The organism is Actinokineospora spheciospongiae, from assembly GCF_000564855.1.
GTDB classification, from domain to species: Bacteria; Actinomycetota; Actinomycetes; order Mycobacteriales; family Pseudonocardiaceae; genus Actinokineospora; species Actinokineospora spheciospongiae.
Window position 1 is genome coordinate 1 of record NZ_AYXG01000102.1, and the last position, 46,892, is coordinate 46,892.

General features: G+C 72.0%; 49 protein-coding genes. 27 read left to right on the forward strand and 22 right to left on the reverse strand.

The genetic code is table 11. The features are described from left to right. Nucleotides 1-183: 183 nt before the first annotated feature. Entirely contained in the window at nt 184-1,455 is a 1,272-nt protein-coding gene (locus tag UO65_RS14255) for an MFS transporter (RefSeq protein ID WP_052021170.1), read from the reverse strand. Nucleotides 1,456-1,541: 86 nt separating this feature from the next. Further along, nucleotides 1,542-2,084 carry a hypothetical protein gene (locus UO65_RS14260; protein WP_146241274.1) on the reverse strand — a complete coding sequence of 181 codons (543 nt, stop codon included), beginning with the start codon at nt 2,082-2,084 and terminating at the stop codon, nt 1,542-1,544. Nucleotides 2,085-2,371: 287 nt separating this feature from the next. Here UO65_RS14260 and UO65_RS14265 point away from each other — a divergent pair, with 287 nt between their 5' ends. Beyond that, entirely contained in the window at nt 2,372-3,025 is a 654-nt protein-coding gene (locus tag UO65_RS14265; RefSeq protein WP_035282860.1) for a DUF4232 domain-containing protein, read from the forward strand. A 140-nt stretch (nt 3,026-3,165) separates the two neighbouring features. Continuing rightward, nucleotides 3,166-3,504 (forward strand): nucleotide pyrophosphohydrolase, encoded by a 339-nt coding sequence (locus UO65_RS14270; protein ID WP_035282794.1) that lies wholly within the window; start codon nt 3,166-3,168, stop codon nt 3,502-3,504. Between the two features lies 1 nt (nt 3,505). Here UO65_RS14270 and shbA read toward each other — a convergent pair whose 3' ends face one another. The 3 genes from shbA to UO65_RS14285 form a co-directional block, all read right to left on the reverse strand. Next, entirely contained in the window at nt 3,506-4,174 is a 669-nt protein-coding gene (gene shbA, locus UO65_RS14275) for an RNA polymerase sigma factor ShbA (protein ID WP_084175569.1), read from the reverse strand. 141 nt (nt 4,175-4,315) lie between these two features. Continuing rightward, nucleotides 4,316-4,930, reverse strand: a complete 615-nt coding sequence (locus UO65_RS14280) for a glucosaminidase domain-containing protein (protein ID WP_052021172.1) — start codon at nt 4,928-4,930, stop codon at nt 4,316-4,318. Nucleotides 4,931-5,037: 107 nt separating this feature from the next. Further along, nucleotides 5,038-6,000 (reverse strand): SDR family NAD(P)-dependent oxidoreductase, encoded by a 963-nt coding sequence (locus UO65_RS14285; RefSeq protein WP_035282795.1) that lies wholly within the window; start codon nt 5,998-6,000, stop codon nt 5,038-5,040. 85 nt (nt 6,001-6,085) lie between these two features. Here UO65_RS14285 and UO65_RS14290 point away from each other — a divergent pair, with 85 nt between their 5' ends. Then, nucleotides 6,086-7,264 carry an RtcB family protein gene (locus tag UO65_RS14290; protein WP_035282797.1) on the forward strand — a complete coding sequence of 393 codons (1,179 nt, stop codon included), beginning with the start codon at nt 6,086-6,088 and terminating at the stop codon, nt 7,262-7,264. Between the two features lie 42 nt (nt 7,265-7,306). On the opposite strand, the gene UO65_RS14295 is transcribed toward UO65_RS14290, so the two are convergent. Together UO65_RS14295 and UO65_RS14300 are read right to left on the reverse strand one after the other, a co-directional pair. Beyond that, nucleotides 7,307-7,657 (reverse strand): metallopeptidase family protein, encoded by a 351-nt coding sequence (locus UO65_RS14295; protein ID WP_035282799.1) that lies wholly within the window; start codon nt 7,655-7,657, stop codon nt 7,307-7,309. A 1-nt stretch (nt 7,658) separates the two neighbouring features. Beyond that, entirely contained in the window at nt 7,659-8,567 is a 909-nt protein-coding gene (locus tag UO65_RS14300; protein WP_233427571.1) for a septum formation family protein, read from the reverse strand. Nucleotides 8,568-8,759: 192 nt separating this feature from the next. Here UO65_RS14300 and UO65_RS14305 point away from each other — a divergent pair, with 192 nt between their 5' ends. The 6 genes from UO65_RS14305 (at nt 8,760) to UO65_RS14330 (ending at nt 13,259) form a co-directional block, all read left to right on the forward strand. After that, nucleotides 8,760-9,410 carry a hypothetical protein gene (locus tag UO65_RS14305; protein WP_324608968.1) on the forward strand — a complete coding sequence of 217 codons (651 nt, stop codon included), beginning with the start codon at nt 8,760-8,762 and terminating at the stop codon, nt 9,408-9,410. 1 nt (nt 9,411) lies between these two features. Beyond that, the gene (locus tag UO65_RS14310; protein ID WP_035282802.1) at nt 9,412-10,578 is read left to right on the forward strand and encodes a glutathionylspermidine synthase family protein; all 1,167 of its coding nucleotides are present in this window, start codon (nt 9,412-9,414) and stop codon (nt 10,576-10,578) included. Nucleotides 10,579-10,603: 25 nt separating this feature from the next. Further along, entirely contained in the window at nt 10,604-11,104 is a 501-nt protein-coding gene (locus UO65_RS14315; protein ID WP_181400043.1) for a DUF350 domain-containing protein, read from the forward strand. A gap of 93 nt (nt 11,105-11,197) precedes the next feature. Next, the gene (gene serS / locus UO65_RS14320) at nt 11,198-12,457 is read left to right on the forward strand and encodes a serine--tRNA ligase (RefSeq protein WP_035282804.1); all 1,260 of its coding nucleotides are present in this window, start codon (nt 11,198-11,200) and stop codon (nt 12,455-12,457) included. Continuing rightward, nucleotides 12,454-12,702 carry a hypothetical protein gene (locus tag UO65_RS14325; protein ID WP_035282806.1) on the forward strand — a complete coding sequence of 83 codons (249 nt, stop codon included), beginning with the start codon at nt 12,454-12,456 and terminating at the stop codon, nt 12,700-12,702. Before serS ends, UO65_RS14325 begins: the two co-directional genes overlap by 4 nt. A 56-nt stretch (nt 12,703-12,758) precedes the next feature. Next, complete coding sequence (locus UO65_RS14330) at nt 12,759-13,259, forward strand: hypothetical protein (protein ID WP_035282808.1); 501 nt, start codon at nt 12,759-12,761, stop codon at nt 13,257-13,259. On the opposite strand, the gene lhgO is transcribed toward UO65_RS14330, so the two are convergent. Continuing rightward, complete coding sequence (gene lhgO / locus UO65_RS14335) at nt 13,249-14,433, reverse strand: L-2-hydroxyglutarate oxidase (protein WP_035282810.1); 1,185 nt, start codon at nt 14,431-14,433, stop codon at nt 13,249-13,251. The genes UO65_RS14330 and lhgO overlap by 11 nt on opposite strands. A 42-nt stretch (nt 14,434-14,475) precedes the next feature. On the opposite strand from lhgO, the gene UO65_RS14340 reads away from it, so the two are divergent. The 9 genes from UO65_RS14340 to UO65_RS14380 all read left to right on the forward strand — a co-directional run bounded on the left by UO65_RS14340 (nt 14,476) and on the right by UO65_RS14380 (nt 24,849). After that, on the forward strand, nt 14,476-15,783 hold the full coding sequence (locus UO65_RS14340) for a hypothetical protein (protein ID WP_035282812.1): 1,308 nt from the start codon (nt 14,476-14,478) through the stop codon (nt 15,781-15,783). A gap of 79 nt (nt 15,784-15,862) precedes the next feature. Beyond that, nucleotides 15,863-16,642 carry a glycosyltransferase family 2 protein gene (locus UO65_RS14345; RefSeq protein ID WP_063935940.1) on the forward strand — a complete coding sequence of 260 codons (780 nt, stop codon included), beginning with the start codon at nt 15,863-15,865 and terminating at the stop codon, nt 16,640-16,642. Further along, nucleotides 16,642-17,001 carry a DUF2304 domain-containing protein gene (locus tag UO65_RS14350; RefSeq protein WP_035282816.1) on the forward strand — a complete coding sequence of 120 codons (360 nt, stop codon included), beginning with the start codon at nt 16,642-16,644 and terminating at the stop codon, nt 16,999-17,001. The genes UO65_RS14345 and UO65_RS14350 overlap by 1 nt, the downstream gene beginning before the upstream one ends. Then, entirely contained in the window at nt 16,998-17,921 is a 924-nt protein-coding gene (locus tag UO65_RS14355) for a glycosyltransferase family 2 protein (RefSeq protein WP_233427572.1), read from the forward strand. Before UO65_RS14350 ends, UO65_RS14355 begins: the two co-directional genes overlap by 4 nt. 53 nt (nt 17,922-17,974) lie before the next feature. Then, nucleotides 17,975-18,580 (forward strand): class I SAM-dependent methyltransferase, encoded by a 606-nt coding sequence (locus tag UO65_RS14360; protein WP_233427573.1) that lies wholly within the window; start codon nt 17,975-17,977, stop codon nt 18,578-18,580. 129 nt (nt 18,581-18,709) lie between these two features. Next, on the forward strand, nt 18,710-20,017 hold the full coding sequence (locus UO65_RS33335; RefSeq protein WP_152552100.1) for a hypothetical protein: 1,308 nt from the start codon (nt 18,710-18,712) through the stop codon (nt 20,015-20,017). 236 nt (nt 20,018-20,253) lie between these two features. Continuing rightward, nucleotides 20,254-22,206, forward strand: a complete 1,953-nt coding sequence (locus tag UO65_RS14370; RefSeq protein ID WP_035282820.1) for a DUF6541 family protein — start codon at nt 20,254-20,256, stop codon at nt 22,204-22,206. Nucleotides 22,207-22,303: 97 nt separating this feature from the next. Continuing rightward, on the forward strand, nt 22,304-23,947 hold the full coding sequence (locus UO65_RS14375) for a glycosyltransferase (protein WP_233427574.1): 1,644 nt from the start codon (nt 22,304-22,306) through the stop codon (nt 23,945-23,947). Beyond that, nucleotides 23,944-24,849, forward strand: a complete 906-nt coding sequence (locus UO65_RS14380) for a glycosyltransferase (protein ID WP_233427575.1) — start codon at nt 23,944-23,946, stop codon at nt 24,847-24,849. The genes UO65_RS14375 and UO65_RS14380 overlap by 4 nt, the downstream gene beginning before the upstream one ends. Before the next feature lie 155 nt (nt 24,850-25,004). Here the strand turns inward: UO65_RS14380 and UO65_RS14385 are convergent, their stop codons facing one another. Beyond that, nucleotides 25,005-25,208 carry a cold-shock protein gene (locus UO65_RS14385; protein WP_035282823.1) on the reverse strand — a complete coding sequence of 68 codons (204 nt, stop codon included), beginning with the start codon at nt 25,206-25,208 and terminating at the stop codon, nt 25,005-25,007. A 257-nt stretch (nt 25,209-25,465) separates the two neighbouring features. Between UO65_RS14385 and UO65_RS14390 the strand changes: the two genes are divergently transcribed. Further along, a complete protein-coding gene (locus UO65_RS14390) occupies nt 25,466-25,822 on the forward strand; it encodes a hypothetical protein (protein ID WP_035282825.1) in 357 nt (118 codons plus the stop codon). After that, nucleotides 25,822-26,550, forward strand: a complete 729-nt coding sequence (locus UO65_RS14395) for a lysophospholipid acyltransferase family protein (protein WP_035282827.1) — start codon at nt 25,822-25,824, stop codon at nt 26,548-26,550. Before UO65_RS14390 ends, UO65_RS14395 begins: the two co-directional genes overlap by 1 nt. 1,053 nt (nt 26,551-27,603) lie before the next feature. Here the strand turns inward: UO65_RS14395 and UO65_RS14400 are convergent. Further along, the gene (locus tag UO65_RS14400) at nt 27,604-28,413 is read right to left on the reverse strand and encodes an HAD family hydrolase (protein WP_035282829.1); all 810 of its coding nucleotides are present in this window, start codon (nt 28,411-28,413) and stop codon (nt 27,604-27,606) included. Nucleotides 28,414-28,503: 90 nt separating this feature from the next. Here UO65_RS14400 and UO65_RS14405 point away from each other — a divergent pair, with 90 nt between their 5' ends. From UO65_RS14405 to UO65_RS14420, 4 genes are all read left to right on the forward strand, one after another. Then, a complete protein-coding gene (locus UO65_RS14405) occupies nt 28,504-29,469 on the forward strand; it encodes an LLM class flavin-dependent oxidoreductase (RefSeq protein ID WP_035282831.1) in 966 nt (321 codons plus the stop codon). Nucleotides 29,470-29,549: 80 nt separating this feature from the next. Beyond that, a complete protein-coding gene (gene glf / locus UO65_RS14410) occupies nt 29,550-30,764 on the forward strand; it encodes a UDP-galactopyranose mutase (protein WP_035282833.1) in 1,215 nt (404 codons plus the stop codon). Between the two features lie 56 nt (nt 30,765-30,820). Further along, complete coding sequence (locus UO65_RS14415; protein ID WP_035282835.1) at nt 30,821-31,333, forward strand: phosphatase PAP2 family protein; 513 nt, start codon at nt 30,821-30,823, stop codon at nt 31,331-31,333. After that, nucleotides 31,330-32,259, forward strand: a complete 930-nt coding sequence (locus UO65_RS14420) for a decaprenyl-phosphate phosphoribosyltransferase (protein WP_035282837.1) — start codon at nt 31,330-31,332, stop codon at nt 32,257-32,259. Before UO65_RS14415 ends, UO65_RS14420 begins: the two co-directional genes overlap by 4 nt. Nucleotides 32,260-32,263: 4 nt before the next feature. Here UO65_RS14420 and UO65_RS14425 read toward each other — a convergent pair whose 3' ends face one another. The 4 genes from UO65_RS14425 to UO65_RS14440 form a co-directional block, all read right to left on the reverse strand. Next, nucleotides 32,264-32,737, reverse strand: coding sequence for an NlpC/P60 family protein (locus tag UO65_RS14425; protein WP_035282840.1), 474 nt, complete (start codon nt 32,735-32,737; stop codon nt 32,264-32,266). 64 nt (nt 32,738-32,801) lie between these two features. After that, a complete protein-coding gene (locus UO65_RS14430) occupies nt 32,802-35,819 on the reverse strand; it encodes an AfsR/SARP family transcriptional regulator (protein WP_084175571.1) in 3,018 nt (1,005 codons plus the stop codon). Nucleotides 35,820-35,914: 95 nt separating this feature from the next. After that, nucleotides 35,915-36,670 (reverse strand): decaprenylphospho-beta-D-erythro-pentofuranosid-2-ulose 2-reductase, encoded by a 756-nt coding sequence (locus tag UO65_RS14435; RefSeq protein ID WP_035282842.1) that lies wholly within the window; start codon nt 36,668-36,670, stop codon nt 35,915-35,917. Beyond that, entirely contained in the window at nt 36,667-38,034 is a 1,368-nt protein-coding gene (locus tag UO65_RS14440; RefSeq protein WP_035282844.1) for an FAD-binding oxidoreductase, read from the reverse strand. The genes UO65_RS14435 and UO65_RS14440 overlap by 4 nt, the downstream gene beginning before the upstream one ends. 66 nt (nt 38,035-38,100) lie before the next feature. Between UO65_RS14440 and UO65_RS14445 the strand changes: the two genes are divergently transcribed. Next, a complete protein-coding gene (locus UO65_RS14445) occupies nt 38,101-38,517 on the forward strand; it encodes a GtrA family protein (RefSeq protein ID WP_035282846.1) in 417 nt (138 codons plus the stop codon). A 31-nt stretch (nt 38,518-38,548) separates the two neighbouring features. On the opposite strand, the gene UO65_RS14450 is transcribed toward UO65_RS14445, so the two are convergent. The 7 genes from UO65_RS14450 to UO65_RS14480 form a co-directional block, all read right to left on the reverse strand. Beyond that, nucleotides 38,549-38,815, reverse strand: coding sequence for a hypothetical protein (locus tag UO65_RS14450; protein ID WP_035282847.1), 267 nt, complete (start codon nt 38,813-38,815; stop codon nt 38,549-38,551). 82 nt (nt 38,816-38,897) lie between these two features. Continuing rightward, nucleotides 38,898-39,485, reverse strand: a complete 588-nt coding sequence (locus UO65_RS14455) for a DUF3558 family protein (RefSeq protein ID WP_035282848.1) — start codon at nt 39,483-39,485, stop codon at nt 38,898-38,900. 5 nt (nt 39,486-39,490) lie between these two features. Beyond that, on the reverse strand, nt 39,491-39,874 hold the full coding sequence (locus tag UO65_RS14460; RefSeq protein ID WP_035282849.1) for a hypothetical protein: 384 nt from the start codon (nt 39,872-39,874) through the stop codon (nt 39,491-39,493). 179 nt (nt 39,875-40,053) lie between these two features. Continuing rightward, nucleotides 40,054-40,962: a galactofuranosyltransferase GlfT1 gene (gene glfT1, locus UO65_RS14465; RefSeq protein ID WP_035282851.1), complete on the reverse strand. Its 909-nt coding sequence runs from the start codon at nt 40,960-40,962 to the stop codon at nt 40,054-40,056. Then, on the reverse strand, nt 40,959-41,750 hold the full coding sequence (gene wzt, locus UO65_RS14470; RefSeq protein WP_035282852.1) for a galactan export ABC transporter ATP-binding subunit Wzt/RfbE: 792 nt from the start codon (nt 41,748-41,750) through the stop codon (nt 40,959-40,961). The genes glfT1 and wzt overlap by 4 nt, the downstream gene beginning before the upstream one ends. A gap of 15 nt (nt 41,751-41,765) precedes the next feature. Next, nucleotides 41,766-42,683 (reverse strand): galactan export ABC transporter permease subunit Wzm/RfbD, encoded by a 918-nt coding sequence (gene wzm, locus UO65_RS14475; RefSeq protein ID WP_084175575.1) that lies wholly within the window; start codon nt 42,681-42,683, stop codon nt 41,766-41,768. Between the two features lie 406 nt (nt 42,684-43,089). Continuing rightward, nucleotides 43,090-43,650: a bacterial proteasome activator family protein gene (locus UO65_RS14480; RefSeq protein WP_035282872.1), complete on the reverse strand. Its 561-nt coding sequence runs from the start codon at nt 43,648-43,650 to the stop codon at nt 43,090-43,092. Between the two features lie 68 nt (nt 43,651-43,718). Here UO65_RS14480 and UO65_RS14485 point away from each other — a divergent pair, with 68 nt between their 5' ends. Further along, nucleotides 43,719-44,921, forward strand: coding sequence for a cysteine desulfurase-like protein (locus tag UO65_RS14485; RefSeq protein WP_035282854.1), 1,203 nt, complete (start codon nt 43,719-43,721; stop codon nt 44,919-44,921). A 29-nt stretch (nt 44,922-44,950) separates the two neighbouring features. Here UO65_RS14485 and UO65_RS14490 read toward each other — a convergent pair whose 3' ends face one another. Further along, nucleotides 44,951-45,913: an NAD(P)H-quinone oxidoreductase gene (locus tag UO65_RS14490; protein ID WP_035282855.1), complete on the reverse strand. Its 963-nt coding sequence runs from the start codon at nt 45,911-45,913 to the stop codon at nt 44,951-44,953. Between the two features lie 142 nt (nt 45,914-46,055). Here UO65_RS14490 and UO65_RS14495 point away from each other — a divergent pair. Beyond that, on the forward strand, nt 46,056-46,892 hold an 837-nt coding region (locus tag UO65_RS14495; RefSeq protein ID WP_035282857.1), incomplete at its 3' end, for a PA domain-containing protein.

The following is a 46,892-nucleotide window of genomic DNA, read 5'->3' on the forward strand; positions in this document are numbered from 1 at the left end:
CCACCCGGTCGCACTGGAGCACATGATCGCCATAGGGGCCCCGGCCAAACACATTCACCCAGCCGGGCACACCCACAAAACGACCGGGCTTTGCAGGAGACGGCCGAGCCGAGCACATTCACCCAGCCGGGCACCACCCGCAAAAGACCGGGCTTTGACAGGCGACAGCCACACGACCCCGCCCTAGGACTCCACCTCGGAGGACTCCGCGGGAACCGCCGCCGGTTCGGCGCCCAGCGTGTCTACCTCGGCACCGTGCCGCGACATCGTCCACCAGACGACCGCGGCCAGCGCCAACTGCAACGCGCCGGACACCACGAACACCCCGGGTGTCCCGATGCCGCGGGCCAGCAGACCGCCCAGCAGCGCCCCGATCGGGATGCCGCCCCACACCGCTGTCCGCCACACCCCGAGCACCCGGCCGAACAGGTGCTCCGGGACCAGCGCGTGCCGCAGGGTGCCCAGGATGACGTTGACCACGACCACCGCCGCGGCGAACAGCCCGAACAGCAGGCTGGCGGTGATCGGGTCGCGGACCAGCCCCATGCCGAGGAACCCCAGCCCGCACGCCGCGACCGAGACCACCAGCACCAGCCTGCGCGGCAGTACCCGGCTCAGCCGGGGCGCCGCTGCCGCGCCGAGCAGCCCGCCGACGCCGCCGACCAGGGCGAACAGGCCGAATGCCGCCTCGTCGAGCCCCAGGTCCTGCAGGGCGTAGAGCACCAGCAGCGCCTGCGCCAGTTCCGAGGTCAGCGCCAGCCCGAGGGCGATGAACACCAGCCGCACCATCAGCGGCCGGGTCCGCACCCACCGCAGGCCCTCGCCCAGCTGTTCGCGCAGGCGGGGCGCCGGGCCGGTGGTGGCGGGCCGGTAGCGGCCGCGCAGGGCCACCAGCAGGAGCGCGGCGACCACGAAACCGGCGGTGTTGAGCAGGAACGGCAGCGCGGCGAACAGGGCGAAGGTGATGCTGCCCAGCGGCCCGCCGAGGAACGTCTGGCCGACGATCTCCACCGACTGGAGCTTGCCGTTGGCCGATTCCAGCCCGTCGCGGTCCACGACGGCGGGGACGAGGGCCTGCGCGGCGCTGTCGGCGATGGTCTCCACCGAGCCCAGCACCAGCGCCACGACGTAGAGCAGCCAGATCGACGCCGAGTCCAGCAGCACCAGCGCGGTCAGGCCGCCGACGATCACCGCCCGGGCGGCGTTGGCCAGCAGCACCGCCCGGCGCCGGTCGACCCGGTCGATCAGCGCGCCGCTGAGCAGGGCGAACAGCAGCCAGGGCAGGAACGAGGTGGCGGACAGGCCCGCGATCAGGACCGGGTCGCGGGTGACGCTGGCGCCCAGCAGCGGGAAGGCGACCTTGCCGATGCCGTCACCGAGGTTCGACAGCGCGCTGGAGCCCAGCAGCCACCGCAACCTGTGGTCGGCTCGTGAGCGCGCACCCCCACTCCCCATGCCGTGACGCTACTGGCCCGCCGCGGCGGTGAACCAGCCCCAGATCGGGCGGTTCCGTTCCCATCCCGGAACTGGGAAAAACCCGCTCACCCGCACACGACGTCCAGGTCGAGCCTGCCCGCGGCGCCGAACCCGGTGGTGACGCGCAGCCGGGGCGCGGCCACGGTGTAGTCGCCGGGTCGCAGGTCGGCGCCGAAGTCCAGCTCACCGTCCTTGACCGCCAGCGATGACCGGCCGCCGAGCCGCACCAGCACCGCCGCGCCGCCGGTGGAGGTCACCGCCACCTCGGTGCCGGTGGCGTCCGGTGAGCAGCGCCCGCGCACGTCGGAGGTCAGTTCCCCCTCGCCGGGGACGCGCACCGCCAACGTCCCCACCGCCGCCCCGTCGAGCCGGTCCAGGTCCGTCACCGACCCGGGGAGCACGGTGCCCGCGATCGGCGTCCGGACCGGTGCGGGCGGGGCGTCGGTGGGCGCCGGGTCGGCGGTGGTCCCCGGGAGCTCGGCGCCCGCGGCGCAACCCGCGGCGAGCAGCAGGGCCGCGGCGAGGGTGAGCCGGATCACCGGCGCGACGCGGGTCGTGCCGACCCCGCTCAGCCCGGGGGCGGGCAGCTTCTTCTGCACAGTGGGCACTCCGTCGTCCGCGGCGCTGGTCGAGCACCGGACCGCCCGCCGGACGCGCGTCGGTCCCGGGCGGCGGTGTGGTCGCAGGAGGCTGGCACAGGCCCGGCCGGGCGGCGAGCCGGTGGCGCGGAGGTGCCCGGTTTGTCATGTTGCTGATTAGCCGGTTGTGGGTATCTCTGGTTAAGAGACAACCTTTCGGGGGGCGTGCGCGTCCACTGAGTGGACCATCCAGCTAGTCCGGGGTACGTCTGGAGGCGAGATCTGCTGTGCACGCTCACACGTTCGGGCGAAAGTTCTTGATCACGACCGGAATCCTGGTCGCCGCCGCCACCGCGGGGTGCGGAGCCGCGGCCGACAACGCGGGCTCCGCCGCGCCGACGCCGTCGATCACATCCGTGGACCAACCCATCACCAGCACCGCCACGCTCGCCGCGCCGCCGCCGACCGCGCCGCCCACCGCCGCCCAGCCGCCCGCCGCGGCCCAGCCCACCCGGGCGGCCAGCGAAGCCGAGGCCGCCGACGGCGCCGCGGGGTCGAACGACTGCAAGGCCGCGGACCTGGCGCTGTCCATCCGCGACGGTGAGGGCGCCGCGGGCACCGTCTACCGGACGCTGGTCTTCACCAACTCCGGCAGCCGCACCTGCACCATGCAGGGCTTCCCCGGCGTCTCCTACGTCACCGGCGACGACGGCCACCAGGTCGGCCCGGCCGCCTACCGGGACGGCACCAAGGGCGCGCCGGTCACCATGGCGCCCGGGGTGTCGTCCTCGACGACCATCGGCTTCGTGAACGTGCAGAACTTCGACCCGGCGGCCTGCCAGCCGACCGAGACCCGGGGCCTGCGCGTCTACCCGCCGCACGACACCGCGTCGATGTTCCTGCCGCTGCCCGGCACCGGCTGCTCGGCCACCCCGCCCGGCAACCAGCTCACCGTCAAGACCGTCAGCTAGGCGACCCGACCGGTCTGCCACACCCGGCAGACCGGTCGGCGCACGTCGTCCTGTTCGGCTGATCGACCCCACCCGGGCAGGCACTCCGGGGGTGGTCACCGGTTTCAAGGCCCGCGGCGCCCACCGACATACTCGGTGCCGTGACTCTCGAAGAGCTCTCCGCCCGCCAGCGCGCCTTCTCCGAAGCCAGGGCCTGGGGTCCCTGGCACACCCCCAAGAACCTGGTCATGGCCCTCACCGGCGAGGTGGGCGAGCTGACCGAGCTGTTCCAGTGGCTCACCCCGGAGGAGGCCGCCACCGCCGCCGAGGACCCCGCCCTCCGCCCCAGGATCGACGACGAACTGGCCGACGTCCTGCTCTACCTCGTCCGCCTCGCCGACGTCCTCGGCGTCGACCTCATCGAGGCCGCCAACGCCAAGATCGACCGCAACGAGACCCGCTTCCCACCGGGTGTCGGCCGCACCGCCCTGGAGAAGTAGCTCAGGCGCGGGCGAGGGTCTTGCGGAGGCGGTTGAGGGCGCGGTGCTGGGCGACGCGGATCGCCTCGGCGGTGGTGCCGATGACGTCGGCGGTTTCCTGGGCGGACATGCCCATGACCACGCGCATGACGAGGATGTCGCGCTGGCGCTCGGTGAGGCTGCGCAGGAGGACGCCGGTCTGCTCGACCAGTTCGTGGCGCAGGGTGACCTGCTCCGGGCCGTCTTCGGTGGACGGGACGTCGGGGGCGTCGGCGATGGGGTCGGACTTGTCGCGGGTGTTGGCGCGGTGGACGTCGGCGACCTTGTGCGCGGCGATGCCGTAGACGAAGGACAGGAACGGGCGGCCGAGCTGCTGGTAGGTGGGCAGGGCGCGGAACACCGCCAGGCACACCTCCTGGGCGACGTCGTCGGCGCCGCTGACCGAGCGGGGCATCCTGCCCAGCTTGGCGCGGCAGTAGCGCACGACGAGCGGCCGGAGGAAGCGCAGCAGGCCGTCGACCGCGGTGGTCTCGCCCCGGATCGCGGCGGCGACCACCTCGTCGAGGTTGTCCCGCTCGACCGGGGCCGGGGGGCGGCGGACCGGCAGCACGACCTCGGTCGGCGACGTGACCGCGGTCAGCGACGCTTCGAGGGCGGCGAGCTCCTCGTCCAGCGCAATCGTGCCCAACATCGCGTTCCTCCCACGCCGAGGTGATCTCTCACCCGTTGTAGAGCGCGGGGCGTGGCGCGAAATACAGGACGTTGGGCTCTATTTTCACGCCAAAGGACTAATCGTGGCCGATACGGGAACGCATTGCGATCGGGTGATCACTCACGGCTGCGGGGCGTCGAACCGGTAGAGGTCGTTGTCCTGCATCAGCTTGATGACCTTGTCGGCGTAGCTGGGGTCGGTCGCGTACTTCTTGGCGACCTCGGTGACGAATGCGTTCGCGTCACCCGCGAGGGGGAGCGCGGCGGCGTAGTGGTCACTGGTGGTGATCAGGCGGCCGTAGTCGCGGAACGAGGCGGTCATGGACTCGTACGTGCGGAAGGACGCCGTCGTCGGGTGGCACTCCGGGGTGCACTCGGTGGTGGGGTACTCGTGGCAGCCGTTCGCCACCGGGCCGGGGCCCGCGCTGGTGCACTTGAAGCCGAAGTAGTTGCGGTCCTGCACGGCGAGCCTGCTCCGGCCCCAGGCCGATTCGAGGATGGACTGCGCCGCGGTCACCGACGCCGGGATCTTGAACTCCGCGGCGATCGCCCGCGCCGCCGGTTCGGCCGCCTTCAGGTACCCCGGATCGGGTGCGGCGGCGACCGCCGCGGCCCGGACCTGGTCCTGGTCCACCACGTCCCCGTCGGTGGCCGCCGCGGGGACCGCGAGCACGGCCGCGGCCAGCAATCCCAGCAGCGCTCCGGTCGTGCGTCTGACCCGGGTTCCGATGTGCATGATCGCTCCCTCCGCTCGTTGTCCTACGAGCGTCGGCGCAGGTCAGGCGGGTCGCAACCGGTGGTAACCCGATGCGGTGAGAACTGATTGGATGCGGGAACAACCGGTTAAACCATAAGGCTGGTCTCCGCCTCGCACAGCTCCCACAGCGCCCGCCGGGCCGCTGGGTCGTCGTGCTGCCAGGGGGCGAAGTGGGTGGGCCGGACCCGGCGGTCGTGCCAGAAGCCCCCGGTCTCCCGGTGCGCCCGCGGGGCGGCGGCGAGCCACACGACCGTGTCCGCCCCCTGCTCGGGGGTGCGCAGCAGCGGGCCCATCACCCTGGTGAACCCGGGCAGCGACGAGGTCACCCCCGGGGTGTCGGCCCAGCCGGGGTGGGTGCTGTGCACGACCACGCCGTCCGCCGCCAACTCCGCCGCCCACAGCTCGGCCAGCACGACCTGCGCCCGCTTGGTCCTGGCGTAGGCCTTCGTGCCGGAGTAGTCGCCCCGCCGGTACTGCGGGTCCTCCGGGTGCAGTGCCGCCGCGTACATCCCGCCGGAGGTCACGAACACCACCCGGCCCTTCGCCGCCGCCAGCGCCGGGCGCAGCAGGCCGGTGAGCAGGTGCGGGCCGAGCACGTGCGTGGCCAGGGCGACCTCGTTGCCCTCGGCGGTCTCCCGGCGCTCCGGCGGCAGCGTGCCCGCGTTGTGGACGAGCACGTCCAGGCTGCCGTGCGCGGCGCTGAACCGCTCGGCGAACGCGCGCACCGAACCCAGGTCCGACACGTCGCACTCGTGCAGCTCCAGGTGGGCACCGGGCACCCGCTCGGCCACCTCCAGCCGCGCCCGCTCGCCCTTGACCGCGTCCCGCACCAGCATGTGCACCGTGGCGCCCAGTTCGGCCAGACCGGCCACCGCCGCCTTGCCGAGACCGGAGTTGGCCCCGGTGACCAGCGCCGAGCAGCCGTCCAGGGCGTCCGGTTCCGGGTCGGCGGGCCAGAAGCGGCTGCGCACGCGGTAGCCGATCTTCGTGTACCCGGGCACGACGGTCCGGTCCAGCACGGTGTCCAGGATGTCGGTCGCCTTGCGCATGGCGTCGACGCTAGTGCGCCACCGGGCGCCGCGCCTGTCGAGAAACCGTTCGCCCACCAGCGGAACCGCTGCCTATCCTCGCCGCATGGCAGCGACCACGATTCCCGGGCAGCACGTCGACATCCGCCTGTGGGCCCGACCGGAGGCGGTCGAGGACCTGGCGATGCGGCAGTTGCAGAACATCGCCGCACTGCCGTGGGCGTACAAGCACGTCGCCGTCATGCCCGACGTCCACTACGGCAAGGGCGCCACGGTCGGCTCCGTCATCGCCATGCGCGGTGCCGTCTCGCCCGCCGCGGTCGGTGTGGACATCGGCTGCGGCATGTCCGCGGTCCGCACCTCCCTCACCGCCGCCGACCTGCCCGCCGACCTGTCCCGGCTGCGCTCGCGCATCGAGGCGAAGGTCCCGGTGGGCTTCGGGATGCACAAGGACGAGGCCTTCGGCGACCGCGACGGCGGCGGCTGGGCGGACTTCTGGCACCGCTTCGACGCGCTGACCCCGTTGGTGCGCAAGGAAAGCGGGCGCGCGCTCAAGCAGATGGGCACCCTCGGCGGCGGCAACCACTTCATCGAGGTCTGCCTCGACGAGGACGGCCGGGTCTGGCTGATGCTGCACTCCGGGTCCCGGGGGATCGGGAACCTGTTGGCGCAGCACCACATCGAGGTCGCCCGCGGGCTCGCGCACAACGCGGCGCTGCCCGACCCGGACCTCGCCGTGTTCATCGCCGACACCCCGCAGATGGCCGCCTACCGGCACGACCTGTACTGGGCGCAGGAGTACGCCCGCCGCAACCGCGCGGTGATGATGCGCCTGGTCTGCGACGTGGTGCGCCGCGAGTTCCCGGCGGTCCGGTTCGAGGACCCGATCTCGGTGCACCACAACTACGTCGCCGAGGAGACCCACTTCGGCGAGGAGGTCCTGGTCACCCGCAAGGGCGCCATCCGCGCGGGCCGCGGCGACCTCGGGATCATCCCGGGGTCGATGGGCACCGGCTCCTACATCGTCCGCGGGCTGGGGAACCCGGACTCGTTCGAGTCGGCGTCGCACGGCGCTGGGCGGCGGATGTCGCGGAACAAGGCGCGCAAGCAGTTCACGCCGGATGACCTGGCCGAGCAGACGGCTGGGGTGGAGTGCCGGAAGGATTCCGGTGTGGTGGACGAGATCCCGGCCGCCTACAAGAACATCGACGACGTGATCGCCGAGCAGAGCGACCTGGTGGAAGTGGTCGCGAAGCTCAAGCAGGTGGTCTGCGTCAAGGGGTGACCCGCCTTGGGCGCCCGTCCCGCCCGGGGCGGGCGCCCCGGGTCAGCCCCAGCCGAGTTCGTGCAGGGTTTCCTCGTCCACGCCGAAGTGGTGGGCGATCTCGTGGACCACGGTGACCGCCACCTCGTCGACCACGTCGTCCTCTGAGTCGCAGATGTCGAGGATGGCTTCTCGGTAGATGAAGATGCGGTCGGGGAGGTGGCCGCCGTAGTCGGAGAGGCGTTCGGTCAGGGCGATGCCGTGGTAGAGGCCGAGGAGGGTGGGGTCTTCCCGGTCGCGGTCTTCGACCAGGACGACGACGTTGTCCATGGCCTTGGCGAAATCCGCCGGGATGAGGTCGAGGGCGTCGGCCACCAGTTCCTCGAACCGCAGGCGCGTCATCTCGATCGGCACGTCAGCCGCCGGGAGGGGGCTCGGTGGTCGAGGTGGGGGCGGTGGTGGAGGGGGCCGGGACGTCCGCGCCGCGCACGCTGTTGGTGATCGGGGCGAGCCCGCCGCCGCCGGGGAGCTTCGCGCCGACCTTGCAGTCGACCTTGCGGGAGCCCGCCGCCCAGCTCTCGGGCTTGAGGGTGTCGGAGTAGAGGGTCAGCTTCTTCGCGGCCAGGTCGGCCCCGCCGGTGTAGGCCGCGCTGACCTGGTTGCACAGCTCGACGGCCTTCTCGGTCTGCTGGTCCTCGGTCGGGTAGTCGGCCGGGAACGCCGCGGCCAGGTCGACGTTGCCGACGATCTCGAACGCGTGCTCCTCGGCGCAGTCGATCGGGTCGCCGATCTTCTGGTCCACCAGGGCCAGGCAGGTGCCGGGGGTGTGCACGTCGGACTGGTCGCTGCGGGCGGCGGTGCCCTCGTTGGGGGTCAGCGCACCGGACGGGGCGACGGTCTGCACGCCGCAGCGCAACTTCCGGTCACCGTCCGCCCACTGGGTGTCACTGGGCTTGAGCGCGTTCACCGTGTACTTCCCGAACGGGTCCAGCTTGCCGCCCAGGTAGGTGGTGGCGCCGGGGGTGCACTTGGTCTCGGCGATCTCCTGCCAGGTCGCCGTGTCCGGCACCGGGGCGTTCTCCGGGTGGTCGGCGGTGATGTCGACCGTGCTGGTCACCTCGAACAGGTGCGGCCGGGCGCAGTCGACGATCTTGATGTCCTGCCCGTCCGGGGGCGTCCAGTCCAGGCAGCTACCGGTCGGCGCCTCGAACGCGGCCTCGCGCTCCTGCTCCGCCGCGGTCACCCCGCCGCCGGTCGCGACCGGCCAGGAGAACAGCATGCTCAGGACCAGGAGCAGCAGCGAACCGGCCAGGGCCCCGACCATCAGCAGCCGAGTCCTCGCCGTTTTGTCATCCGACCGAAACCAGTCGCCGCTCGCGAGCATCACACCCATGATGCCGTGTCCGGCCCCCGGACGCGGTCACCGACCCCGGGAGAAGGCGAATCAGGTTGCGATCGGGACAATCATCCGACGTCAGCGGGCTCGGGTCGGTACTCTTCGCGCCGGGAGTGGTTCATGACTGACAACGACAAGCCAGACAACTCGGGCACGCCGCAGGGCTCCACGCCGGAGCGGGCGAATCCCGAGGTCAACGACGGTTCCGCCCGGCCGGGGCAGCAGGCGGGGCCGCCGCCGGTGCCCGGGCGAAAGCGGGGCAGCGTCAACTTCCAGGACGCCTCGACCACGGCGCCGCGCGAGCCCACCCTGGGCGAGCAGCGCGCCCGCCGCGACGCGCTGCGCCGCGAGCGGGAGGCGGAGCTGGCCGAGTACGAGGAGGCCGAGCGCAAGCGCAAGCTGCGCAAGCGCGTCCTCATCGGCGCGGGCGTCACCGTCGGCGTGGTGGCCGTGGTCGCGGTCATCTACGCGGCGGCCACCCCGGACGAGGTGACCGCCACCTGCACGTCCAACGGTGTGGTCGTCGACGACGACTACTGCGACCCCGCCTACGCCTCCGCCCACAACGGGTACTCCAGCGGCGGCTTCATCTACATCGGCGGCAGCTCCTACCGGTACAACTACGGCGGCACCGGCAGGGTCGGCCAACCGGTCAGCGGCGGCAGCTACACCGCGCCCTCGGGCAACACGTCGGTGAAGACCGCCTCCGGCAAGTCGGTGCAGCGCGGCGGCCTCGGGGTCGGCGGCAGCGGGAAGAGTTCGGGTAGCTGAGGTGCGCAGAGAACGCTCCACCCCCCGCCCGGACTGGCGCGAGAAGATCGAGTCGCAGGGCCTGGTCTTCGGCAGCCCCGCCCGCTACGGCGGCGGCGGCCAGCGCCCGTACTGGGACGAGTCGGTCCACTACGTGTTCGACATGGACGAGGTCCTGTCCATCGAGGCCGACGTGGAACTGCTGCACTCGATGTGCCTGGAGGCCGTCGACAACATCGTGCTGACCGAGCGCTACCGCGACTTCGGCATCCCGGAGTGGACCTGGCCGAAGATCGCAGAGTCCTGGAAGCGCGCCGACCCGCACGTCTACGGCCGCTTCGACCTGCGCTATGACGGTTCCGGCCCGGCCAGGCTGCTGGAGTACAACGCCGACACCCCCACCTCCCTGCTGGAGGCGGCGATCGTGCAGTGGTACTGGAAGACCGACGTGTACCCCGACGACGACCAGTGGAACTCCATCCACGAGAAGCTCGTCGAGCGCTGGGCCGAGGTGGCCGACAAGCTGCCGTCGAACGAGCTGCACTTCACCTGGTCGCAGTCGGACCCCAGCGGTGAGGACCACATCACCACCGCCTACCTGCAGGAGACCGCCGCCGAGGCGGGCATGGACACCATCGGCCTGGCCATCGAGGAGATCGGCTGGGACCCGGTGCTGCTGCGGTTCGTCGACCTGCGCGAGGCGCCGATGAACACGGTGATGAAGTTGTACCCGTGGGAGTGGATCGTCGACGAGGAGTTCGGCAAGCGGGTCGCGGAGTCGCAGCCGAAGACGCTCTGGGTCGAGCCGCTGTGGAAGATGCTGCTGTCGAACAAAGCGATCCTCGCGGTGCTGTGGGAGATGTACCCCGGGCACCCGAACCTGCTCCCGGCGTTCCTCGACCAGCCCGGCCTGCTCACCGAGTACGTGCGCAAGCCCCGGCTGGGCCGCGAGGGCGCCAACATCCAGATCGTGGCCCCCGGCTACGAGACCCAGACCAGCGGTGTCTACGGCCAGGAGGGGTACGTCTACCAGGCCTTCGACCCGCTGCCGGACTTCGACGGGTACCGGCCCGCGCTCGGGGCCTGGATCGTCGGCGACCACGCGGCGGGCCTGGGCATCCGGGAGACCGCGGGCCTGGTGACCGACGACGGCGCGGCATTCGTCCCGCACCGGATTCCCCAGGCATGACCAGTAGGAAGCTCATGGAGGACGTGTGACCATTCACCTCGCCGCGGTGTCGAACATCGCCCTGCCCGACGGTTTCGGCTCCAGCCTGGGCAGAGGCATCGGCGCGATCGTCCTCTACGCGATCGTGGGCCTGGTGCTCATGCTGCTCGGGTTCTACGCCATCGACTGGACCACCCCGGGCAAGCTGTCCGCCCTGGTCCGCGACGGCAGGCCGAACGCCGTCATCGTCACCGCGTCCGGAATGCTGTCGATGGCGTTCATCATCGTGGTCGCCATCCTGTTCTCCTCCAGCGACCTGACCGCGGGCTTGATCACCTCGGTGGTCTACGGCCTGGTCGGCATCGTCGCCCAGGTCCTGGCGGTGCGGACCCTGGAGTGGGTGACCAAGCTCGACGTCGGCGCCACCATCGAGGAGACCAGGTTCGCGCCCGCCAGCGTCGTCGTCGCCGCGGTGCACCTGGCCCTGGGCATGATCGTCGCGGTGGCCATCTCCGACTTCGGTGCCCTGATCAGCGCCAACACCTGATCCGCTGTGCACGGGGGGCCGGGAGCGACGCGCTCCCGGCCCCCCGTGCTATCCGGTCGAAGCTCCCCGGTGCGGCGGGCTAGGCTCGTCCGCGTGATTGACCTCAAGGTTCTGCGCGAAGACCCGGAGATCGCGCGCGCCTCGCAGCGGGCGCGCGGGGAGGACCCGGCGGCGATCGACGCGCTGCTGGCCGTCGACGAGCGGCGGCGGTCCGCGATCTCCCGCGCGGACAACCTGCGGGCGGAGCAGAAGCTCTTCGGCAAGCAGGTGGGCAGGGCCAGGGGCGAGGAGCGCGAGGCGCTGCTGGCCAAGGGCAAGGAGATCTCCGCCGAGGTCAAGGCCGCCGAGGCCGAGCAGGGCGAGGCGGCCAGGGCCTTCGACGCGGCGCACCGGGCGCTGCCGAACCTGGTGGACCCGGCCGCCCCCGTCGGCGGCGAGGACGACTACACCGTCCTGGAGCACGTCGGCACCCCCCGCGAGTTCGACTTCGAACCGCTCGACCACCTGGACCTGGGCCTCAAGCTGGGCGCGCTCGACATGGAGCGCGGCGCCAAGGTGTCCGGCTCGCGGTTCTACTTCCTCACCGGGGTGGGCGCCCAGTTGCAGCTCGCCCTGCTGAACATGGCCGCCGCGCAGGCGACCGCGGCCGGGTTCACCCTGATGGTGCCCCCGGTGCTGGTGCGCCCGGAGATCATGGCGGGCACCGGCTTCCTCGGCGCGCACGAGGACGAGATCTACCGCCTCAAGGAGGACGACCTCTTCCTGGTCGGCACCTCGGAGGTGGCCCTGGCCGGCTACCACGCCGACGAGATCATCGACCTGACCGGCGGCCCCAGGCGCTACGCGGGCTGGTCGACCTGCTTCCGCCGCGAGGCGGGCTCCTACGGCAAGGACACCCGCGGCATCATCCGGGTCCACCAGTTCGACAAGATCGAGATGTTCTCCTACTGCCGCCCCGAGGACGCCGACGCCGAGCACCAGCGCCTCCTGACCTGGGAGAAGGAGATGCTGGCGAAGATCGAGGTCCCCTACCGGGTCATCGACACCGCCACCGGCGACCTGGGCACCAGCGCCGCCCGCAAGTTCGACTGCGAGGCGTGGGTGCCGACGCAGCAGGCCTACCGCGAACTGACCTCGACCTCCAACTGCACCACCTTCCAGGCCCGCCGCCTGTCGGTGCGCTACCGGGACGACAACGGCAAGCCGCAGACCGCCGCCACCCTCAACGGCACCCTGGCCACCACCCGCTGGATCGTGGCCATCCTGGAGAACCACCAGAACGCCGACGGCTCGGTCACCGTCCCCGCCGCGCTGCGCCCGTTCCTCGGCCTGGACGTCCTCCAGCCCAGGTGACCCCACTCGCCCGCCGCCTCGCCGTCAAGTTCGGCCGACTGGTCCTCGACCGGAGTTCGCTGGACTCCATCCGGGAAGACCTGGAAGCGGAGCTGGCGGCCGGTGTCGACCGCCAACTGCTGATCGACGTCCACATGGAACTCCTGCGCGGATTCCAGCGCGACGGCGACGAAGAAGCGCACGACCTGACGGCGGAAGCACTCGACGTCCTCACCGACTGGGTCGGCGCCCACTACCGGATCTGACCCGGTCAGGATGTCGTCCTCGCCGACCACGGGCACCAGCTTCACCAGGGGGTGGCTTGAACGAAACGCCGAGGTTCGGGGCGGCGAGCCTGTTGTCGCTGGCCGCGGAGGAGGACGCGGGCGACTGGGTCCGCCGCGCGCAGATCGAGTCCGGACGCATGTCCTGGACCCTGGGGCCGGTCGCGGACCTGTTCTGGATGCTGGTCGAGGAAGCCCGGCCCCTCTTGGTGGACTTGGTCCACGAGGAAGTGACCTACGCGGCCGACCACGGTGGGTTCCTGGCGCCGATCAGCGAAATGAGCCTCGCAGGCCGCGTCTTCTTCGATCTGGTGGTGCCCGACCTCAGGTCGGGTGCCCTTCCCGGTGGAGTCGCTTTTCGTTGCCTGGCGATCTGGGAACTCGTGCTCAGGGAGAGCAAGGACCGGTTGTGGCTGGACGTCATCCTCTCGGAAGTGCTTGAGCCGTTGAGCAGATCTGGTTTGCAGGAGAAAGCGGAAGCGCTGCACCCCCGGTTGTGGATCACCGTGGACGAGTGCGATCGGCGGCTCAACCCCTGAGCTGGTCGGCGATGTGCCTGCCGATCTCCAGGGCGCAGGTCGCCGCGGGGGAGGGGGCGTTGAGGACGTGGACCTGGTTCGGGGCCTCCTCGATGAGGAAGTCCTGGAGCAGGGTCCCGTCCGGCAGCAGCGCCTGCGCCCGCACCCCCGCCCCCGACGGCACGATGTCGTCCTCCCCGACCGCGGGCACCAGTTTCGCCAGGGAAGCGGCGAAGCGGCGGCGCGACAGCGAGCGCAGCACCTCGTCCACCCCGGTCGGGTACGCGTACTTGCGGGCCAGGGCCCAGGTGCCGGGGAAGCGGACCGTCTCCGCGACGTCCGCGGCCGACACGTCCCGCCACCGGTAGCCCTCGCGCTTCAATGCCAGCACCGCGTTGGGTCCGGCGTGCACGCTGCCGTCGAGCATCCGCGTCAGGTGCACGCCCAGGAACGGCAGCGTCGCGTCCGGCACCGGGTAGATGAGCCCCCGCACCAGCGACGCGCGGGACGGCTTCAGTTCGTAGTACTCCCCGCGGAACGGGACGATCCGCGCACGCGGCCGCAGTCCCGCCATCCGGGCGATCCGGTCGCTGTGCAGGCCCGCGCAGTTCACCAGCGTGGACGCGCGCAGCACCTCCGTCCCCGTGGCCACCTCGACCCCGCCCGCCGAGCCCGCGCGGATGCCCAGGACCGGGGTGGACAGGCGCAGGTCCGCCCCCGCCCGTTCCAGCTCGCCGACCATGGCGGCGCAGACGGCCGGGAAGTCGATGATGCCGGTGCTGTCCACCCGCAGCGCCGCCACGCAGGCGACCTCCGGTTCGTGCTCGCGGGCCTCCGCCGCCGAGATCACCCGAACCGGAACGCCGTTGGCCTCGGCCCGCTCCGCGAGCACCCGCAGCGCGGGCAGTTGGGACTCCTCGGTGGCCACGACGAGCTTGCCGCACCGCTGGAACGGCACGCCGTGCTCGCGGGCGTACTCGGCCATCGACCTGTTGCCCGCCACCGACATGCGGGCCTTCACCGAACCGGGCGCGTAGTACAGCCCGGCGTGCACGACGTTGGAGTTGTGCCCGGTCTGGTGGGCGGCCCAGCGCGGTTCCTTCTCCAGCACGGTCACCGAACGGCCACGCGCGGTCAGCTCCCTGGCCGTCGCCAACCCGAGGATTCCGCCACCGACCACCAGCACATCTCGCACCCGGGCAGTTTAGGTGCTGCCCGCGTTCTCTACGGTTGCCCGGTGGCGCGACTCAAGAACCTCTTCGGCCCGGCCGTGCTGATGGCGGCGGGCCTGGGCGTCGTCGGCGTCGCCGGGTACGGGTTCATCGGCCTGACCGGGCACACCCTGCCCGCCGCCGACGCGGCGGCCCTGGCCAGCCTGTACCTGCTGGTCAACATCATCGGCCCCGGGCTGTTCGTGGCGCTGGAGCAGGAGACCAGCCGGGCCACCAGCGCCCGGCTGGCGGTCGGCGGCGAGCTGCGGCCGGTGGTCCGGCACGCGCTGCTGCACGGCCTGATCATGCTCGTGGCCGTCCTCGCGCTGCTGGGGGCGATCTCCCCGGTGCTCACGGCGCGGGCGCTCGGCGGGCAGTGGGGGCTCTTCGCGGCGGTGGTGCTCAGCGTGGTCACCTCCGCCGGGGTCTACCTGGTGCGCGGCCTGCTCGGCGGCAGGCAGCGGTTCCACGGCTACGCGGCCACCCTCGGCGTCGAGGGGGTCGCCCGGTTGCTGCCGTGCGCGGTGATCGCCGTCAGCGGCCCCGACGGGGTGCTCTACGCGCTCGCGTTCGCCGCCGGTTCGGGGTTCGGCGCGCTGGCCGGCCTGCCCGGGCTGCGGGCCAGGACCGTCGTCGACGTCCACCTCCCCGGTGAGGGCGGTGAACCGGAGGCGAGCACGTTCGGCAGCATGGGGCGGGGGCTGCTGCTGCTGGTCGTCGGCACGCTGCTGATGCAGCTCGTGGCGAACCTGGCACCCATCGTCGTCACCTCCCGCCTGGTGTCCGACCCGACCACCGCCCAGGCGTTCGCCTCGGCGTTCGTGCTGGTCCGGGTGCCGCTGTTCCTGTTCGCGCCGGTGCAGGCGATGCTGCTGCCCGGCATCACCCGGGCCGCCACCACCGGTGACACCGCCACCGTGTGGGCCCGGCTGCGGCTGGTCCTGCTGGCGGTCGCGGGCATCGGCGTGCCCGCCGCGGTCCTCTCCTTCACCGTGGGGCCACTGGCGGCGCGGGTGTTCTTCGGCGCCGAGGTGGACCTGGCGGGCGCGGTCGTCGGCCTGCTCGGCGTCGGCACGATCGCGCTGATGGTCGCCCAGGTCCTGCAACCCGGCCTGGTCGCCTTCGGCAGGCACCGGTACGTCACCGCCGCCTGGGTGCTGGGCGCGGTCGTGCTGGTCGGGCTGCTGTTCCTGCCCGGGGACCCGTTGCGCGCGGCCATCGCCGCCCAGCTCGCGGCCTCGGTCGCGGTGGTGGTGGTCATGGCCGTCGGGCTGTTCCGCGCGATCCGGGGCGGCACCCTCGCCACCCCGCCCGCGGTGCCCGTCGGCGGCTGAGCCGCCATACCCGAGGGGCTCCCGGACCGGACCGAGGGTCCGCGCCGCGCTGGGTGGGCGTCCCATTACCCTGCAACGCGTGTCCGAGACAGTCGTGCCGGCTTCCGTCCGCGCACTCATCGTCGTCCCCGCGTGGAACGAGGAGCAGTCCGTCGGCGAGACCGTGCGCGAGATCCGCTCGGCCGTGCCGAGCATCCCCGTGCTCGTCGTCAGCGACGGCTCCACCGACCGCACCGTCGAGCAGGCCAGGGCCGCGGGCGCGCTGGTCCTGGAGCTGCCCTACAACCTCGGTGTCGGCGGTGCCATGCGGGCGGGCTTCCGCTACGCCGTGCGCCACGGCTTCACCGCCGCCATCCAGGTCGACGCGGACGGCCAGCACAACCCGGCCGAGGTGCCGCAGCTCCTGACCGGGCTGGCCGAGGCCGACATCGTCATCGGTGCCCGGTTCGCCCAGGACGACGAGTACCGCGTGCGCGGCCCGCGCCGGTGGGCGATGGTCGTGCTGGCGAAGGTGCTGTCCTGGCTGGCCAAGACCAAGCTGACCGACGCCACCTCCGGCTTCAAGGTCACCGGCGGCCGGGCGCTGCCGCTGTTCGCCGAGCACTACCCGGTGGAGTACCTCGGCGACACGATCGAATCGATGGTGATCGCGCTGCGCTCCGGCTGCACCGTCACCCAGCTCCCCGTGCGCATGCGCCCGCGCCGCGGCGGCAACCCCAGCCACCGCCCGTTCAAGTCGGCGATCTACCTGTTCCGCGCCTTCTTCGCGCTGCTGCTGGCGCTGATCCGGCGCTGGGACGTCTCGGTCAACACCGTTCCGCTGCCGACGCCGGTGGCCAGCGAAGGCGGGGTCGCCTGATGAGCAGCACCTACGTGATCGGCCTGATCGGCAGCGTGCTGGTGCTCGCGGGCATCGTGGAGATGCTGCGCAGGCGCCAGCTCAGCGAGAAGTACGCCGTGCTGTGGCTGGTGGTCGGCCTGCTGCTGCTGGTCTTCACCATCTTCCCCGGCACGCTGTCGTCGATCGCCGCGCTGATCGGGGTCGCGATCCCGACCAACCTGCTGTTCTTCGTCGGGCTGATCTTCCTGACCGGCGTCGGCCTGCACCTGTCCTGGGAGCTGTCGCGGCTGGAGGACGAGACGCGCAAGCTCGCCGAGGACCTGGCCATCCTGCGGCTCGACGTCGAGCAGCAGCGCCAGGACCGGATCGAACCGTGACCGGCTCGGCGAGCCCGGTGATCGGCAGCCCGATGATCGACATCGTGATGCCGTACTACGGCGACGTGGCCCTCATGCAGGCCGCCGTGCGCAGCGTGCTGGCCCAGGACGACCCGAACTGGCGGCTGACCGTCGTCGACGACGGCACCGCAGAGGGCGTGCCGGAGTGGTTCGCGGGCCTCGGCGACGACCGGGTGCGCTACCAGCGCAACGAGGTCAACCTGGGTGTCACCGGCAACTTCAACAAGTGCCTGGCCCTGGCCGAGCACGAGCGCGTGGTCATCCTCGGCTGCGACGACCTGCTGCTGCCCAACTACGTCGGCCTGGTCCGCGCCGTGCACGCCGAACACCCGGGCGCGGGCATCATCCAGCCCGGCGTGCGGGTCATCGACGGCTCCGGGGCGGAGATCCGCACCCTGGTCGACGAGGCCAAGCGCCGGGTCTACGCGCCCAAGGTGCGCGGGCGCCTCCTGCTCAGCGGCGAGGACCTCGCGGTCAGCCTGCTGCGCGGGGACTGGCTGTACTTCCCGTCGCTGTGCTGGAAGACCGAGGCCATCCAGGCGGTCGGCTTCCCCGAGCACCTCAAGGTCATCCAGGACCTGGCGCTGCTGGTGGAGCTGGTGCGCCGCGGCGAGAGCCTGGTCGTGGACGAGACCACCGCCTTCTGCTACCGCAGGCACGCGAGCAGCGAGTCGTCGTGGTCGGCCGCCGACGGCTCCCGGTTCACCGAGGCGGGCCGGTTCTTCACCGACACCGCCGACCGGATGGCCGAGCACGGCTGGCCGAGGGCGGCCGGGGTGGCCCGCAGGCACGTGTCGTCGCGGATCTTCGCCCTGACGATGCTGCCGCAGGCCCTGCGCCAGCGGGCCGGTGTCGGCCCGCTCACCAGGCACGTCTTCGGGTCCGGCCGCCGCCCCTGAACGATCCGAGGGGCGGTGTGACCCCCTTCTCAGCATCGGCTACCGTTTTGCGGGTGGCATCCCCGGAATCGACTGACGGCCAGGAGTACACCGACCGCCTGGCGCGGCTCGAAGGTCCCCGCTGGAAGCAGGTCCTGGACGTCCAGGCCCCCTACCGCTGGAACGTGCGGCGCCTGTTCGGCGAACGGGAAGTGCTCGACGTCGGCTGCGGCATCGGCCGCAACCTCGGGCACCTCGCGCCGCACGGCGTCGGCGTCGACCACAACGAGCACTCGGTGCAGGTGTGCCGCGACCGCGGCCTGACCGCGTTCACCACCGCCGAGTTCTTCGACACCGAGTACGCGACCAAGGGCCGCTACGGCGGGATGCTGGCCGCACACCTGGTCGAGCACATGCCCAGGGAGCAGGCGGTGGAGGTGCTGCGCGGCTACCTGCCCTACCTCGCCCCCGGCGCGAAGGTCGTGCTGATCTGCCCGCAGGAGAAGGGCTACACCACCGACAGCACGCACGTGGCGTTCACCGACTTCGACGGCCTCGCCGACGTCGCGACGCAGCTCGGCCTCGACGTCGACCGCCGCATCTCCTTCCCGCTGCCGCGCGCGGCGGGCAAGGTGTTCCCGTACAACGAGTTCGTGCTCGTGGCGACCACACCGCACTGACCCGCGACCCGGCGAAAAAAAACCGGTTCGAAAGAAGTAGCGCCGGACCCCCTCCACTCGATACGAAGACCGCGGCAGGAATGAGCCTGCCGCACTGGGGCTTCATCAAGTGAACAACTGGGGTACTTCTTGCGAATCACAACAGCAGCGGTCCGCCGCGCCCTGACGGCGGCCACCGCCTCGGTGGCACTGGCGGCCCTCGTCGCGCCCGGCACGGCAGCCGCGGGACCGCGCAGCTCCGCCGACCCGACTCCGCCGACGGCGCAGGGGCGCTCCGCCGACGCGGACCCCGCCGAGGCACCCGAGATGGCCGACGTGGCCGCGCGGGCCGCCGCCGGTGACGGCGCGACCTTCACCCCGATCAACCCGGTCCGGGTGCTCGACACCCGGGAGGCCATCGGCGTCCCCGGCCACGTGCCGGTCGGTCCCGGCGGCACGGTCACGCTCAACCTGAGCAACGCGGTCCCCGCCAACGCGATCTCCGTGGTGCTGAACGTGACCGGCGTGACGGGCAACTCCGGCACCTACATCACGGCCTACCCGGCGGGTTACGACAGGCCGGACTCGTCGAACGTGAACCTGGTCCCGAACTCCGCCCGGTCCAACGCCGTGACGGTGCTGCTGGGTTCGACGGGCGCGGTCAACCTCTTCAACTTCCTCGGCGACACCCACATCGTCGCTGACCTGGCCGGGTACTACCAGTACGGCTCCGGGTCGCTGTACAACGCGAAGACCCCGCTGCGCATCCTCGACACCCGCAACAACGGCGGTCCGATCGGCCAGCGCGGCACCCGCGCGCTGCGCGTGCGCGACTTCGTCCCCGCCACCGCCGACGCCGTGGTGCTCAACCTGACCGGTGTCACCCCGACGATCGGCACCTACGTCACCGCCTACCCGGGCGGCGCCGCGAAGCCGGAGGTGTCCAGCCTCAACCTGGTCCCCGGGCAGGTGGCGCCGAACCTGGTGACGGTGCCGATCGGCAAGGACGGCAACGTCAACCTGTACAACCACAACGGTTCCGTGCACCTGGTCGCCGACCTGGCCGGGTACTACGACACCCAGTCCGGTGCGGAGTTCTACCCGAGCGACCCGTTCCGGCTGGTCGACACCCGGACCGATCCCGACCTGGGGCTCGTCGGCCCCGACGAGTACGTGTACTTCCCGCTCGGCGACGTCTTCGGCGGCTTCACCGCGATGATGTTCAACCTGACCGGCACCGAGCCGTCCGCGGGGACCTACCTGACCGCGTACCCGCTGAACCGGGGCATCCCGTTCGCGTCGAACCTGAACCTCGCACCGGGTGAGACGGCGGCGAACCTGACCATCACGGCGTTCGACAGCGACACCACCATCGCCGTGTCCAACCGCTACGGCTACTCCCACATGCTCTGGGACTTCGCGGGCGCCTTCGGCCCGATCGTCTCCGCGAGCAGTTGATCACCCCGCCCGGGCGACCGGGCTGAGCGCACGGGCCAGGCCCGGGACCACCGAGTCCCGGGCCTGGCTCGTTCCGGTGATCCACTATGGTGCGGCCGGGCGCGGCCCCCGCGCGAGCCGAACCCGTGCCCCACGGGCACCGGCGGCCCACGCGCGAACTAGCCTGAGGCCCGCCCGCCACCAACCAGGAGCGACCCCGGACCACGTGCGGAGCGGGGCTCTGGAGGATGACAACGATGACCGGAACGCACCTGCTCTCGATCGGCGTCCTGGGGGCACTGCTGCTCCTCCCGGGTCTGCTCGTGGGCCTGGCGGCGGGCTTGCGCGGGTGGGTGCTGTTCGGTGCCGCCCCGGTGGCCACCTACGGCGTCATCGGCGTCTTCTCGCCCTACTTCCCCGGACTGCTGCCGCGCTGGTCGGTGTGGGCGCTGCTGCTGGGCACGGTGATCGCGGCGGCCCTGCTCCTGGCCGTGCGCTGGGCGGCCCACCGCTGGTACGGCCGGTTCCAGGAGCCGATCGTGATGCCCTCGGTGTGGCGCTGGCAGCACCACGTGGCCGTGGCCGCGGCGGTGGCCGTGGCCGCGGGCGTCGGCCTGCTGGTCACCTACCGGGCCACCGGCGCGTTCACCGGAATCCACCAGTTCTGGGACGCGATGTTCCACGTCAACGCCACCCGCTTCATCGCCGACTCCGGGCAGTCGGCACCGGGCGCGCTGCGGGTCATCAACGCACCGGACAACCCGGACTTCTACTACCCGAACGCCTACCACGTGCTCCAGGCGACCGTGGTCCAGATCACCGGCCAGCCCATCCCGGACACGCTGAACATCGGCGGCGGCGCCTTCGCGGCCACCCTGTCGCTCGGGATGGCCGCCCTGGTGCGGGTGACCAGCGGGCGGCCCGCCCTGGCCACGACGACGGCGCTGGTCTCCTGCGCGGTGTCCTCCTTCCCCGCCGGGCTCCAGTTCTTCGGTCCGCTGTGGCCGTTCGCCGCGGGCATCACGGTCATCCCGTCGTTCCTGGCGCTGTTCACCGTCGCCGTCCGCAGCCGCGCGCTGAGCGCGCTGGTGCTGACCGCGCTCGGCACGATCGGGTTGGCCGCCCTGCACCCGAGCGCCGCCATCGCCGCCGCCGTCTACGGCGTCGGCTTCCTGCTGTTCCGCTGGGTCGCGGCGCGCAAGGTGCCGCTGCGCGAACTCGGCGCGCTGGCCATCACCGGTGCCGTCGCCGCGGTCTACGTGCTGCCGCAGTTGGTCGCCGCCGCCCGGTCGGCGGGCAACGCCACGGTGTCCTGGCCGACCGTCGCCGCCCCCGGACCGGCCTTCGGCGGCGTGTTCTTCCTGAACTTCGACGTGCCGTACCCGCAGTGGTGGCTGGTGCTGCCGATGCTGGTCGGCCTGTTCTCGGTCAAGAAGCTGGTCGGGCTGCGCTGGATGCTGTTCGGCGGCGCGTTCTTCACCCTGCTGTTCGTGGTCGCGGCCAGCTACAAGGGCTTCCTCGTCCGGCTGCTGACCGACCCGTGGTGGAACGACGTGTGGCGCTTCGCCGGGCTCGTCGCGCTCGCCCAGGTCGTCCTGATCGGCTCCGGGCTGGTCGTCATCCGCGACGCCGCCCTGCGCGGGCTGTCCGGGTTCCGCGCCGGGCTCGCCGACGCGCGCGGTGTCCGGGTCGGCGCGCTGGCCGTCGTCGTGCTGCTGCTGGTCGTGCTCACCCAGGGGTTCTACCGCGACCTCAACCGCAAGGTCATCAACGCCGCCTACGGCAACGGGCCCACGGTCAGCGAGCTGGAGCGCGCGGCCATGGACGAACTGCGGACCGAGGTCCCACCGGGCGAGCTGGTGATGAACGACCCGCTCGACGGCTCGCCGTGGATGTGGGCCCTCAACGGCGTCCGACCGGTGTTCGGCCACGCGCTCGACCCGGCGGCCGACTTCAAGGTCATCGGGCCGGACCGGGTCGCGCTGTTCGACCACTTCGACGAACTCGACACCGACGAGGGCATCCAGGACATCGTCCGGCGCCAGCGCATCACCCACGTCTACATCGGCGAGGGCTTCGCCACCCCGACCAGCGAGCGCGCCCCCGGGATGGACGACCTGGCCTCGGTCCGGTCGCTGGAACTGGTCTTCTCGAACCCGGGCGCGCGGATCTACCGGGTGGTGCTGCCCGACGGGACCACCCCCGGGTGATCGACAGTCACGCCACCCCCGGGTGGGTGAAGGCTCGCGGGTAGCATCACCGTGCCCAGGCTCCCGAGTTGAGCGCCCGACCGACCCCTCGAGAGACGTGACCGAAAAGCCTGAGATCCACACGCATAGCCAGACGTTCGACGTCCTCGACGAGAGCGGCGTCGGGCTCACTGGCGGTGAGAGCCTGCTCGACGAGCGCGAGCGGGCCCTCGTGGTCGGCGCGGCGAACTTCCACGCGCTGACCAGGCCGGGCCAGACCATCCGGTTCACGGTGCTGCGCGGACCGCAGGGCAGCCTGCCGTCGCTGACCGACCGCGAGACCGGGGCGATCGAGTGGGAGGACGACCGCGAGGTCGTCGGCTCGGTCGTCTTCCGCAGCCTCGTGCACACCACGGTCGCCGCCGTCGACGCCGACGGCCTGGTCGACCTGGTCGTCGACGTGGGCGGCTCGGAGCAGACCGCCTCGGCCTACCACCAGCTCCCCGGCCTCGCGGGCGCGCTGCGCCGGGCCGTGCGGTTCACCGTCCCGGTCCAGTTCGACGCGCTGCGCCAGTACCGCACCGACCTGGTCGAGAAGCGGTACCGCGCGCGCGACGTGCCGCGCAAGGCCGGGGTGCGGATCGCCCGCGGCGCCTCCGCCACCGACCAGGGCCGGACCCCGGCGGTGCTGTTCGGCATCCACTGGCTCGAACTCGGCGGCGCCGAGCGCTGGGCGGTGGAGACGGTGCAGCTCGCCAAGGACGCGGGCCTGACCCCGGTCATCATCACCGACCGCCCCTCGGGCCACCCGTGGATCACCCGGCCGGAGTTCGACGGCGCCGTGGTGGTCCCGCTGACCCTCCCGCTGACGCCGGACCACGAGTCCATGCTGCTCAACGGCATCATGGCCAACTACGACGTGCGCGGCGTGCACGTGCACCACTGCACCTGGCTCTACGAGCGGCTGCCCTGGCTCAAGGCCATCCGCCCGGACATCCCGGTGGTGGACTCGCTGCACATCCTGGAGTGGCGCACCGGCGGCTTCGTCGACATCTCGGTCCGGGTGTCCAACGTCGTCGACCGCCACCACGTCATCTCCCCGCAGCTACGCGACTACCTCATCGGCAAGCAGGGCATCCCGGCCGAGAAGGTGGCCCTGGCCACGCTGGCGAACCTGACCGCCGCGGCCGACCAGCCCGCCAAGGCCGTGGCCGCGGACAAGCCGTTCACCGTGGCCTTCGTCGGCCGGTTCACCCAGCAGAAGCGCCCGTACCTGTTCCTCAAGCTCGCCGCCGAGCTGAAGGACTCCGCCCCCGGGCCCGTCCGCTTCGTCATGCACGGCGACGGCGAGCTGTCCGGCGAGGTCCACGGCCTGCGCGGGCGCCTGGGCCTGTCCGAGGCGCTGGAGCTGCGCGGTCCGGACCGCGACGTCTCCGACACCCTGGCCGAGGCCGACGTGCTGGTCATCTCCTCCGACAACGAGGGGTTGACGCTGACCTCGTTCGAGGCGTCCGCGGCGGGCATCCCGGTGGTCTCCACCGACGTCGGCTCGCAGGCCTCGCTCATCGCCGACGGCCTGCTCTGCCCGCGCCACCCCTACCCGTTCATTCGCACGGCCGCCGCCCGGATCGGCACCATGATGGACTCGCCCGAGCAGCGGGAGCGCTGGCTGGTCGAGCAGCGGAGGAAGTCCGCCGCGTTCGCCGCCCTGCCCGACGCCCGGTCCTGGGTCCGCGACCTGTACCGAGGATGGAATTCGTGAACACCGCCGTCGCCGCCGTGATCGTCACCTACAACCGCAAGGCGAAGCTGCCGAAGGTCCTCGACCACGTGCTCGGCCAGTCCGCGCGGCCGCAGTGGGTGGTCGTGGTGGACAACGCCTCCACCGACGGCACCGCCGAGGTCGTGGCCGACTACGCCGCGCGCGACGACCGCGTGGTGGTGGTCTCCCTGGACGAGAACACCGGCGGCGCGGGCGGCTTCGCCACCGGCATGGCCCGCGGCTACGAACTGGGCGCCGACTTCGTCTGGATCATGGACGACGACTGCTACCCGGACGAGCACGCGCTGGAGGAGCTGGTCAACGGCCACGCCAAGGCCGAGTCCACCCTGGGCACCCAGGTCCCGTACGCCTGCTCGCTGGTCAAGTTCATCGACGGCAGCATCTGCGAGATGAACAACCCGGGCACCACCTGGGACTGGGGCAGGCTCATCTCCAAGGGCCAGCAGACGGTCATGGTCACCCACTGCTCGTTCGTCTCGGTGCTGTTCCCGCGCTGGGTCCTCACCAAGCACGGCCTGCCGCTGCGCGAGTACTTCATCTGGTTCGACGACCAGGAGTACACGCTGCGCATCACCAAGGACGCCCCCGGCGTGCAGGTCCTCACCAGCGTCGCCGTGCACGACATGGGCGTCAACCGGGGCGTGAACTTCGGCGACGTCACCGCGGCCAACATCTGGAAGTTCGAGTACGGCGCCCGCAACGAGGCGTCCTACCGGCTGCACCGGGAGAACCCGGTGGCGTTCGGCAAGTTCGTGCTGCGGCTGTTCCAGGGCCTGCGCGGCGGCCGCGTGGCGTGGCCGCTGCGCGTGCGGCTGTTCAAGAAGGTCGTCGAGGGCGTCCGCTTCAACCCCCAGCCGGAGTTCCCCCGCTCCGTGCTGTGAGCCCCGCTGCGCGTCCCTGAGCCGTCCGGAGTCCCTCCGGGCGGCTCAGTGCGTTCCGGGGCCGTACGGGCGTGCTGGGCACGCGGAAAGGGCCCGCTCCCCGAGGGGAACGGGCCCTTTCACGAATGATCTACGAGGTCGTGAGACCTGTCAGATCAGAGGCCGCGGACGCCGGTGGCCTGCGGGCCCTTCTGGCCCTGGCCGATCTCGAACTCCACGCGCTGGTTCTCGTCCAGGCTCTTGAAGCCGTTGCCCTGGATCTCCGAGTAGTGCACGAAGACATCCGCGCCGCCGCCGTCGGGCTGGATGAAGCCGAAGCCCTTCTCGGAGTTGAACCACTTGACTGTGCCCTGTGCCACGTCTATCTCCTCAACAGGTACCGCTGGGACTTGGGCGGGTGCCCAAGTCCTTGGTCGGTTTCAGACGGCGACTTCTCCGGCTTGACCTGGAGGAAAACCGCGCGCCCGCAACGATCTCTTGCGAGCGTGATCTAACACGTACTCAAGAAAAGTTACGACCGCTGACAGTCAACCACACTCCACCGGGGGACCGCACGTGTGAGGTCCCACGAAGGTCGGGGGTTGCGGCGTTCCCGCCACTGGGAGACGCTTTCACAGTGAGCGAGCTCGCCAGTGAGAATGCCAAGTCCATCGAACTCGACCTCGACGACGCGGGAGTCTCCGTCGACCTGCCCCGTCCGGCCCACGCGGGAGACCAGGTCCAGGGCGTGCCCTACCGCCCCGTCGAGTTCCGGGACGACGACCTCCCCAGCGCCATGGAGCGCGCGGCGGACTGGTTGCGGCGCACGCAGCAGTGGCTCGGCGAACCGGTGGACGTCATCGCCATCCACCTGGACTACGACGACGGCGAAGGCAAGCCGTACTACGACGTGAAGCTGCTGTGCAACGAAGAAGACCTCGCGGGCGCCCCCATCGCCATGCGCGAACAGGCCTCCAGGTCCGTGAGCGGATAGTGGCCGAGTTCGTCTACCCCCCGGTCGTCCTGGCCGCGAAAACCCTCTTCCGGGTGATGGACTACCGCATCGACGTCCAGGGCACGGAGCACATCCCGGCCACGGGCGGCGCGGTGATCGCCTGCAACCACGTCAGCTACCTGGACTTCATCTTCTGCGGCTTCGGAGCCCAACCGGCCAAGCGCCTGGTCCGCTTCATGGCCAAGGAGGCCATCTTCCGCAACGCCGTCGCCGGACCGCTGATGCGTGGGATGCACCACATCTCGGTCGACCGCTCCGCGGGCCAGGCCTCGTACCAGGAGGCCCTGGCCAAGCTCAAGGCGGGCGAGGTCGTCGGGGTGTTCCCCGAAGCCACGATCAGCCGCTCGTTCACCGTCAAGGAGCTCAAGTCCGGCTCCGCCCGCCTGGCCGCCGAGGCGGGCGTCCCGCTGATCCCGATGGCGCTGTGGGGCACCCAGCGCCTCTGGACCAAGGGCCGCCCCCGCGACATGGGCCAGCGCCACGTGCCCATCTCCATCCTCACCGGCGCCCCCATCGAGGTCCCCCCGGACGCCGACCTGGACGCGGTCACCGCCGACCTCCGGGTCAAGATGACGGCGCTGGTCGACCGGCTGCAGAAGGACTACCCGGATCAGGAACCGGGCGCCTGGTGGCTGCCCGCCCACCTCGGCGGCACCGCCCCCACCCTGGAGGAAGCAGCCGAACTGGAAGCCCGCAAGCCCGAGTGACACCCTGTGGACACCTCCCCGGAGTTGTCCACAGGAAGATCCACTTCGAGGTCTGACAGCCCCTGAGCTGGTAAAATGGACTTGGGGGCTCCCCCTTGGGACGGGTGGGCCTTGTCGCGCGCGAGGTGGGCGCTGTGGGGCTCGGTGCTCGCTTGCTGCGGGGTGCGGCGGTGCAGGGGCGGTGTTGAGCCGTGGGCTGTCGGTTGTCGGGGGTTTGGTGGTGGTGCCCGGCTGGGTGGATTCGCTTGGGTGGGGCCCCTATGGCGATCATGTGCTCCAGCGTGACCGGGTGGGGCTGAAAAGATGCCCCACCGCCCAGAGAGGCTGTCACATGATCGCCACCCCCACCCAAGCGAATCCACCCACCCGGGCGTTTGCGTAGCCGGGTCGGCGGTTGGCGGGGTGGCTGGTGGCTGCGCCGGGGGCGTTCGAGGTGGCTGGCGGGCGGGCCATCGGGTTTCGGGGTGGTGGCTTCGGTTGGCGGGCGGGTGTGCGGCTCGTTGTGGAGTGTGGCCTGCGGCGCTTGTTGCTTCGAGTGGCGGCTGAGCTGTCTGTGCTCTCCGCTTGCCCCGCGTCATCGCGCCTTGCGGCGCTGTCGCCGCGTCAGGCTCGTGCGGGCTCGTGCGGGCACGGGGTCCCGGCCTGCGCCTGCCTCGCCCCGCCGTGCCGTGCGGCGCCGCCCGCCATGCCGTGCCGCCGTCTGGCTATGCCGCCTGCCCTGTCGTGCGCCGAGCTGGCGGCGCCTGCTGCCGCCCGGCCATCGTGCCGCCGTGCGCCCTGCTGGTTACGCCGCCCGCCCTGTCGTGCGCCGAGCCGGGGGCGCCTGCTGCCGCCCGGCCATCGTGCCGCCGTGCGCCCTGCTGGCTGCGCCGCCCGCCCTGTCGTGCGCCGAGCCGGGGGCGCCTGCCGTCGCCCGGCCGTCGTGCCGCCGCCCCTGCCGTGCGGCGCCGCCCGCCCGCCGTGCGCCCGCGCCCGCCGTGCGGCTGTGCCCGCCGGGTCGGCTGGCCGGGTCGGCCGCGCCCGCTGTGCGGTCGCGCGGCTGGGGCCGACGGGTCAGAACCAGCGTTCCAGGACCTCCGCCACGCCGTCGTCGGCGTTCGAGCCCGCCACCTCGTCCGCTGCCGCCTTGACGTCGTCGTGGGCATTGGACATGGCTACGCCCAGGCCTGCCCAGCGCAGCATGTCGATGTCGTTCGGCATGTCGCCGAAGGCCACCACCCGGTCGGGTTCCACGCCTGCGAGGGCCGCGACCTCGGCCAGGCCGCTGGCCTTCGTCACCCCGGGGGCGGCGATTTCGATCAGGCCTCGATTTGTGGAGTAGGTCACATCCACTGCGTCGCCCAGGAGTTCCACGGCGGCCAGGGCCATTTCCGCGCTGGTCATGCCCTGGTGGCGGACCAGCAGCTTCGTGGCCGGGTGGCCCAGGACCTCGGCCCGGGGCTTGGTGTTGTTCTCCACGTCGCCCCACGGGTTGGAGTAGCCCGCTTCGGTGGCGAACGCCTCGCGGCCGGGGATCTGGCCGGAGACCGCTCGTTCGGTGGCCACCTGGATGCCGGGCAGCACCTTCTCCAGCGCGTGCGTGACGTCGGTCAGCAGGAGCGGGTCCAGGCCGTGGCTGGTGACGATCTCGCCGGTGCCGATGTCGTAGACGATCGCGCCGTTGGCGCAGACCGCATAGCCGTCGAGGCCCGCCGCCTCGGCCACCGGGGGAATCCAGCGCGGGGGGCGGCCGCTGACCAGGACGAACGGCGCCCCGGCCGCTCGGACGCGGGTGATGGCCGACAGGGTGCGCACCGTGAGCTGCTCGTAGGGGTCGAGCAGGGTGCCGTCGATGTCGGAGGCGACGAGTCGGGGGGTGTCCACGGAAACCATCCTGCAACACCGGTGGGGCAGACCGGGGTGGGCTTGGTTACCTGCTCACCAAACCCCCGTACCTACCGGTACGTTCGTTCGGTGCGCGTAGGCATCGTGATCCTTCCCGAGCATCGTTGGTGGGCCGCGGAACCCCGGTGGCGGGGGGCGGACGAGTACGGCTTCGACCACGCCTGGACCTACGACCACCTGGGGTGGCGGACCCTGGTCGACGGACCGTGGTTCGACGCCGTGCCCACGCTGACCGCGGCGGCCATGGTGACCTCGACCATCCGGCTCGGCACGCTGGTCGCCGCCCCGCACTTCCGGCACCCGGTGCCCTTCGCCCGGCAGGTGCTGGCCCTCGACGACATCTCCGACGGGCGGTTCATGCTGGGCCTCGGGTCCGGGGCCAGCGGCGCGGGCGGGTACGACCGGGCGGTCCTGGGGGAGCCGGACACGATCACCCCCCGGCAGGTCAGCGACCGGTTCGCCGAGTTCGTGGAGCTGACCGACAAGCTGCTGACCCAGCCGCGCACCACCTACTCCGGCGAGTGGTTCTCCGCCGCCGAGGCCCGCAGCGCCCCCGGGTGCGTGCAGCGGCCCCGGGTGCCGTTCCTGGTGGCGGCGAACGGCCCGCGGGCCATGGCGACCGCCGCGCGGTTCGGGCAGGGCTGGGTGACCACCGGCAAGCCCGACGCGGACGACGTCGAGCAGTGGTGGAAGGGCGTCACCGAGTGCGCCGAGCGGTTCGACGAGGTGTTGGCCGCGCACGGCCGCGACCGCTCGACCGTCGACCGGTACGTCAGCGTCGACGCGTCCCCGCTGTTCTCGCTGAGCAGCGTCGAGGCGTTCCACGAGCACGTGGGGCGGGCCGCGGCGGCCGGGTTCACCGACGTGGTGACGCACTGGCCGCGGCCGGACGGGCCGTACGCCGGGCGGGAGACCACCCTGGAGCAGGTGGCCGCGGACGTGCTGCCGGTGCTGGGTGGCCGGGCGAGCGCGCTGCCCGACGCGGGTGGGTCGGACTCCCTCGGCGCCTGCGACGAGCGCCGGTCGCAGGGGTGAGCGGGGCGGTGACCGGGGCGGCCGGGGCCGGGACACCGCGCCGTCGGGCACAGCGCGTCACGCGGGTAGCCTGAGCCCCCGTGAGCCCGGTGGCAGACCCCAAAGACAACTTCGACGGATACGACCTGATCGTGGTCGGGGCCGGTTTCTTCGGCCTGACGATCGCCGAGCGGTCGGCCTCGCAGCTCGGCAAGCGCGTGCTGGTGCTCGACCGCCGGTCGCACATCGGCGGCAACGCCTACTCCGAGCCCGAGCCGGAGACCGGCATCGAGGTGCACCGCTACGGCGCGCACCTGTTCCACACCTCCAACAAGCGGGTGTGGGACTACGTGAACCAGTTCACCGAGTTCACCGGCTACCAGCACCGCGTGTTCGCGCGGGTGCGGGACCAGGTCTACTCGTTCCCGATGAACCTGGCCCTGATCAACAGCTTCTTCGGCAGGTCGCACAGCCCGGACGAGGCGCGCGAGCTGATCGCCAAGCAGGCGGCGGAGTTCGACACCGACAAGGCGCGCAACCTCGAGGAGAAGGCGATCTCGCTGATCGGGCGCCCGCTCTACGAGGCGTTCATCCGCGGCTACACCGCCAAGCAGTGGCAGACCGACCCCAAGGAACTGGGCACGTCGGTCATCAACCGCCTGCCGGTCCGCTACACCTTCGACAACCGGTACTTCAACGACACCTACGAGGGCCTGCCGGTCGACGGCTACACCGCGTGGCTGGAGAAGATGGCCGCGCACGAGCTGATCGAGGTCCGGCTCGACACCGACTACTTCGACGTGCGCGGGTCGATCCCGGCTGGCACCCCGACCGTCTACACCGGACCGGTCGACCGCTACTTCGACTACGCCGCGGGGGAACTGGGCTGGCGCACCCTGGACTTCGAGACCGAGGTCCTCCCGGTCGGCGACTTCCAGGGAACCCCCGTCATGAACTACAACGACGAGGACGTCCCCTACACCCGCATCCACGAGTTCCGGCACTTCCACCCGGAGCGCACGAACTACCCGGCGGACAAGACGGTCATCGTCCGGGAGTACTCCCGCTTCGCGGAGTCCGGCGACGAGCCGTACTACCCGATCAACACCCCCGACGACCGCGAGAAGCTGGCGAGGTACCGCGAGCTGGCCAAGGCGGAGGCGGCGTCGAAGAACATCGTCTTCGGCGGGCGGCTGGGCACCTACCAGTACCTCGACATGCACATGGCGATCGGTTCGGCGCTGTCGGTGTTCGACAACAAGATCGCCCCCCACCTGACCGACGGGGCGCCGCTCGACGGCTCCCTCGACGGCTGAGCACACCGAGGCGGCCCGCCCCCGGCCGGGGCGGGCCGTCACCCGGAAGGACACGCATGGACCGCAACGCCGGCTCGGCCGAGACCGCCGCGCTGAGCCAGGTGCAGGGCACCATCGGACACCCGGCCGTGGTCAAGGCCGCCCGGGGGTTGTCGCTGTTCGGCGAGCACAGCGCGGGCTGGTTCGGCCTCGGCCTGCTCGGTGCGGCGCTGGACCGGCGCAGGCGCCGGGACTGGCTGCTCGCCTCCGCCGGGGTCGTCGCCGCGCACGGGGCGTCGATCGCGGTCAAGCGCGTGGTGCGGCGCCCCCGCCCGGACGACCCGTCGGTGCGGGTCCTGGTCGGCACGCCGAGCAAGCTGAGCTTCCCGTCCTCGCACGCCACCTCCACCACGGCCGCCGCGGTGCTGTTCTCCGGGCTGACCGGGCGGAAGCTGGTGCCGCTGCTGGTGCCGCCGATGCTGCTCTCGCGCCTGGTCCTGGGCGTGCACTACCCGACCGACGTGCTCGCGGGCTCCGCCCTCGGCGGTCTCCTCGGCGCGCTGCTCCGACGCAGGCTGGAGCGGAAATGACCAGTTCGGCGAAGGTGACCCCGGAGCAGGAGGACGCCCGGCCCGCCAAGGCGGGCGGCACGCTGCGCGGCCTGGTCCGCACCGCGCGACCGCGGCAGTGGGTCAAGAACGTGCTCGTGCTCGCCGCCCCGTTCGCGGGCGGGCGGGTGTTCGAGGGCCGGGTGCTGCTGGACGCGGGCATCGCGTTCGTGGCGTTCTGCCTGGTCTCCTCGGCGGTGTACCTGGTCAACGACGCCATCGACGTCGAGGCCGACCGGGCGCACCCCACCAAGCGCAACCGCCCCATCGCCGCCGGGATCGTGCCGGTGCGGCTGGCGTACGCGGCGTCGGTGGTGCTGTTCCTGGTGTCGCTGGGCGTCGGGCTGCTGGCGGGCTGGGAACTGCTCGTCGTGCTGGCGGTGTACGCGGCCGTGCAACTGGGCTACTGCCTGGGCCTCAAGCACCAGACGGTGATCGACCTGTGCGTGGTCGCCTCCGGTTTCCTGCTCCGCTCGATCGCGGGCGGGGTCGCGGCCGGGATCACCCTGTCGCAGTGGTTCCTGCTGGTCACGGCGTTCGGTTCGCTGTTCATGGTCTCCGGCAAGCGGTACGCCGAGGTGATCCTGTTCGAGAAGACCGGCGCCAAGATCCGCTCCTCGCTGGCCAAGTACTCCGCCAGCTACCTGCGGTTCGTGTGGGCGACCGCCGCCGCCATCATGATCACGACCTACTCGCTGTGGGCCTTCGAGATCCGCACCGAGAGCCCCACCAACTCCATCTGGGCGGTCATCTCGATCGTCCCGTTCGTCGTCGCGGTCCTGCGCTACGCGGTCGACGTGGACGGCGGGCAGGCGGGCGAACCGGAGGACATCGCGCTGAAGGACCGGGTGCTCCAGGTGCTGGGCGTGGCCTGGGTGGCCTGCCTGGCGCTGTCGGTCTACCTCTGACCGCTCAGGCGGGCACGGTGATCCCGGCGTACCGGCGCGGCAGGTACAACCCCCCTGCCGCGCCGTCGCCGTGCGGGTACGGGACCACCCGGTGGGTGGTGCCCACCTCCGCCGACTGCTCGAACCCCCAGTAAGCCACTCGACCGCCACCGGCCCACTCGTGGAACACGATGGCGTGGCCGGGGTGCCCGTCGTCCCCGACGCGGATGAGCGCGTCGCCCGCCAGCAACTCGTCGCGGTCGATCCGGGTGCTGACCGAGGTCAGCCCCGCCGCGTCGAGTCCCCCGCGCAGGTCGGGTGGGACACCGGGCAGTCCCCAGGCCATCGAGACGTAGCCCGAGCAGTCGGTGCGGTAGATCCCGTACTCGTTCTGGTGGAACCTGGTGGAGCTGTGGGGCACCGACGGCCGCAGCCAGCTCTCGGCGCGCTCGATCACCTCACCACGGCTGATGGGTGTCGTCGGCGCGACGCGGGTCATCTGCGGTCTTCCCCTCCCGGTTCCGTTCAGCGGGGAAAGGTTCGCCGGGCGGGCTACAAGTCGCCTATAGGTGGGCGCGAACCTCCGCCAGCCAGGTCCGCGGGTCCCGCCCCGCCAGCTCGGCGGTCTCCCGCGAGCGGCACCCGGCGAACAGCTCGGTGGCCCGGCGCCAGTGCTCGGTGCCGCGGTCGGGGTCGGCGGCGGCGAGGTCGCGCAGGGTCCTGGCCTGCCACAGCGGCAGCCCCAGCCCCTCCCACCTGCCCAGCGCCTCGACCAGCAGCCCGCGCGCCCGCTCCCGCTCGCCCCAGGCCAGGTGGTACTCGCCGAGGGTGCGGGTGGCCAGCGCCACGCCGAAGCGGTCGCCGCGGCGGGTGCTGACGCGCAGGCACTCGTCCAGCGCGTCGGCGACACCGCCCGCGTCGGGGGTGCGAAGGCGCGCCTTGGCCCAGGACTGGCGGGCGTAGGTGGCCCCCAGCTCGTCGCCGACGGCCTCCAGGGTGTCGGCGGCCTCCGCGCTCAGGTCGGCCGCCCGGGCGTAGTCGCCGAGGGCGCGGTGGCACAGGCTCAGGCCGCGCAGCGCCAGCGCCTCGCCCCGGCGGTCGTCGAGGTCGCGGTAGAGGCTCGCGCAGCGCCGGAAGCGGTCGGCGGCGGCGTCGAGGTCGCCGTGGTCGCGGCTGAGGCCGCCGAGGCCGTAGTGGGCGGCGGCGACCACGCTCGGGTCGCCGACCCGCTCGCCCAGCAGCACCGCGGTCTCCAGGTCGGCCGTGGCGCCCGCGAAGTCGGCCAGGTCCCGGCCCACGGTGCCGATGCCGACGACGGCCACCGCCAGCGTCGCGTCGTCGCCGACCGCCTCGGCGTGGTCGCGGGCCAGCCGGAAGTGCTCCAGCGCCGCCGGGAAGTCGTCCTTCTCGTGGTGCAGCTGCCCCAGCCCGGTCAGCACGATCGCCTCCGCCCGCCGGTCACCGCTGCCGCGGGCCGCCGACAGCGCCACCTCGTGCGTGCGCTGCCACCCGTCGAACTCGTTGCGCGCGGCGAACGGCGACGACAGCAGCGAGGTGATCAGCAGCGCCGTCACCCCGTCGACACCCAGCTCGTGCGCCCGCTCCACCGCCCGCACCACGGCCGCGGTCTCCGACCGGAGCCACTCGGTCGGGTTCTCCTCGACCTCCTCGACCAGCCGGGGGTCCACCGGCACCGCCCCGGCCAACCGCGGCCGCAACCCCAGCGTCACCCGGGGCAGCTTCCGCACCCCCGCCTCCACCAGCGCCAACCAGGTGCCCAGCGTCCGCGACACCGCGGCGGCGACCAGCTCGGCGGGTTCGTCGGCGGCGGCGTGCTCGGCGCCGAAGAGCTGCACCAGGTCGTGGAAGCGGTAGCGGACCCGGCCGATGCCGTCCACGCCCGCCACGTCCAGCAGCCGCAGCTCCACGAGCTGCTCCACCACGTCCTCGGCCTCGGCCAGCGGCAGGTCCAGCAGCGGCGCCGCCGCCCACCAGCCGAAGTCGGGCAGGTCGAGCACGCACAGCAGGTGGAACGCCCGCCGCTGCCGCGCGGTCAGCTCGACGTAGTTCAAGGCGAGGCTGGACCGGATCGCCAGGTCGCCCACCGACAGCTCGTCGAGCCTGCGCCGCTCGTCGGAGAGCCGGTCGGCCAGCGACCGCAGCGGCCAGTGCGGGCGGGCCAGCAGCTTCGCCCCGGCCGCCCGGATGGCCAGCGGCACCCCGCCGCACAGGTCGGCGATCCGCTCGGCCGCCGCCCGCTGCGCCGCCACCCGCTCCGCGCCGACGATCTTGCCCAGCAGCTCGGTGGACAGCGCCGTGTCGAAGAACCCCAGCTCCACCGGGGTGGCACCGACCAGCCCGGTCAACCGCCCCCGGCTGGTCACCAGCACCAGGCACCCCGGCTCGCCGGGCAGCAGCGGCCGCACCTGCCCCTCACCGCGCGCGTTGTCGAGCACCACCAGCACCCGCCGCCCGGCGACCGCGCCCCGGAACAGCTCGGCCCGCGACTCCACCGTCGTCGGCAGGTCGGCCCCGGCCACGCCGAACGCCCCGAGGAACCGCCCCAGCACCTCGAAGGCGTCCAGGTCCCGGTCACCCCCGCGCAGGTCCGCCCACAACTGCCCGTCCGGGAAGTGCTCCCGCAACCGGTGCGCGGCGTGCACCGCCAACGCCGACTTGCCCGCCCCACCGGCCCCGGAGATCACCACGACCGGCGACCCGGACCGCTCCACCCCGTGCCGCAGCAGCACCTCGAGGTGCTCGGCCCGCCCGGTGAAGTCACCGACGTCCGGCGGCAGGTTGCGCGGCGCGACCACCGGCGCGGCGGGCGCGGGCAGCGGGGCCACCTCACCACCGAGGATCGCCGCGTGCAGGTCCCGCAACCGCCCACCCGGCTCGATGCCCAACTCGTCCAGCAGGTGCTTGCGGCCCTCCCGGTAGACGGCCAGCGCGTCGACCTGCCTGCCCCCGTCCACCAGGGCGCGCATCAGCAGCGCCCGCGCCTCCTCGCGCAGCGGGTTCGCCGAGACCAACCGCCGCAACGGCTCCACCAGCTCCCCGGCGCGGCCCAGCGCCAACCCGCAGCGCGCCAGCCCCTCCTCGGCGGCCAACCGCTCCTCGGCCAGGCCCTCCGCGCGCACCCGGGCGAACCGCGCGTCGACCCCGCCGAAGGCGGGCCCCCGCCACAGCGCCAACCCCGCCTCGTACGCGGCGGCCGCCGCCACGTGCTCACCCGCCCGCTCGGCCCGCCGCGCCAGCGCCAGGTGCCGCTCGAACACCCCGAGGTCGCTGTCGTCGTCGGCGATGTCGAGCAGGTAACCGGGCGCCCGGGTGGACAACGCCCCCGCCCGCCCGGCCGCCGCGAACCCCCGCCGCACCGTCGACACGTACGTGTGCACCAGCGCGGTCGCCGACGACGGCGGCGACTCGTCCCAGACCAGGTCGATCAACCGCTCGACGGACACCACCTGCCGCGCCTGCACCACCAGCGCCGCCAGCAACGCCCTCGGCTTCGGCCCCCCGGTCCCCACCGGCCCGTCCGGACCGCGCACCTCGACCGGTCCCAGCACCCGCACTCGCACGCGCTCACCACCCCCTCGCCCCTTCTACGGGACGCGTGGCGCGGTGTCGCGTTGTCGTGTTCCTGCCCCGAAAAACCGCATTCGGGTGAAATGCCTCAGATGGGCAGCCTGCGGAAGATCGGGCGGGGGACGTGCCGCAGCGCCGACATCACCAGTCGCCACGGGGCGGGTGCCCAGACCAGGTCCTTGCGCCCGCGCACCGCGCCCACCACCACGTCGGCCACCTTCTCCGGGGTGGTCGCCAGCGGGGCGGGCTTCATCCCGGCGGTCATCTTCGTGTGCACGAAGCCGGGGCGGACCACGGTCACGTGCACGCCGTGCGGGCGCAGCGCCTCGCCGAGACCCAGGAAGAAGCCGTCGAAACCGGCCTTGGTGGAGCCGTAGACGAAGTTCGACCGGCGCACCCGCTCACCGGCCACCGAGGACAGCGCCACCAGCGAGCCGTGGCCCTGGGCCTTGAGCCGCTCGGCCAGCGCGATGCCCAGCGACACCGGGGCGGTGTAGTTGACCTGCGCCAGCTCCACCCCCGCCGCGTGGTCCTGCCAGAGCTGCTCGGCGTCGCCGAGGAGGCCGAACGCGAGCACGGTCAGGTCCACGTCGCCCTCGGCGAACGCCTCCGCGACGAGCTTCGGGTGGCTGTCGAGGTCGAGGGCGTCGAACGGCAGGGTGCGCACGGTGGCGCCGAGGCCACGCAGCTTCTCCGCCGCGGCGTCGAGCCGGGGGGAGGGGCGGGCCGCCAGGGTGACGGTGAGCCTGCCCCGACCGGCGTAGCGCTCCGCGATGGCCAGGCCGATCTCGGAGGTGCCGCCGAGGAGCAGCAGGGACTGGGGGGTGCCGACTGCGTTGATCAAAGTCCGAGCCTTCGTGATTGGTCCGAGACGAACAGGCCGTCCGGGTCGACCGAGGAGCGCACCTTGCGCCACTCGTCGAGCCGCGGGTACATCTGCTGCAGGGTGTCCGGGTCGGTGCGCGAGTCCTTGGCCAGGTAGAGCCGCCCACCGGCCGCGAGCACCTGCTCGTCGAGGCGGGCGCAGAACGCGTCCAGCCCCGGCACGATCGGGAAGTCCACGGTGATCGTCCAGCCCTCGCGGGGGAACGACAGCGGCGCCGGGTTCGCCGCGCCCATCCGCTTGAAGACGTTGAGGAACGACACGTGCCCCGACTCGGCGATCTGGCGCACCAGGGCGCGCAGCTCGGCGTCGCGGTCGAACGGGATGAGGAACTGGTACTGCAGGAAGCCGTGCGTGCCGTAGGCCCGGTTCCACTCCCCGAACATGTCGAGCGGGTGGTAGAAGGACGTCAGGTTCTGCACCTGCCCGCGGCCCTGCTTCGGCGCCTTGCGGTACCAGACCTCGCCGAGCAGCCGGAAGCTCAGCCTGTTGGCCAGCCCGTTCGGGAACACGTCCGGCAGCGTCAGCAGTTGCGGCGCGTCGAACTTGAGCGGGTCCGCCCGGTACTTCTTCGGCAGCTCGTCCAGGGTGGCCAGCGAACCCCGGGAGAACACGGCCCGGCCCAGCCTGCCGTCGGTGTTGATCGAGTCGAACCAGGCCATCGAGTAGTCGTAGCCGGAGTCGGAGCCGTTGGAGAACAGCGCCAGCGTCTCGTCGAAGTCGGCGGTCCGGTCGGTGTCGACGACGAAGTACGCGGACTCGGTGTGCTTGAGCCGCACGGTGGCCCGCAGGATCACCCCGGTCAACCCCATGCCGCCCACGGTCGCCCAGAACAGCTCCGACCCGGGGCCCTCCGGCGCCAGGGTGCGCACGGAACCGTCGGCGGTCAGCAGCTCCAACGACACGACGTGGTTGCCGAAGGTGCCGTGCGAGTGGTGGTTCTTGCCGTGGATGTCCGACCCGATCGCCCCCCCCACGGTCACCTGCCGGGTGCCGGGCAGGACGGGCACCCACAACCCGAACGGCAGCGCGGCCCGCATGAGCTGGTCCAGGCTCACCCCCGCGTCCAGCACGGCGAGCCCGGTGTCGGCGTCGATGGAGTGGATGCGCCGCAGCGCGGTCATGTCCAGGACGAGCCCACCGGCGTTCTGCGCCGGGTCGCCGTAGGACCGCCCCAGACCGCGCGCCACCACCCCGCGCCCGTCGGCGGTCGCCACGGCCGCGAGGACGTCCTCCGGTGTCCTGGGCCGAGCCACCCGGGAAACGGACGGTGCGGTCCGCCCCCAGCCCGCCAGCGCGCGCGTCTCGAACTGTTCTGGCTCCACCGGCCCCAGGGTAGCCGCGCCGGAGTTCTACACTGGCGCCGCCACCGGACAGACCAGGGGAACCCCGTGACCGACGTGCGAACCGACAGCAAGCCCACCGGCCTGCTCCACCAGTTGACCCGGTTCGTCCTGGTCGGCGGCTTCTGCGCCCTGGTCGACTCGGGCCTCTACTGGCTGCTGCTGCAGGCGGGCACCTGGCTGCACCTGGCCAAGGCCCTCAGCTTCATCGCCGGGACGACCACCGCCTACTTCCTCAACCGCCGCTTCACCTTCGCCGACGCCGCCGACCGCGGCGCGGCCCAGGCGGGCGGCTTCGCCGTGCTGTACACGGTGACGTTCTTCGTCAACGTCGGCACCAACGCGCTCATGCTCGCCCTGCTGCCGACCTTCCGCTGGGAGGTCGCCCTGTCCTGGGTGATCGCCCAGGCGGTGGGGACCGGGATCAACTTCGTGCTCCTGCGCACGGTCGTCTTCCGCCGCTGACGCGACCACCCAGCCGGGCGGGCTCCGCCGGTCAGCCCCCGAAACCGGTCCCCTTCCTCGGCGTCCCGTAGACCCGGGCGTGCGCCGGGAACTCGTCGAAGTGCGCACTGGCCACGTGCGCGAAGTTGATGGCCACCGAGGTCCCGTCCTCCAGTTCGGTGGTCTCCACCCCACCGGAACCCATCAGCACGGACAGCCGGGGGAGCAGGCTCTTGCCCGCCCGCGTGGACACGGCGAAGACGAGGGGTTCCCCGCCGGTCGCCAAGTGCAGGACCAACACCTGCCGCGATTCGCTCATGCTGCCAGGACAGCACTGTTCCCGTTGCCCGGCAACCGAGGTTCACCGCAGGCGAATCCGCTCACAGCGGAAGGCCACCCGCCTACGGCAGCTCCGGCTCGATGAGCTTCGCGGCCTCCAAGACCTTCGGGCACAGGGCTGCCCCGTCCCGGCCGACAGCCTGGACATCGACCCTCGACGTGGGAGTCACCTCGATCGAGATCGCACAGACGCCGCCCGCTGACCTGAGGGATTCGACGGCCTTGCGCTGACCGACCACGAGTGGCTTCTTCTCGCCGTCCGCCACCACCTTGTCGATCCCCAGCTCCGGGAAGACCGCCACCCCGTAGGTGAAGCGCTCGGCAGCGGTGCCCGTGCCGGTGGCCCACTGGCAGTACTTGGAGGACGCGGTTTCATCCGGCTGCGCCGCACCGGTCACCCCCAGCGCGTCCCTGGCTGATGGGGTGAAGAGGTCGCACGGGTCGAGCGAGGCCAGTGACTCCCCGCCGTCCGGGTCCGAACTCGGATCGGGCTCGGTGGGAGAGGTCGTCCCACCGGAGGTCGTGCTGGTGCTCGTCGTGTCGCCCGGGACCGCTCGACCGGTCGTCTCATCCGAGCAGGCAGCCACGCCCCCGACGACAGCTCCGGTCAGTGCGACAAGTACGAGTACGCGCTTCACAGCCTCGGACACCTTCCTCAAGCGAGCTTGCTCGCGTTGGCCTCGTCAGTCGCACGGTAGTTGTTCATGGCCGTCCTGATGGCCTCATCGGCCTTCGTCAGGGACTCCCGGAACGCCCTGAGCTGGGTCAGGAAGCCCTGTTCGTCGGACGCCACGTTGCGAGAATAGGGCTTGATGACTTCAGCCGCGTTGCTGCTGCCGAGCTGGGGTTCCTGGTCCAGGATGCCCAGTGCGCCCATCTTGGAGTCGATCCAGTCGGTCATCTTGGCGATGGCGGCGAGGAGCGCGTCGCCGCCGGACTGGTTGACGGCGAACTGGCCCGCGGCGGCGGACTGGGTGAAAGCGTCCATGGACTTGCCGATGGCGTCCAGGGGAGCGCCCGCGCCTTCGTCGATGTACATCCGAACCCCCGTGGCAGTGGTGTGGACTCACCGCCACGGTACGGCCCATCGGAGCGGCGTGGCCCGGGTTGCGCGAAAATGTACCGGCAGCGGTGGGGGGCGACCAGCGAGGACGGGGCCGCCAGGTCGCCCGCGGTTCCCCGTGGCGGCCTGGCGGCCCCGTCCACCGCTGCTCCCCGCTAGAAGCGGAAGAACTTCTCCTTGCGCCCCTTGGACACCAGCTTCAACCACTGCGCGAACGCCTTCGGGTCCCGCTTCGTCCCCAGGAAGTAGAGCCCGAAGCGGAACACCTCCAGCAGCCCAATCTTCCGCATCCCGGGCTGCGACAGCAGGTACCCGCGGTTGCGGTAGGTGTAGTAGCGCTTGACCTCGTTCTCCGGGTCCTGCGCGTGCAGCCGCCCGCCGAGCATGGGCTTGAACTCGTCCGAGCCGTCCGGGTGCAGGTAGGCGACCGACAGGCAGGTGCCGAAGGGCAGGCCGGAGCGCTGGAGCCGCCGGTGGACCTCCACCTCGTCGCCGCGGAAGAAGAGGCGGTAGTCGGGGACGCCGACGACGTCGAGGGTGGAGGCGCGGAAGAGGGCGCCGTTGAACAGGGAGGCGATGCCGGGGAGGAAGTCGGTGCCCAGGTCGTCGGTGTTGCGCTTCCAGGTCAGGCCGCGGCGCAGCGGGAAGGCGAGCTTCGAGGGGGCCTCGATGTTGGTGACGACGGGGGAGACCTCGGCCAGGCCGCGCTCCTGCGCCACGTCGAGGAGGGTGGCCAGGACCGCCTCGTCGGCGGGGCGGCCGTCGTCGTCGGCGAGCCAGAGCCAGTCGGCGCCCATGGACAGGGCGTGCAGCATGCCGAGGGCGAAGCCGCCCGCGCCGCCGAGGTTGCGGTGCGAGGCGAGGTAGGTGGTCGGCACCGGGCACGACTCGACGATGTCCTGGGCGGGGTCGTCCGGGCCGTTGTCGACCACGACCAGGTGGTCCGGCGGGCGGGTCTGGGCCGCGATCATCTTGAGCGAGTCCGCGAGCAGCGCCCGGCGGTGCCTGGTGACCACCACCGCCACCACCGAACCCTCGGGGAGCCGTGCCACGGGGTTGCTCACAGCTTCTCGCCGAGCCTTTCGATCGTCTCCGCGCTCATGTGCTCGAACGGGTCGCGGCCCTTGTAGGCGGTGAGGACCTCGCGCAGCGAGCCGTGCATCTTGACCCGGCCCTCGTCCATCCAGACCGCGGTGTTGCACAGCTCGAACAGCAGGTCGTCGGAGTGCGAGGCGAACACCAGCATCCCGGAGCGGCGGACCAGGTCGACCAGGCGGTCGCGGGCCTTGGCCATGAACGCCGCGTCGACGGCGCCGATGCCCTCGTCGAGCAGCAGGATCTCCGGGTCGATGGAGGTGACCACGCCCAGCGCCAGGCGCACCCGCATGCCGGTGGAGTAGGTGCGCAGCGGCAGGTGCAGGTAGTCGCCCAGTTCGGTGAACTGGGAGATGTCCTCGACCCGCTTCTCCATCTCCTTGCGGGACATGCCCAGGAAGAGGCCGCGGATCATGATGTTCTCGATCCCGGAGATCTCCGGGTCCATGCCGACCGCGAGGTCGAACACCGGCGCGATCTTGCCGCGGATCGTGGTGGTGCCCTTCGTCGGCTCGTAGATGCCCGACAGCAACCGCAGCAGGGTCGACTTGCCCGCGCCGTTGTGCCCGACGAGGGCGACCCGGTCGCCCTCCTTGAGCGAGAGGGTGATGTCGTGCAGGGCCTCGATGACCGGGACCTTGGACTCGGTGCCGATCTTGCCGCCGACCTTGCCGAGGACCGCCTTCTTCATCGACCGCGTCTTGGCGTCGAAGATCGGGAAGTCGACTGAGGCGTTGCGGACCTCGATACCAACCATGTTTGAGAGCCTCACTCAGACCCAGTAGGAGATACGGGCACGGTAGTTGCGCATGGCGACCAGGGCCAGCGCCCAGCCGATGATGGTCACGCCGCCGACGACGGCCCAGTGGTGCCAGCTCTGCTGCAGGCCCAGGAGCGGGGCGCGCATGATCTGGATGAAGTGGTACGCGGGGTTGAGCTCCGCGATCAGGATCGCCCACGAGTGGCCCTCGCCGAAGCGCTGGGTCAGCAGGTCGGTCGACCACATGATCGGCGTCATGAAGAAGACGAGCTGGGTCAGCGCGCCGATGACCTGGGGGATGTCGCGGTAACGGGTGCTGATGATGCCGAACAGCAGGGCCACCCACCCGCCGTTCAGCGCGATCAGGAAGAACGCCGGGATGGCCAGCACGATGTTCCAGCCGATGCCGGGCTGCGGCACACCGTGCTCGCTGAGCAGGTAGCCGTCGGTGGTGAGCGACCCGAAGAAGATGACCAGCACGGCCAGGTAGACCAGCATGTTGTGCATCAGCATCAGCGTCAGCCGCCACACGGTGCGCAGCGCGTACACCGTCAGCGGCGCGGGGAGGTGCTTGATCAGGCCCTCGTTGGAGATGAACGAGTCGGCCCCCTCGGTCAGGCAGCCGAGGATGAAGTTCCAGACGATGAAACCGACGGTGACGTACGGCAGGAACGTCGGCACCGGCGCCTTGAAGAGCTGCGAGTACAGCAGCCCCAGGCCCGCGGCGGTGACCGCCATGCTCAGCGTGATCCACAGCGGGCCGATCACCGAGCGGCGGTAGCGCTGCTTGATGTCCTGCCAGCCGAGGTGGCCCCACAGCTCGCGGGCGGCGATGCCCTCGCGGATGTCCTGGAAGGCCCGCGACCAGTTGCGCCCGGCGTGGACCACGGGTGTGGTGGGGACTGGTTCAACCGCGCTGATTGCTTGCACGACTATTGAGCGTACCGGCGACCTTTTGCGGCCTCACCAGGGGCGGGGACCGGTCGCCGGGAGCGTGGCGGCATGTCCGCCGTGACTGATTCACCGCGTTCTCTCCCCGGCGGTGGTCAGGAGCGGGTCGTCGCGGGGCGGGTCCAGGGGCGTGCCCGGCAAGGACCTGGCCCGGGTCGGCGGTGTCGCCTGCGCCGGAGGAAGCCCTCGAAAGCGCTTGCGCGTCGGCTGAGGCGGTGATCGATGGCGTCGGGGCAGCGGATCTGCTGGCGCCTGGGCAGCCGGGACCTCCGCCGTGGTGCCCGGGGCTGGTTGTCGCCGCGCCGGTGGAGTCCGCTGTGGCCCGCCTGCTGTGACGGCAGGTCCAGGGCGGGCACCCGGTGGGTGCCCGCCCGGTCGACAGGACTCAGAGGTACTGGCCGGTGCCGCGGATGTGCGGGCCCGCGTCCTTCTCCGGTGCGCCGCCGACGCCCGGGGGCAGTCCGCGCCGCATCTGCTCGAGCTGGGTGCGGGCGGCCATCTGCTGGGCGAACAGGGCCGTCTGGATGCCGTGGAACAGGCCCTCCAGCCAGCCCACGAGCTGGGCCTGGGCGATGCGCAGCTCGGCGTCGGAGGGGGTGTTCTCCTCGGTGAACGGGAGGGACAGCCGGGCCAGCTCGGCGCGCAGCTCGGGGGCGAGGCCCTCCTCCAGTTCGGCGATCGAGCGCATGTGGATCTCCCGCAGGCGCACCCGGCTGGCCTCGTCGAGCGGCGCGGCGCGGACTTCCTCCAGGAGCTGCTTGATCATGGTGCCGATGCGCATGACCTTGGCGGGCTGCTCGACCATGTCGCCGACGTTCTCGCCCGCGGGGCCGTCGCCGCCGGAGTCGGGGATGCGGGCGGTGCCCAGTGGCGAGCCGTCCGGTCCGACCACCATCACGTGGTGGCCCTGCTCGTCGTGGTCGGGGCCTGGCGTTGGTTGGCTCATCTGCTCCACCCTTGAAGGAAGCTGGCCCGCCCGAGGGTAGTCCTCCCCGGCTCTCGTACGGTGTGGCCATGGCCTTCGACGTCGCTCGGATTCGCGGGTTGTTCCCCGCGCTGGGTGACGGCTGGGTGCACCTGGACGCGCCCGCGGGAATGCAGGTGCCCGAGCAGGTGGCGACCGCGGTGTCCACCGCCCTGCGCGCGCCGGTGTCCGGGCCGGGCGGGGTGTTCCCGGCCTCCCAGCGGGCCGAGGCGATCGTGGACGCGGCGCGGCGCGCGGTGGCCGACCTGGTCGGCTGCGACCCGGCCGGGGTGGTGCTCGGGCCGAACACCGCCGTGCTGCTCGACCGCCTGGCCCAGGCGCTCGGCGACGGGTGGCTGCTCGGCGACGAGATCGTGCTGTCCCGGCTCGACCACCAGGCCAACACCGCCCCCTGGCTGCGGGTGGCGCAGCGGGCCGGGGCCACCGTGCGCTGGGCCGAGATCGACATCGAGACCTGCGAGCTGCCCGCCTGGCAGTACGGGAACCTGGTGACCCCGCGCACCAAGGCGCTCGCCGTGACCGCCGCCTCCGGTGCCGTCGGAACCCGGCCCGACCTGCACAAGATCGCCGCCGCCGGGCGCGAGCACGGGGCGTTCGTGGTGGTCGACGCGTCGTCCTCGGCGCCGTTCGTGCCGATCGACGTGCACGACATCGGCGCCGACGTGGTGGCCGTGTCGGCGAGCGCGTGGGGTGGGCCCGCGGTGGCCGCCCTGGCCTTCGCCGACCCGGCGGTGCTCGACCGGCTGCCCGCCACCAACCTCGACCCGCGCGCCCACGGCCCGGAGCGGTTGGAACTGGGCCAGCACGCGTACCCGCTGCTGGCGGGCCTGGTCGCCTCGGTCGACTACCTGGCGATGCTCGACGACGCGGCGGTCGGGTCGCGGCGGGTGCGGCTGCACACCTCGCTCAGCTCCGCCAAGTCCTACCAGGCGGGCCTGCTGTCCCGGCTGATCGGCGAACTGCGCGGCCAGCGCCACGTCATGGTCCTGGGTGACGCCATGCGCCGCATCCCCGCCCTGGCGTTCACCGTCACCGACCGCAAGGCCACCGACGCGGTGCTGCGCCTGGCCGAGCTGGGCATCTGCGCCTTCGCCGACGACGTGCCCAGCGGGGTGTTCGCCACCCTGGGCGTCAGCGAGGTGGGCGGCGCGGTGCGCGTGGGCCTCGCCCACTACACCAACGCCGTCGAGGTCGACCAGCTCGTCGCCGCGATCGCCACCCTCCAGGACTAGGCTGCCCACCCACCTGGGCGCCCCCGGTCTCAGGAACCGACCGCCAGCACCAGCTTGCCGAACACCCCGCCCTCGTCCAGCATCCGGTGCGCGTCCCCCGCGCGTTGGATCGGCAGCACCTCGTGCGTGATCGGCTTGACCGCGCCGGACTCCACCAGCGGCCACAGCCGCGCCACCACGTCCGCGACGATCTCCGACTTCTCCGGCACCGGCCGGTAGCGCAGGCTGGTGGCGGTGACCACGGCGTTCTTCGACAGCAGCGCGCCCAGGTTCAGCTCCCCGGTCGACCCACCCTGCATGCCGATGACCACCAGCCGCCCCCGGCGGTTGAGCGCCGCGACGTTGCGCCCCAGGTACTTCGCGCCCATGTTGTCGAGGATGACGTCGGCCTTGACCTCCTTCTCGAACTCGACCTCCTTGTAGTTCAGCAGGATGTCGGCGCCCAACTCGCGGCACCTGTTGAGCCGTTCGGCGGAACCGGCGGTGACGGCGACGACCGCGCCGAGCGCCTTGCCCACCTGCACCGCGTGCGTGCCGATGCCGCCCGCACCCCCGTGCACCAGCAGGGTTTCCCCCGCGGTCAGCCCCGCGCCCATGACCACGTTCGACCACACCGTGGCGGCCACCTCCGGCAGCCCGGCCGCGGTCACCAGGTCCACACCGGACGGCACCGGGGCCACCTGGCCCGCCGGGACGACGACCTTCTCCGCGTAGCCGCCGCCGGAGAGCAGCGCGCACACCCGGTCACCGACCCGCCAGCCGGTCACGCCCTCGCCGAGCCCGGCCACCGTGCCCGAGCACTCCAGCCCGATGACGTCGCTGCTGCCCGGCGGTGGCGGGTAGAAGCCCTTGCGCTGCAACAGGTCCGCCCGGTTGACCGCGGTGGCGGCGACGTCCAGCAGCACCTCGCCGGGGCCGGGGACCGGGTCCGGGACCTCGGTCCACTCCAGCACCTCGGGGCCGCCGGGTTCGCGCAGTGTGATCGCGTGCATGGACCCGACGTTAGTCGGGACTTCGACACCCGCGCATCACAGTCCACCGCGAACCCTTGACCGGGGGCGCCGCGCGGGCGAGAGTTCCGCTCGTCGGGCCCGGGGACCGGCGTGAACAGCCCCCACGAAGGGAATCCAGCAGATGTCGTTGAACAAGCCCGCCCGCGCAGGGGCGGTGCTGCTCGCCGCGTGCGCCGGGGTCGCGTTCGCCGCGGTGCCCGCGTCCGCGGTCCTGCCCGACGGTCCGGCGCTCGCCAGGAACGTCACCAAGAAGGTCACGGTCGACGGGATCAACCGCCACCTGGTGGCGTTGCAGCGCCTCGCCGACCGCAACGGCGGCAACCGCGCCGTCGGCACGCCGGGGTACGAGCAGAGCGTCGACTACGTCGCGGCGAAGCTCACCGCCGCCGGGTACGACGTGACCACGCCGACGTTCACCTACCCGGTGCAGGTCACCGACGCGGCCACCGCGAAGGTCGGTGCCAAGACCGTCGCCGCGCTCCCGATGGAGCTCTCGCCGCAGACCCCGGTCGGCGGCATCACCGCCCCGCTGGTGGCCGTCCCGCAGGACGCCACCCCGGGCTGCGAGGCCTCGGACTTCGCCGGGCTGCCCGTGGCGGGCTCGATCGCGCTGATCCGCCGCGGCGGCTGCACCTTCGGCGCCAAGCAGGCCAACGCCGCGGCCGCGGGCGCGGTCGCCGTGCTGGTCGCCAACAACGTCGACGGCCCGCTCTCCGGGGTCACCCTGGGCGACCCCGGCCTGGTCCCGACCGGCGGCGTCAGCAAGGCCGACGGTGACGCCCTGTTCGCCACCCCCGGCGCGACCGCCACGGTCGACCTGCGCTTCCACGTCGACGAGCGGCCCGCCCGCAACGTCGTCGCCGAGACCAAGACCGGCCGCAAGAACAACGTGGTCATGGCCGGTGCGCACCTCGACAGCGTTCCCGAGGGCCCCGGCATCAACGACAACGGCTCGGGC

Excerpts from the sequence above, each read along its gene's own strand:
- UO65_RS14480 (WP_035282872.1), bottom strand. The coding sequence starts at position 43,650 with ATGAGCCAACCAACGCCAGGCCCCGACCACGACGAGCAGGGCCACCAC.
- UO65_RS14425 (WP_035282840.1), bottom strand. The coding sequence starts at position 32,737 with ATGACCCGCGTCGCGCCGACGACACCCATCAGCCGTGGTGAGGTGATC.
- UO65_RS14490 (WP_035282855.1), bottom strand. The coding sequence starts at position 45,913 with ATGCACGCGATCACACTGCGCGAACCCGGCGGCCCCGAGGTGCTGGAG.
- wzt (WP_035282852.1), bottom strand. The coding sequence starts at position 41,750 with ATGGTTGGTATCGAGGTCCGCAACGCCTCAGTCGACTTCCCGATCTTC.
- UO65_RS14420 (WP_035282837.1), top strand. The coding sequence starts at position 31,330 with ATGACCAGTTCGGCGAAGGTGACCCCGGAGCAGGAGGACGCCCGGCCC.
- UO65_RS14305 (WP_324608968.1), top strand. The coding sequence starts at position 8,760 with ATGACTGACAACGACAAGCCAGACAACTCGGGCACGCCGCAGGGCTCC.
- shbA (WP_084175569.1), bottom strand. The coding sequence starts at position 4,174 with ATGTTGGGCACGATTGCGCTGGACGAGGAGCTCGCCGCCCTCGAAGCG.
- UO65_RS14255 (WP_052021170.1), bottom strand. The coding sequence starts at position 1,455 with ATGGGGAGTGGGGGTGCGCGCTCACGAGCCGACCACAGGTTGCGGTGG.
- UO65_RS14300 (WP_233427571.1), bottom strand. The coding sequence starts at position 8,567 with ATGGTCGGGGCCCTGGCCGGTTCGCTGCTGCTCCTGGTCCTGAGCATG.
- UO65_RS14370 (WP_035282820.1), top strand. The coding sequence starts at position 20,254 with ATGACCGGAACGCACCTGCTCTCGATCGGCGTCCTGGGGGCACTGCTG.
- UO65_RS14485 (WP_035282854.1), top strand. The coding sequence starts at position 43,719 with ATGGCCTTCGACGTCGCTCGGATTCGCGGGTTGTTCCCCGCGCTGGGT.
- UO65_RS14285 (WP_035282795.1), bottom strand. The coding sequence starts at position 6,000 with ATGCGCAAGGCGACCGACATCCTGGACACCGTGCTGGACCGGACCGTC.
- UO65_RS14450 (WP_035282847.1), bottom strand. The coding sequence starts at position 38,815 with ATGAGCGAATCGCGGCAGGTGTTGGTCCTGCACTTGGCGACCGGCGGG.
- UO65_RS14290 (WP_035282797.1), top strand. The coding sequence starts at position 6,086 with ATGGCAGCGACCACGATTCCCGGGCAGCACGTCGACATCCGCCTGTGG.
- UO65_RS14280 (WP_052021172.1), bottom strand. The coding sequence starts at position 4,930 with ATGCACATCGGAACCCGGGTCAGACGCACGACCGGAGCGCTGCTGGGA.
- UO65_RS14415 (WP_035282835.1), top strand. The coding sequence starts at position 30,821 with ATGGACCGCAACGCCGGCTCGGCCGAGACCGCCGCGCTGAGCCAGGTG.
- UO65_RS14350 (WP_035282816.1), top strand. The coding sequence starts at position 16,642 with ATGAGCAGCACCTACGTGATCGGCCTGATCGGCAGCGTGCTGGTGCTC.
- UO65_RS14460 (WP_035282849.1), bottom strand. The coding sequence starts at position 39,874 with ATGTACATCGACGAAGGCGCGGGCGCTCCCCTGGACGCCATCGGCAAG.